The sequence below is a fragment of the Micromonospora sp. NPDC051006 genome (genome assembly GCF_044456245.1).
In the GTDB taxonomy this organism is placed as follows: Bacteria; Actinomycetota; Actinomycetes; order Mycobacteriales; family Micromonosporaceae; genus Micromonospora.
This window is the reverse complement of the sequence record NZ_JBITFP010000003.1, coordinates 1-44,485: the sequence shown is the minus strand read 5'-3', so window position 1 is coordinate 44,485 and position 44,485 is coordinate 1. Positions and strand designations below refer to the sequence as shown.

Here is a 44,485-nt window from a genome sequence, read left to right as displayed (position 1 = left end):
CCCGGGGCACCCGTCCCGCCCGTGGCCGGGCCGGGCGGGGGGGGGGGCCCCCCCCCCCCCCCCCCCCCCCCCCCCGGGGGCGGCGGGCCCCCCCCCCCCCCCCCCCCCCTCGCCCGCGAAGACCACCTGGTAGCCGCTCGCCCGCAGGGCGCTGATCAGCGTGTCCGAGTGCTGCACGCCCCGGGTCTCCACCGACAGCGCCACCTCCACCTCGCCGAGGTGCAGGTGCGGGTTGGCCCGCTGGTGCTCCACGTCCACCACGTTCGCCCGGTGCTCGGCGATCTCGCCGAGCAGCGAGGCGAGCTGGCCCGGGCGGTCCGAGCAGCGCACCGTGAGCCGCAGGTAACGGCCGGCGGCGGCGAGCCCGTGCTCGATCACCCGCAGCAACAGCAGCGGGTCGATGTTCCCGCCGGAGAGCACCGCCACCACCGGGGTCTCCACCTGCACCGACCCGGCCAGCAGCGCGGCGACGCCGACCGCCCCGGCCGGCTCCACCACCTGCTTGCTCCGCTCCAGCAGCATCAGCAGCGCCCGGGAGATGTCCTCCTCCGACACGGTCACCACCTCGTCCACCAGCTTGCGCACGTGGCTGAAGGTGAGATCGCCGGGCCGACCGACCGCGATGCCGTCGGCGATGGTGCTGAACGCCGGCAGCCGGACCGGCTCGCCGGCGAGCAGCGAGGGCGGGTACGCCGCCGCGCCGGCCGCCTGCACCCCGATCACCCGGACGTCCGGGCGCAGCGCCTTGGCGGCCACCGCGATCCCGGAGACCAGCCCACCGCCGCCCACCCCGGTGACGATCGTCCTCACGTCCGGGCACTGTTCGAGGATCTCCAGGGCCACCGTGCCCTGCCCGGCGATCACATCCGGGTGGTCGAACGGGTGGATCAGCACCGCCCCGGTCCGCTCGGCGAAGGTCTGCGCCGCGACCAGCGACTCGTCGACCGTGGCACCGACCAGTTCGATCTGCGCGCCGTACCCCTTGGTGGCGGCCACCTTCGGCAGCGGCGCACCCACCGGCATGAAGACCGTGGCGTGCGTACCGACCAGGCCGGCGGCGAGGGCCACCCCCTGGGCGTGGTTGCCGGCGCTCGCCGCCACCACGCCCCGGGCCCGCTCCTCCGCCGACAGCCGGGAGATCCGCACGTACGCGCCACGCACCTTGTACGAGCCGGCGCGCTGGACGTTCTCGCACTTGAGCCAGGTGGGCCCGCCGAGCACCGCGCTGAGTGGCCGGGAGGGCTCCAGCGGGGTGGTCCGGGTAACGCCGGCGAGCAGTTCCCGCGCGGCCTGTACGTCGGCGAGACCGACCAGTTCGTTCATGCCCCGATCGTGCCATCCGATCCCGGCGGGGCCGGCGGGGACACCGGCGTCGCACCGGCCTGCACCTGCGGCGACGGCGCCGTCACCGGCTGCGGATGGGCGGGCATCCCGGGCGTGCCCGGCGGCAGTTGCATCCCTGGGACGATCGACCAGGCGGGGGTGGCGCGGGCGATGCGGTCCTGCTGGGCGGCCGAGATCCGCTGGACCAGCACGATGAACGCGACCGCGGCGACCAGGCAGGCCAGCGCGGGCACCAGGTGCCGGCCGACCATCTGCTGGTAGTGGTCGACGTACGCCTGGAAGTCGGCGTCGGTGGAGGGCGACTCCGGCAACCGGACGGCCGCCACCTCGTCCTTCATGTCGACCACCCGCTCCCCGACGCTGAAGACCAGCCAGGCGATCCACCAGAGCGCGACCAGTCCACCGGTGCCGCGCCGGAGGCTGTCCCGGGCGATGTTGGCCACCACCCGGGCCGGCACCACGAAGTTGACGAAGGGCACCAGCCACCCGGCGATCGCCCAGCCGGCGCCCATCGAGGGCAGCGCGCCCGGGAAGACGTCGGTGTTCTTGCGCGCCCGCCACGTCCAGATGACGACCAGCACCGCCGCGGTCACGTAGGCCAGCAGGAAGGGCACGGTCAGCGCCAGCTCGACGAGCACCGCGCCGAGCAGCTTGTCGGCATCCCGGTCGTCCGCGGCCTGCTGGACGAGCACCCGCCCGTAGATCGGAAAGAGCTCCGCCAGCAGGAAGAACAGCGTGGTCACGCCGACCGCGATCGAGGCGGCCAAGCCGATGCCACGCACCCCGTAGGTCGGAAGCCCCTGCGTCACGGCCGGCTGGCCGATCGGCGTCCGGCAGGTCTGACACTCGTTGAAGCTCGGGGACGTGGCGTCCCCACAGGTCTGGCACAGCATGGTGACCATCCAGGGTGCGGCGCGTGGGGGTGCGCGCGCACACGCTAGACGATCATGCGACGGCCGGCGACCCCGTGCCGACCCGCGGATAGCCGGGGGCGTGCCGGGACCACGGGGCGGCCATCTCGAACTGACCGGCCACCCCGAGCAGCAGCAGCTCCGAGCCGGGTGGCCCGACGAGCTGCACGGCCACCGGCAGTCCGTCCGGGCGGCGTCCGACCGGTACCACGATCGACGGCAGACCGGCGATGTTCCACGGCGCGGCGAACGGGGCGTACCGGATGTTGGCCGCCATGTTGGCCCGCCAGGACCGGCCGGACCAGACGGCGGCCTCCGGCGGCGGACCGGCCAACGCAGGGGTGAGCAGCAGGTCGATCGAGTGGTCGGTGAAGAAGCCGATGGACCGCTCCCGCCAGGCGGCCCGGTCGGCCTCCCGGACGTACCCGCGCCGTTGCGCCCATTCGCCGAGCGCGACGTGCCGGCGGCTGCGCGGTTGCAGGTCGCGGCGCTGGATCCCGGAGGCCCGGACGTCCGCGGCCGCCGCGGCGAACCAGGTGGCGATGCCCTGAAGGCCGAGCCGGGTCGGGTAGACCGGATTCGCCGGCACGGTGTCGTGACCGGCGGCGGCGAGCAACCGGCCGGCGGTGGCGACCGCGTCCCGGTTGGGCGCGTCCGGCGAGACGCCGCGCACCGGCGAGCGGAGCGAGACGCCGACCCGCAGCCGCTGCGGCGGCACCAGCTTCTCCGTACGCCGCCCCGCCAGCACCGAGAAGCCCACCGCGGCGTCGGCGACCGTGGTGGTCAACATGCCGTGCTCGGTGAGGCCGAACCAGTCGTCCGCGCCGAGCTGGCACGGGATCACGCCCCGACCGGGCTTGAGCCCGACCAGACCGCAGCAGGCCGCCGGGATGCGGATCGAGCCGAGGCCGTCGTTGCCGTGCGCGATCGGCACCAGCCCGGCGGCCACCGCGGCCGCGGCGCCGCCGGACGAGCCGCCCGGCGTACGCCCGGTGTCCCACGGATTCCGGGTCACCCCGGTGTCGTCGTCGGTGAGCGCCCAGAGGCCGAGCTCCGGCATCCGGGTAACCCCGAGGATCACCGCACCGGCGCCGCGCAGCCGGCGGACCACCTCGTGGTCGGCCTCGGCGACTCCGGTACGCACCGCCGCCGAGCCGTTCCAGGTGGGCAGGCCGGCGACGGGGGTGTTCTCCTTGACCGCCACCGGCACCCCGGCCAGCGGAAGGTTGGCGAGGTCCTCCTGCTCGTCGACCTTCTCCGCCTCGGTGATCGCCTCCCCGCCGCGGACCGCCCGGAACGCGGCGAGCTCGGCGTCGGCCCGGGAGATGTGGTCGAGGTGGTCGGCCACCACCTGGGTGGCGGAGACGTCGCCCCGCCGTACGCCGCGAGCGATCTGCTTCGCGGTCGCCCCCACCCAGGTCGGCATGATGTCCTGCACGGCCACCCTCCCCAGCCAGCGGTCAGCCCAGCGCCTGCTCCAGATCAGCGAGCAGGTCCTCGACCGTCTCGATGCCGACAGACAGTCGCACGAGATCGCCGGGAACTTCAAGCGGCGAGCCGGCAGCACTTGCGTGTGTCATCCGGCCCGGGTGCTCGATCAGCGATTCCACCCCACCGAGCGACTCGGCGAGTACGAAGAGCTTGGCCCGGTTGCAGATCTCGACCGCGTGCTCCTCGCCCCCGGCCGCCCGGAAGGAGATCATGCCGCCGAACCGGCGCATCTGCTTCGCGGCCACCTCGTGGCCGGGGTGCGAGGGCAGCCCCGGGTAGATCACCTGGGACACCTTGGCGTGCCCGTCGAGGTAGGCGGCGAGCCGCTCCGCGTTGTCGCAGTGCCGGTCCATCCGTACGCCCAGGGTCTTGATGCCGCGCAGGGTGAGCCAGGCGTCGAACGGCCCGTTGATCGCGCCCATCGCGTTCTGGTGATAGCGCAGCTCCTCGCCGAGCCCGGCGTCGGCGGCGATCAGCGCGCCACCGACCACGTCGGAGTGCCCGCCGATGTACTTGGTGGTGGAGTGCACCACCACGTCGGCGCCGTGCGCGATCGGCTGCTGCAGGTACGGCGAGGCGAAGGTGTTGTCGACCACCAGCAGGGCGCCCGCGTCGTGCGCGATGGTCGCCAGCGCGGCGATGTCGGCGATGCCGAGCAGCGGGTTGGTCGGCGTCTCCACCCAGACGATCTTCGTCCGGCCGGGCTGCACGGCGGCGCGGATCGCGTCGGGGTCAGAGACCTTCGCCGGGGTGAAGTCCAGGCCCCACCGCTCCACGACGCGGGCGAAGAGCCGGTAGGTGCCGCCGTACGCGTCGTCCGGGATGACCACGTGGTCACCCGGCTTGCAGACGGTCCGCAGCAGCGTGTCCTCGGCGGCCAGTCCGCTGGCGAAGGCCAGCCCGACCGGCCCGCCCTCCAGCGCGGCCAGGCACTCCTGGAGCGCGTCCCGGGTCGGGTTGCCGGAGCGGCTGTACTCGTAGCCGAGGCGCGGCGCCCCGACGGCGTCCTGTGCGTACGTGCTGGTCTGGAAGATAGGTGTGATCACCGCGCCGGTGCGGGCCTCAGGGTCCTGACCGGCGTGGATGGCGAGCGTCTCGAAGCCGTGACTCATTCCCGTGACGTTAGTCCGCCACCCGTACGCATCGGGCGCAACCCGGCGCGGGTCACGTCAGCGCCGTGTCGTACCGGTCGGTGATACTGGCTTCGTGACCTCGACCGCCGCCCTGCCCTCCCGCCTGATCGGCGCGGCAGACCGCATCCCGGCCTCGCTCGAACTGCTGGCCGGGCCGGAAACCGGCCGCGTGGAGCTTCCCGTCCGATTGGCCTGGTCCGGGCCGAACGACTTCGACGTCACCGACCCACGGCAGCGATTGACCCTCTACTGCCTCCTGCTCGACTGCGGGCAGCGCGATGACGTCATTCGTTACGTCAACGCCGGGTTGCTGCGACAGGACTGGCCGCGCATCCGGCGGCTGACCGCCCGACGGGTGATCTCCCTCTGGGAACGGCTGCTGCCCGACCTCGCGACTGCCTGATGGACGCCCTGCACCGCCAACTACTTGAGATCGGCTTCGAGGCTGGTGACGATCTCGGTCTGGTGCTGGCTGGCGGGTACGCCATGTGTGCGCACGAGTTGCTCGACCGGCCTTCGCAGGACATCGACTTCGCCACCGCTACCGCGCTACCACTTTCGGCGGTGGTGAACCGGCTCTCCGCCGCCTTCTCGGGCGCCGGTTTCGTCACCCAGATCATCGAGGTCACTCCTCGGATGGCCCGAATGGTGGTGTCTGACGCGACAGGCTCGTGCGAGGTGGATCTGCTCAAGGAAGCACTTGGGCCGCCAGCCCGGTTGAGCATTGGTCCGGTCCTCGCGTTCGAGGACGCGGTCGGGCTGAAGGTACGCGCCCTGCACGACCGGGCCGCTCATCGTGACTTCATTGACATCCACGCCGCGAACGGCCGGCTCGAGTGGGCCGAGCTGGAACGGCTCGGCGCTCGTCACACCGCCGGCTTCTCATTGGAGGAGCTGGCCGATCGGCTTGGCGCCGTCGATGAGCGGGACGGACGCACATTCCGGTCCTACGGCCTCAGCGACTCCGAAGTCACGGAGCTGCGAAGCTGGGCGAGACGGTGGGAGTCCGACATCAGGGTCCGCCTGGCGACCGGCGAAACCGGCCCGGCCGGAATCGCCGAGAGCGAGTGGGAAAGCTACCTGGACGAACGATGATGATCACGCGGGCGGGGCGGGCGGTTCAGCGGCGACGGCACTAGCCTGGGTCGGTGGCCGGGTGCGTGTTCTGCGGGATCGTCGCGGGTGAGGTGCCCGCGTTCCGGGTCGTCGACGTCCCGGACGGGGTGGGTTTCCTGGACACCCGGCCGGTCTTCCGGGGCCATGTGCTGGTGGTGCCGCGTACCCACCTGGTGACGCTGGCCGAGCTGCCGGGGGAGGGCCTGGCCGGCTACTTCGGTCTGGTCCAGCGGGTGGCGGTGGCGGTGGAGTCCGGCCTGGGAGCCGGTGGGACGTTCGTGGCGATGAACAACAAGGTGTCCCAGTCCGTCCCGCACCTGCACACCCACGTCGTACCCCGGACCAAGGGCGACGGGCTGCGCGGCTTCTTCTGGCCACGCACCCGCTACACCGACGACGCCGAGGCGCAGGAGTACGCGGACCGCATTGGCGCCGTGCTCTGACCGGCAGGAGATTTCGGTACGAACCGTCCAAGATCTCTCCCACCCCTCGTGGCTGCCTGACTCGGGGTGCAGCGGGTAAGGGTGAGGGACCCGCCGGTGTTACACGCTGGGAGAGGTACGAGAGGAGTCCCACCGTGTTCCTGCGCCGAATGAAGGCCGAGATGATTTCTCCCGACCAGGCCCTGTCGGGCCGCCCGATCTCGATGCCGGTCGCCGACCGGCACGAGGTGCTGGGCACCCCGCTGAAGGGCCCGTTCCCCGAGGGCAGCCAGATCGCCGTCTTCGGCATGGGGTGCTTCTGGGGTGCCGAGCGACTGTTCTGGACCCTGCCCGGAGTGATCACCACCTCCGCCGGCTACGCGGGCGGCTACACGCCGAATCCGACGTACGAGGAGGTCTGCTCGGGGCGGACCGGGCACACCGAGGCGGTTCAGGTCGTCTACGACCCCTCCAAGATCAGCTACGAGGATCTGCTGAAGGTCTTCTGGGAGAACCACGACCCGACCCAGGGCATGCGCCAGGGCAACGACGTGGGCACCCAGTACCGGTCGGCGATCTACGCCAGCACCGACGAGCAGTTGGCCACCGCGATCGCCTCCCGCGACGCGTTCGCACCGATCGTGGCCCGCGCCGGTAAGGGCGAGATCACCACGGAGATCGACCGGCTCGGCAGCTACTACCTGGCCGAGGACTACCACCAGCAGTATCTGGCGCCGACGAAGAACCCCAACGGGTACTGCAACCACGGCCCGAACGGGCTGAGCTGCCCGGTGGGCGTGGCCCGTACCGCCGGCTGACCCGCCCCCATCTGGGCGATCCCGATGCCCGGCCGCCGACGAGGCGGCCGGGCATTCCCGTTTCCCCCTGTGATCGAAATCCGTTGCCGAGCCGCGCGGGGAGTCGATAGCGTGGCGGTACACGCGAAAGGAGGTGGTCCAGACTTGTATAGCAATCGGACTCGTGAGGTGGCTGTCCGCTAGCCGCTGTCCTCGACAGTGATCACGTCCGTCGCGAGGCGGGCACTGCACCATCGTCGAGACCGTGTGGCAGCGGTGCGGCGAAACCACGACAGCCACCCGACCCCCGGGGCGCCGGCCCAGTCCAGCCGGCCCGCGCGCAAGCGCGGACGCCCCGGGGGTCGCTTTATCTGCCGGCAGAGCCGCGCCGGTCAGCTCAGCCACAGGAGTTCACCGTGTCGATGCGCGAGTTGGTGGTGCTCGGGACGGCCAGTCAGGCGCCGACCCGCCAGCGCAACCACAACGGGTACGTGCTCCGCTGGGACGACGAGGTGATCCTCTTCGACCCGGGCGAGGGCAGCCAGCGGCAGCTGCTGCACACCACGGTCACGGCGACCGACCTGACCCGGATCTGCGTCACCCACTTCCACGGTGACCACTGCCTAGGCCTGCCCGGCACCATCCAGCGCCTCTCCCTGGACCGGGTGCCGCACCCGGTCGCGGTGCACTTCCCGGCCGGCGGCGCCGAGTACTTCGCCCGACTCCGGCACGCCACCTCCTTCTACGAGACCGCCGAGTTGCGCGTCGAGCCGATCGAGGCGGACGGGCAGCGGATCGCGCTAGGCGGCGGCACGCTGGAGGCCCGCCGGCTACGGCACCCCATCGAGACGTACGGCTACCGGCTGGTCGAGCCGGACGGCTGCCGGATGCTGCCGGAGAAGCTGGCCGCGTACGGGATCGCCGGGCCGGCCGTCGGCGAGCTGATCCGGGTCGGCCACCTCGACCTGGACGGGCGTCGGATCACCCGCGACGAGGTGAGCCTCCCCCGGCCGGGTCAGCGGTTCGCCTTCGTGATGGACACCGGCCTCTGCGACGGCGTCTACGCCCTGGCCGAACACGCGGACCTGCTGGTGATCGAGTCGACCTTCCTCGAATCGGAGGCCGCGCTCGCCGCCGAGGTCGGCCACCTCACCGCGGCGCAGGCCGCCCGGGTGGCGGCCGAGTCGGGGGTACGCCGGCTGGTTCTCACCCACTTCTCCCAGCGGTATTCGGACCCGCTCCGGTTCCACGACGAGGCCCGCGCGCACTTCGACGGCGAGCTGGTGGTCGCCGAGGACCTGACCACCGTGCAGGTGCCGCCGCGCCGGGTAACCTCGCCCCGGTGACCGTCATCCTTCGCCGGGCCACGGCCGACGACCTTCTGGCGGTCGGCGCGCTGCATCAGCACTCCCGGGTCGCCACCTACTCGTCCTTCCTGCCGCCCGAGGCGCTCGCCGAGCCGACGCCGGAGGCGATGGGGCGCTACTGGGCCGAACGGTGGGTCTGGGAGCGGGACGACCACCTGATGACCGTCGCCGAACGCGACGGCACGCTGGTCGGCTTCAGCTACGTCGGCCCGGACGACGAGGGCGACCCGGCGACCGGCCTGCTCAACGCCATCCACCTCGACCCCGCCGAGCGGGGACGCGGCGTGGGCCGGGAACTGATGATCGACGCGCTGGACACCATGCGGAGCCGGGGCTGGCGCCGGGCGGTGCTCTGGGTGCTCGCGCAGAACGATTCCGCCCGCCGGTTCTACGAACGCGGCGGGTGGACGCCGACCGGCGCGAAGCGGGAGGACCTGATCGGCCCCGCGGTCACCACCCAGCTGCGCTACGCCCGCCCACTGTGACCCGCCAGAACGCGGTGACCACCGCCCGCGGTGACCGGCCGTTCGCTCTGAGCTGATCCGGGCATGCCCGTCGATCCGGCCGCGTTGCTCGGGTCATGGACACCGAGCACACCGCGCCGGAGCCGACCGAGGCCGCCGCTCTGGACGCGTACTCCCAGGTGGTCACCGGCGTGGCGGCCCGGGTGCTGCCCAGCGTGGCCGCCCTGTCGGTGCGGACCGCGCGCGGGGCCGGCGCCGGTTCCGCGGTCACCGTGGGCACCGACGGCCTGCTGTTGACCAGCGCGCACGTGGTGCAGGGCGCGCAGGACGGGTCGGCCGCCTTCGCCGACGGCACCGAGACCCGGTTCCGGGTGGTCGGCGCCGATCCGTTGTCGGACCTCGCCGTGCTGCGGGTCGAGGAGACCACCGTGCCGCCGGTCGAGCTGGGCGACGCCGACGGGCTGCGGATCGGCCAGCTGGTGGTCGCCGTGGGCAACCCGATGGGGCTGGCCGGCTCGGTGACCGCGGGCGTGGTCTCCGGGCTGGGCCGCTCGCTGCCGGCCCGGGACGGCCGGGTCACCCGGCTCATCGAGGACGTGATCCAGACCGACGCGGCGCTGAACCCGGGCAACTCCGGCGGGGCGCTGGCCGACTCGGCCGGCCGGGTGATCGGGGTGAACACGGCGGTCGCCGGGTACGGGCTCGGGTTGGCGGTGCCGATCAACGCCACCACCCGGCAGATCATCGCCGACCTCACCGCCCACGGCCGGGTCCGCCGGGCGTGGCTGGGGGTGGCCGGCGTGCCGGTGCCGCTCCCGCCCGAGGTGACCGCACGGACCGGCCAGCGGCGCGGCCTGCGGGTGGTGGAGGTCGTTCCGGGCAGCCCGGCCGGGTTGGCCGGGATCTACCTGGGCGACGTGATCCTCTCCGCCGGCGACCGTCCGGTCCGCGACGGTCAGGGCCTGCAACGGCTCATGCTCGGCCCGGCCATCGGCGCCCGGCTCCCGGTGACGGTGCTGCGCAAGGGCGCCTTGGTCGACGTGGTGGCCGTCCCCACCGAACTCGCCCGCTGACGGGTGACCCGCGCGTCGGCGTGTCGCGCGCGGTCCGGCGCCCGTCCGTCACCACGGCACGACGGCGCCCTCCCAGCCGGGAGGGCGCCGTCGTGTCGTCGTCGGGTCAGTGCGCGCCGAGGTGGGCGAGCAGGTCCTGCCGGGTGAGCACGCCCTTGGGCTTGCCGTCGACCAGCACCAGCGCGGCGTCGGACTTCTCCAGCAGGCCGACCGCCTCGCTCACCGGCTGCCCGCCGCCGATCATCGGCAGTGGCGCGCCCATGTGCCGCTCGATCGTGTCGTGCAGGTGCGCCTGGCCGGTGAAGAGCGCGTCCAGCAGGTCCTTCTCGGCGATCGACCCGGCCACCTCGCCGGTGACCACCGGCGGCTCGGCCTTGAGCACCGGCAGCTGGGAGACGCCGTACTCGCGCATGTAGTCGATCGCGTCGCGGACCGTCTCGGTCGGGTGCACGTGCACCAGCTCGGGCAGGGCGCCCGGCTTGCTCGCCAGGGCGTCCGCCACGGTCGGCTCGGCGCCGGAGTTGTCCAGGAAGCCGTACCGGGCCATCCACGCGTCGTTGAAGATCTTGGAGAGGTAGCCCCGGCCGCCGTCCGGCAGCAGCACCACGACCACGTCGTCCGGGCCGGCCTTGCGGGCCACCTCCAGCGCGGCCACCACGGCCATCCCGCAGGAGCCGCCGACCAGCAGCCCCTCCTCGCGGGCCAGCCGCCGGGTCATCTCGAACGAGGCCTTGTCGGAGACCTCGACGATCTCGTCGGCGACCCCCCGGTCGTACGTCTGCGGCCAGAAGTCCTCGCCGACGCCCTCGACCAGGTAGGGCCGGCCGGTGCCGCCGGAGTAGACCGAGCCCTCCGGGTCGGCGCCGATGATCCGCACCCGCCCGTCGGAGGCCTCCTTCAGGTAGCGGCCGATGCCCGAGATGGTGCCGCCGGTGCCCACGCCGGCGACGAAGTGGGTGATCTCGCCCTCGGTCTGCTTCCACAGCTCCGGACCGGTGCTCTCGTAGTGCGAGCGCGGGTTGGCCGGGTGGCTGTACTGGTCCGGCTTCCAGGCGCCGGGGATCTCCCGGGCCAGCCGGTCGGAGACGTTGTAGTAGGAGCGCGGGTCCTCCGGGGCGACCGCCGTGGGGCAGACCACCACCTCGGCGCCGTACGCCCGCAGCACGTCCTGCTTGTCCTGGCTGACCTTGTCGGGGCAGACGAAGACGCACTTGTAGCCCTTGAGCTGGGCCACCAGGGCCAGCCCGACACCGGTGTTGCCGCTGGTCGGCTCGACGATGGTGCCGCCCGGGCGCAGGATGCCGGCCTTCTCGGCGTCCTCCACCATGCGCAACGCGATCCGGTCCTTCACCGAACCGCCCGGGTTCAGGTATTCCACCTTCGCCAGCACGGTGGCCTGGATGCCGGCCGTGACGTTGCGCAGCCGCACCAGGGGGGTGTTGCCGATCAGGTCGACGACGTTGTCGTAGTACTGCACCTCGATGTGTCCTTCTCTCGGCGCCGGCGACGGCGGCCGGGCAGGTGGTTCGGGGGTTCCCAGCGCCCAGGGTACGGCCCGTCAGGGCACCACACGCCCGGGGATGACGGAGTCGCGACGCGCCTCCCACTCCAGGAAGCGCTCGGTCTCGGCCAGCACGCTGCCGGCCAGCCAGGTGATCATGACCGCGTCGTCGGCCAGCCCGAAGATCGCCAACGGGATCTCCGGGAGCAGGTCGATCGGCGAGACGATGTACGCCGTCGCCGCGGTCATCAGGGCCAGCCGGAGGCCGCCGTCGTACTCGCCGCGTGTCGTCGCCCGGATCATCCGGGGCAGTGCCGCCAGCCGGCTGCCCAGCGACGGGCCGCCACGGGCCCCGGCGGCCAGGGCCCGGGCCAGGGCCGTGAAGGCCGCGCTCCGCTTCAGTGTCTTCCCCATCATCGTGCTCCTCTCCGGGGACAGCGTGGCGTCCTGACGCAAGCCCGCCGGACCGGTCGGCCCGCGCCGGAGTCACCCGGGAGAGACGTACCCAGAACGACGGTCCGCCAGCCACCCGTCTGCCGCTACGACGACAGCGCCGTGTCGGGCCGGCGCGATACTGTCGCGGTATGGGGGTGGCTGGTTCCGTCGTACCCGTTGGTCCGCGCTGGCGGCGCGCCCGGCGGATCGCCCGCCTGGCGGCGATCGGCACGGGTGCCACCGCGGCGGCCACGGTGGCGAGCGCCGGGGTGCTGATCGGCCAGGCCCGTCGCGCCCGCCGCACGATCCCGATGGCCGAGGCGCCGCCACCTCGCTGCGACGGGGTCTACGGCGCGAAGTTCCCCGGTGAGCCGCTCACGATGGTGGTGCTCGGCGACTCCTCGGCGGCCGGCTACGGGGTGCACCGCCGCCGGGAGACGCCCGGCGCGCTGCTCGCCACCGGCCTTTCCCGCCGCACCCAGCGTCCGGTGCGGCTGCACCGCTTCGCCGTGGTCGGAGCGATCTCCGCCGTGCTGCGCCACCAGGTCGAGGCGGCCCTGGAGTGCCGGCCGGACGTCGCGGTGATCCTCATCGGCGGCAACGACATCACCAACCGCACCCCGCACGCGCTCGCCGTCCGCTATCTGGTCGAGGTGGTCCGCACGCTGCGCGACGCCGGCTGCGAGGTGGTCGTCGGCACCTGCCCTGACCTGGGAGCGATCCAACCCATCCAGCCGCCGTTGCGCTGGCTGGCCCGGCGCTGGAGCCGACAGCTCGCCGCCGCGCAGACGGTGGCCGTGGTCGAGGCCGGCGGCTGGACGGTCTCCCTCGGCGACCTGCTCGGCCCACGGTTCGCGGCGGAGCCGGCCCGGATGTTCGCCTGGGACCGTTTCCACCCCTCCGCCGAGGGCTACGCGATGGCCGCCGCGGCGCTGCTGCCCACGGTGCTCTCCGCGCTCGACGCCGGGGCGGAGCGGCGAGCGCCGACCCCCGGTCAGGGCGTACGGTCGCTGCCGGAGGCGGCGCAGGAGGCGGCCCGGCACGCCGGCACGGAGGTCAGCGCCACCCAGGTCCGGGGGCGTGACCGCGGCCCGGCCGGCCGATGGGCGCAGCTGCGCCGGCGGGCGTTCTTCGGCGTCGGCACCGTGCCGCAGTCCGGCCCGGCCACCGACTCACCCACAGTGGAGGGACTGGCATGACCGAGCAGGACATCGCCACGAGGCTCGCCGGCCGGCTCGGTCGGGCGGCGATGCTCTCCCTGATCGCCGGCACCGTGGGCGGTGCCGCGGTCCTCGCCGGGGAGGCGTTCATCGCCCGACACCGGCGCTACGCCCAGCCGGAGCTGGGGCTCGCGCTGCGGGCCACGGTCGGCCGGGCCGGCGCGCCGCCGCTGCGGCTGGTCCTGCTCGGCGACTCGTCCGCCCTGGGCGTCGGGGTCGACCGGCTCGACGACACCATCGGCGGTCAGCTGGCCAACCTGCTGAGCGAGGGGCCCACCGGCCGGCTGGTGCACCTCTCCTGCGTCGGGGTCTCCGGCTCCCGCACGACCGACCTCGCCACCCAGGTGGCCCGCGCTCTGCTCGGTGAGCGTCCCGACGTGGCGCTGATCCTGATCGGTGCGAACGACGCCACCGGGCTGCGCCGCCCGTCCGACGTGTCGGCCTACCTGGGCGCGGCCGTGCACCGGCTCCGCGAGGCGCGGGTGGAGGTCGTCGTCGGCACCTGCCCGGATCTCGGCGCGGTCCGCGCGATCGCCCCGCCGCTGCGCCAACTGGTCGGCTGGTCCGGGCGGCGGATCGCCCGCGCCCAGACGGCCGCCGTGCTCGACGCCGGCGGCTCGGTGGTCGACCTGGGCACCGAGACCGGGCCGGTGTTCCGCGCCGACGCCAACACCCTCTGCCACGACGGTTACCACCCCTCCGCCGACGGCTACCGGGTCTGGGCGCACGCGCTGCTGCCCGCGGTCGCGGCCGCCGCGGCGGTCGCGTCCCGGCACTGACCCCGCCGAGGGAGGCGGCGGCGGGGTGACATTTCCCGCCGCCCGCGCGGCTTCCGCGCCAAGTTACCGGCGGGTTAACGTTGGCCCATGTCGACTGAGTCGTCCCGCGACGCCGTCATCGTCGCCACCGCCCGCTCCCCCATCGGCCGGGCCCAGAAGGGGTCCCTGCGCGACGTCCGACCGGACGACCTCGCCGCGACCATCGTCCAGGCCGCCCTCGACAAGCTCCCCCAGCTCGACCCAGGCGAGATCGACGACCTCTACCTCGGCTGCGGCCTGCCCGGCGGCGAGCAGGGCTTCAACATGGCCCGGGTGGTCGCCACGCTGATGGGCCTGGACACCCTGCCGGGCGCCACCCTCACCCGCTACTGCGCCTCCTCGTTGCAGACCACCCGGATGGCGATGCACGCGATCCGGGCCGGCGAGGGTGACGTCTTCATCTCCGCCGGCGTCGAAACCGTCTCCCGCTACGCCCGCGGCAACTCCGACGGCCTGCCCCCGCAGGCCCAGGCGCTGGTCGGCGGCGGCTGGGAGAACCCGCGCTTCGGCGCGGCGCGCGAGCGGTCGAAGGCTCGCGCCCAGGGTGGCGCCGAGGTCTGGTCCGACCCGCGCGAGTCCGGCGAGCTGCCGGACATCTACCTGACCATGGGTCAGACCGCGGAGAACCTGGCCCAGGTCCACGACGTGACCCGCGCCGACATGGACGAGTTCGGCGTACGCAGCCAGAACCTCGCCGAGAAGGCGATCGCGGACGGCTTCTGGGCCCGCGAGATCACCCCGGTGACCACCCCGGACGGCACGGTGGTCAGCACCGACGACGGCCCGCGCCCGGGGGTCACCCTGGCGGGCGTGGCCGGCCTGAAGCCGGTGTTCCGGCCCGACGGGCGGATCACCGCCGGCAACTGTTGCCCGCTCAACGACGGGGCCGCCGCGGTCGTGGTGATGAGCGCCCAGCGCGCCCGGGACCTCGGCATCACCCCGCTGGCCCGGATCGTCTCCACCGGCGTCACCGCGCTCTCCCCGGAGATCATGGGCCTCGGCCCGGTGGAGGCGTCCCGGCAGGCGCTCAAGCGGGCCGGGATGACCATCGACGACGTCGACCTGGTCGAGATCAACGAGGCGTTCGCCGCCCAGGTGATCCCGTCGTACCGGCAGCTGGACATCCCGCTGGAGAAGCTGAACGTGATGGGCGGGGCGATCGCCGTCGGTCACCCGTTCGGCATGACCGGCGCCCGGATCACCGGCACCCTGCTCAACGCCCTGGAGTGGCACGACGGGACCATCGGTCTGGAGACCATGTGCGTCGGCGGCGGCCAGGGCATGGCGATGGTGCTCGAACGGCTCAGCTGAGCCGTCCCGCCCCGATCAGAGCGCGGTTCGGGTCGCCGTCACCTCGGCGGCGGCCCGGGCCAGCGCCGCGGGCTCCGGGTCAGCGGCGATCAGATCCGCGGCGACCACCCGGAGTTGGTCGGGCAGGGCCAGGTCGTTCGCCAACCGGGGCACGGTGCGGCGCGGCTCCCCCTCGGCGTCGGCCGCCAGGTTGGCGATCTCCTGCACCAGCCGGTGCACCAGGTCGGCGCGGGCCGCGTTCCCGCCGGCGGCGGCAGCCGCCCAGCGTGGTTGCTCCCAGTGCCCGACCTGGCCGACCAGGAGCTGCACCGCACGGTCCAGTTCTGCTGCGCTCATCGCGGAAGAGTGTACGGACCGGAGGTCACCGGTTCACCGGGGTGAGCGGTTCACCGGCGCAGGTAGCTGAGCAGCCGCAGCAGCTGCCAGTAGAGGAAGACCAGGCCGGTGAGCAGCCCGAAGGCGCAGAGCCAGGCGTACCGCCGTGGCCGGCCGGCGCGCACCGACCGCTCGATCAGGTCGAAGTCGAGGATGAAGCTGAACGCGCCCGCGATGATGGCCACCACCGCGATCACGTACGCCAGGCCGCCCACCTCGCCGGTGAGGCTGTAGATCTCCAACCCCTGCCGCCCGGTCACCAGGTAGACCACCAGGTTCACCACGCTGATTGCGACGATGCCGAGCAGGGTCCCGATGACCAGCCGGGCCAGCCGGGGAGTGGCCCGGATCAGCCGGGCCCGGTAGAGCAGCGCCATGCCGAGGAAGACGCCGAAGGTGCCGGCCACCGCCTGCGCCACGATGCCCGGGTAGACCAGCTCGAACGCGCGGCTCGCCACGCCCAGCAGCAACCCCTCGATCACCGCGAACGCCACCATCGGGACCGGGTTGGTGATCGCGCGCAGCGAGATGACCAGCGCCAATGCGATCGCGGCCAGGGCGCTGCCGGCGAGCGCGGCCGGCACCCAGACCGCCTGCGGGACGAACAGCCAGGCCAGTAGAGCGGTCGCACCGGTGATCAGCAGCAGCCCGACCGTCCGGACCACCACGTCGTCGACGGTCATCTCCTCGACGGCCCCGACGCCGAGCACCCGGCTCTCCAGCCGGGTGGTCTCGTCGAGCCGGTTCAGCACCGGGTTGGTACTGCGCACCGCCACCCCCTCGCCGCCCTACCCCTCGCAGTCACTCTGCCCCGGTGGATCGGGCCGCGTCGGGAAAACGCCGGCGCCCGCCCCCACGGTGCGGGGACGGGCGCCGGCGGTCAGCGGAGCAGACGGGGTCAGTCGTCGCCCTGGAAGTAGCTCAGCAGGCGCAGGATCTCGATGTAGAGCCAGACCAGGCTGACCAGGATGCCGAACGCGGCGACCCAGGAGTAGCGCTGCGGCAGGCCCATCCGGACGCCGTCCTCGACCTCCTTGAAGCTGAGCACGAAGCTCAGCGCCGCGACCACGATGACCACCAGGCTGAACCCGATGGCCAGCGGGCTGCCGTCGCGCAGGCCGGTGTTGATGCCGAAGAGCGACAGCACCAGGTTGATCAGCATCACGCCGAAGAGGCCGACGATGGCGGCGGTCACGCCCTTGACGAACGCCGGGGTCGCCCGGATGGCCCGCACCTTGTAGAGCATGGCCATCAGGAAGAAGACGCCGAAGGTGGCCGCCACGGCCTGGATCACGATTCCGTCGTAGGCCGACTCGAAGAACTTGCTGACCATGCCGACGAAGACGCCCTCGATGACGGCGTACGTGACGACCAGCGCCGGGTTCGCCATCCGGGAGAACGAGATGATCAGGCCGAGGACCAGGCCGACCACCGCGGCGCCGATCCAGGCGACGCCGACCAGCGCGTCGGGGACGAGCACCCACGCGGCCGCGGCGGAGACGCCGAGGATGCCGAGCAGGGTGACGGTCTTGACCACCACGTCGTCGATGGACATGGGCGCCACCGTCGGCGGCGCGGCCGGGTAGCCGGCCTCGGTCGGGTACTGCTGCGGAATGCCGGGCGCGCCGTAGGGCCCGGCCGGGGCGTACCCGGCGGAGCGCTCCCGCTCGGCCGCCTGGCCGAGCCGGGCGAGCACCGGGTTCGAGGTCTTCACTGTCTGGCCTCCCTCAGGGGGTCGTGTGCACGTGAACGTGCACACACAAGAGTAACTGCCCTGGCCATCCGTGGAGATCGTCGAGCGGGGAGAGAGGTGGAAATGTGTCGGTGCCCGGGGCGGGGGTCGAACCCGCACGCCTTTCGGCAGCCGCTTTTAAGGCGGCCGTGTCTGCCGTTCCACCACCCGGGCGGGCGGCACCGGTGCGTCGACACGCCGCGGTGCAGTGTCACGGTAACCGGTCTGTGGCTACCCGGCGTACCCCGATACGGTCGCCACATTAGGGTCGAAGCCGTGAGCAGCGCAGCCCCCACGGCCCCCGACGCCGCCCCTGAGCAGGCTCTCCGCCTCGCCGACCGGGCCGCCCGCCGGCCCCGGACGGCCCGGCTGCTGGCCGCTCTCGGCCGGCACCGCGCGGATCTCGCGGTCGCGCTCTTCTTCCTCCTGCTGGCCGGCTGGCTCACTCACGGGCTGTGGCCCGACCCGGCCTCCCGGACACTGGCGCTCAACGCGGCGGACCAGACCCTCTACGAGTGGTTCCTCGCGGTCGACGCGCGGGCCCTGCTCGGCGACTTCAGCCTGCTCACCGACCGGCTCAACGCGCCGGACGGGGTGAACTTGATGACCAACACCACGGTCATCGCGCTCGGCATCGCCCTCGCCCCGGTCACCCTGCTGCTCGGCGCGCCGGTCACCTTCGCCCTGCTGGCGGCGGCGAACCTGGCCGGCACGGCGGTCGCCTGGTACCTGCTCTTCACCCGGACGCTGCGTGCCCGCCGGCTCGCCGCCGGGCTCGGCGCCGGCCTCTGCGGCTTCGGCCCGGGAATGATCTCGCAGACCAACAGTCACCTGCACATGACCGCGCAGTGGCTGGTCCCGGTCATCGTCTGGCTGGTGGTGCGGCTGCTGCGCGCCGCCGACCCGGAGCGGATCGGGCCCGCGGATCCGGCGGATCCGGCCGGCAGCACGGTCGTGCTCGGCCCGGACCGGCGCCGCATGGTCAGCTCGGCGGTCGGCCTCGCCGCCGCGATCACCGCCCAGGTCTTCATCGGCGAGGAGGTGCTCTTCCTCACCGCGCTCACCCTGCTGATCATGGCCGTCACCTACGCCACCGTGGACCGGGAACTGGCCCGCCGAGCGCTGCCCGGCTTCGCCGGCGGGATGGCGCTCGCCGCCGGGCTGGCCCTGCTGGTGCTCGGCTACCCGCTCTGGTTCCAGTTCGCCGGCCCGCAGGGAGTCGCCGACGGCATGTTCAGCCCGCACTACTTCTCGGCGGACCTGCGCAGCTGGTGGACCATCTCCCCGCTGTCGGTGGCCGGCGGCGACGACGCGGCCCGGCTGACCACCGGCCCGGCCGAGTACAACACCTTCCTCGGCTGGCCCCTGCTGCTGGTCACCGCGGGCTGCGCGCTCTGGCTGGGCCGCCGCCGGCTGGCGGTCGCCTGCACCGTCGCCGCGCTGGTGATGGGCGGGCTCGCGCTCGGCCCGGCCGTGGTGTTCGGCGGCGCCCGCACCGGGGTGCCCGGCCCGTATGCCCTGCTGGCGGGCCTGCCCGTGGTGGACGGCGCGCTGCCGATGCGGTTCGCCCTCGCCGTACTGCCGCTGGCCGGAACGCTGCTGGTGCTGGCCGTCGACCGGGCGCTGCGCGGCACCGGCCGGGCTCGGCGGCTGATCCCGGCGGCGGTCGGCGCGGCGCTGCTGCCGCTCTTCCCCACCCCGCTGCCGACGGCCGAGCGCCCGGCGTTGCCGGAGTTCATCACCGGCGGCCACTGGCGGCAGTGCGTCCGCCCGGGCGGGGTGCTGGTGCCGGTCCCGCTGCCCACCCCGAAGGAGCCCTGGCCGATGCGCTGGGCCGCCGCCGCTGACGCCGCCTTCGCCACGCCCGAGGGCTTCTTCATCGGCCCGTACGGACGAAATGGCACCGCGGCCATGGGCACGTATCAGCAACCCACCTCCGCCCTGCTGAGCGACGTGGCGCGCCGCGGCGACCAGCCGGTGATCGGCGACGAGCAGCGCCGGCAGGCCGCCCAGGATGCCGACTTCTGGGGCGCCTCCTGCGTGGCGCTCGCCGACAGCGCCCCGCACGCGGAGAGCCTGCGGGCGACCCTGGAGCAGCTCTACGGCCCGTCGACCCGGGTCGCCGACGCTTGGATCTGGCGGGTCTGAGGCCCGGCGCCACCACGTCCAGCGCGGGTCCGAGGCCCCGCGCCACCACATCCAGCGCGGGTCTGCGGCCCGCGCCACTTCACCCACGCGACGCGAAAGGGCCCCTCCACCGGACGGCGGAGGGGCCCTTTTCGGGTACGTCGCGGTCAGCCCCGGCGGGCGCCGACCGGCTGGGACGCCTCGGCGAACTCCTCGCGCGGGTCGTGCAGCTGGCCGAGGGCGACCACCTCACGCTTCAGGAAGAAGGCCAGGGACCAGTCGACGACCACCCGGACCTTCCGGTTGAAGGAGGGGATCCGGCTCATGTGGTACGTCCGGTGCATGAACCAGGCCGGCCATCCGGTCATCTTGACCCCGTACACCTGCGCCACGCCCTTGTGCAGGCCCAGGCTGGCCACGCTGCCTACGTGCTTGTGCCGGTACTCCACCGGCTCCCGGCCCCGGATGACCTCCTTGATGTTGTCCGCCATCCGGGCGGCCTGCCGCACCGCGTGCTGGGCGCTCGGCGAGCAGTACGCCCCGGGCGGGCCGGTCAGGTCCGGCACGGCGGCGCAGTCGCCCGCGCTCCACGCGCCCTCGACCACCCGGTCGCCGTCGACCACCTGCAGGGTCGGCAGGCAGGTCACCCGGCGCCGCTCGTCGCGCGGGAAGTCGGTCATGTCGAGCAGCGGCGACGGCTTGACGCCGGCCGTCCAGACGATGGTGTCGGCGCGGAAGCTGTCGCCGTCGGAGAGCTTGACCACCCCGTCGACGCAGGACTCGAGCCGGGTGTCCAGCCGGATGTCCATGTTCCGCTTGAGCAGCTGCTGCACCGTGTACGCGCCCATGTCCCGGTCGACCTCGGGCAGCACCCGCTGGGTGGCCTCGACCAGCACCCAGCGCATCTCCTCCGGCTTGAGCTCCGGGTAGTAGCGCAGGGCGTCGCGGGCCATGTCCTCCATCTCGGCGAGCGCCTCGATGCCGGCGTAGCCCCCACCGACGAAGACGAAGGTCAGCGCGGTACGGCGGACGTCCGGGTCCGGCGTGACAGCCGCCACGTCGAGCCGATCCAGCACGTGGTTGCGGAGGTAGATCGCCTCGCCGATGGTCTTGAACCCGATGCCCTGCTCGTGCAGCCCGGGAATCGGCAGCGTCCGGGACACCGAGCCCGGGGCGACGATCACGTGGTCGTAGGCGATCTCCCGGGGCGGGCCGGAGATCGGCTGGACCGTGGCGACCTTACGGTCGTGCTCGATCCCCGTCACCGTGCCGGCCACCACCTTGCACCTCTGCAACTCCCGCCGCAGCGGCACCACCGCGTGCCGAGGGGAGATGTTGCCCGCCGAGGCCTCCGGCAGGAAGGGCTGGTAGGTCATGTGCGGCTGCGGGTCGACCACGATGACCTCAGCCTCACGGGAGCTCAGCTTCTTAGACAGGCGCAGGGCCGCATAGAGGCCGACATGTCCCGCACCCACCACAAGGATCCGCTTCGGATTCACGTCATCTATCTTTCCCCGGGTTGCTCAGCTAATCCCGCGCGCGCCCCCGTTCTGTGACGGAGCACAACCGCTGTGACCTGCGCAACCCCCGCGTCACCGTAATTTTCACCGGCGACGCAGCAGCCACCCGAGCAACGCCGCCACCCCTACCGCCACCAGCAGCCCGGCCACCGTGGCCAGCTGGTAGCCGGCGTTCCCACCGAGCTCCCCGAACCCCATCAGCAGCACCCCGAGCACCGACGCGGCCAGTAGCACCAGGGCGGCCCGCAGCAGCCACCGCGTGATCAGCTCCGGGTCGACCACCGCGTCGTACGGCAGCAGCGCGGCCAGTGCGCAGAGTGTGTGCCCCAGGTAGAGCACCCCGGCCAGGGCCAGCAATCGCCAGAGCGTGACCGGCCGGCCGTAACCGTCGGTGGAGATCAGCCACCCACCCACGGTGACCAGCGCCGCGAAGGTCGGCCAGACCCGGCGCGGGCCGACCGCCGGTAGCAGCGCCACCAGCACCAGCGCGCCGAGCTGCTGCCCGGCCAGCACCTCCGCCGGGAAGGCCAGCACGAAGCCGGCCAGCACGGTCAGGTAGATGCCCGCCCGGATCAGCAGCGGCGTCAGACTGATCCGGCTCGCCGCCGACCGCAGCGCACGGACCCGTTCGGTGACGGTGTCGATCATCGCGGCTCGCCTCCGTCACCCGGCCGGCCATCGACCCGTACGGCGCTCACCGGCCACCCACCCGGGGGGCGGTGGCGAGCCGGGCGACGTCCCGCAGCACCTGGTCCAGGCTGCCCGCACCGGCCCAGCGGACCACCGGCACGCCGTGCTCGCGCAACTGCGCGATCATCGTGTCCCGGTCCAGCCGCCACAGCCGGTAGGCCACCTCGGCCCAGCCCCGGTCCTTCGGCGGCGCGAGGTCGGCGGGGAGCGTGTCCACCGCCACCACGAACCGGCCGGACCGTGCCAGCCGGGCCAGCATCTGCGCCGACCGCTCGTCGAGCAGCGGAGTCAGCACCACCACCAGCGCGTCGGCGGAGAGCAGCTGCGGGCCGAAGACCTGGTCGTACGGCTCGTGCGGGCTCGCCTCGACCCGCACGTCGAGCAGCCACTCCAGGACGGTCAGGTACTGCCGGCGGCCGGCCCCCGGGCGCAGCCGGCGCGCCGCCGGCCCGTACTCGAGCAGCGACACCCGGTCTCCCCGGTGCAGGTAGTGCTCGGCGATCGCCGCTGCCGCCCGCACGGTGGTGTCCAGCACCGAGGCGGCGCCGGAGACGCCGCCCGAGCGACCGGCCTCGGCGAGCACGTCGAGCAGCACGACCACCTCGGCGTCCCGGTCGGAGAGGGTGGCGGCCACGTGCAGCTGCCGGGCCCGCAGCGAGACCCGCCAGTCGATCCGGCGCAGCCGGTCACCGGGGGCGAAGACCCGCACGCCGGCCAGCTCGCCGCCCTCGCCGGGACGGCGGGAGTGGTGCGCGCCGACCAGGCCGGCGGCCCGGGGCATCGCCTCCACCGCCTCGAACGGCTCCGTCTTCGGGTAGACCCGGACCCGGACCGGATCGGTGATCACCGCGCGGGAGACCAGCAGCCCGCCGGCGGTGGCGACCCGGGCGCCGGCCGGACCGACCGGGTGCCGCCCCCAGCGCAGCGCGCTACCGGAGAGCTCCAGGTCGATCGCCGAGGCGGTCGGTACCGATGTCACGAACGGCCGGTCGGCCACCGAGCCGCCGCCGGCCGCCCCGCCGCCGGCGAAGCCCACCCGCTCGATCCGCAGCCAGGGTGAGACCCGCGTCCGGAGCACGACCAGCTCGTAGTCGACGACGTCCGGGTTGCCGACCGTCACCGCGCCGGTCAGCTCACCCCCCTCGACCAGGTGGCCGTCGTCGGCCTCGACCCACACCTGCGGCAACGCGGCCGGCCGACGGCGCAGCGCGTACGCGGTGCCGAGCGCGAACGGGGCGGCCAGCACGATCAGATCGATCCGTCCGAGCACCACCGCGGCCACCAGCAGCAGGCCGGTGAGCAGCACGGCGCGGCCGAGCGCCCGGGTGGGCGTCCAGCCGGTTGCCGCAGCTGGCTCCTGCCCCGGCACGCTTCGCTGTTGCGGCACGCTCGGCACGGTCATCAGCGCGCGGGCCGACCGGCCGCGTAGCTGGGCAGCGCGCCGCTGGCCGGGGCCGGGGTGCCTTCGAGCACCTCACCGACCACGAAGGACGGGTCGACCCGGCGCAGCCACATCTCCGGGCGCAGCGTGATCCGGTGGGCCAGCGCCGGCGCGGCGACCTCCTTGACGTCCTCCGGCACCACGTAGTCCCGACCGGCGAACACGGCCCGCACCCGGGACAGCAGCAGCAGCGCCAGCGAGCCGCGCGGCGAGGCGCCGACCAGGACCGACGGGTGCTCCCGGGTGGCCGCGGTCAGCGAGACGATGTACCGGCCGACGGAGTCCTCGACCACCACGTCCTCCAGCGCGGCCTGCATCGCCCGCAGGGTGGCCGCGTCCACCACCGGCTTGATCTCGGCTTCCTCGCGGCGGCGGGCCATCCGTCGGCGCAGCACCTCCCACTCCTCCTCGTGCTCGGGGTAGCCGAAGGAGACCCGGAGCAGGAAGCGGTCGAGCTGCGCCTCGGGCAGCGGGTAGGTGCCCTCGTACTCGATCGGGTTGGCGGTGGCCAGCACGTGGAACGGCTCGTCGAGCCGGTAGGTGACGCCCTCCACCGAGACCTGCTTCTCCTGCATCGCCTCGAGCAGGGCGGACTGGGTCTTCGGTGGGGTCCGGTTGATCTCGTCGGCGAGCAGCAGGTTGGTGAAGACCGGGCCGGCCCGGAACGCGAAGTCGCCGCTGCGCTGGTCGTAGAGGAAGGACCCGGTCACGTCGGCGGGGAGCAGGTCCGGGGTGAACTGGAGCCGGCGGAAGTCCAGCCCGAGCGCCTGGGCGAAGGAACGCGCGGTGAGCGTCTTGCCCAGGCCGGGCAGGTCCTCCAGCAGGACGTGCCCGCCGGCCAGGATCCCGGCGAGGACCAGCTCCAGGGCGTCCCGCTTGCCGACCACGACCGAGCCGACGGCGTCCAGCACCGCCCGAGCCAGCTGGCCGACCTCGGCGGCGGGCATGCTCCGGTCCACGTCGTTCATCAGATCTTCTCCAGTTCGGCGACGATCGCCGCGAGATCGCGCGGCGACGGGGTGCGGCGGGGCGGGGTCTCCAGGAACGTCCAGAGCCGCTCGCCCAGCAGACTGCGGGCGCGGGCCGGATCCGAATCGCGGGTCACCCCGTGCTTGAGACGAAGTCGCTCGTCGGCCAGTTCGCCGAGCCGGGGCAGGACCACGCCGGTGAACCGCTCGGGCCGGGTCGCCGACCAGTCCAGCGGCACCTCCCAGCCGTTGATCGCGGTCTGCAGCGCGTCCCGGGCGCTCCAGTTCCAGGTGCCGTCGTCGCCGGCGGTCACCGGCGCCCGGGTGCCGGCCGGAGGTGGCGGCGTGGGCGCCAGCGCGGCGACGACCCGGCGCACCAGGAACAACGCGACCACCCCGGCGATCAGGATCAGCAGCGAGACCCGCAGGCCGACCGCGCGCAGGCCGACGACGAGCACGACCACCACCGACGCGACGCCGGCGAGGGTGCGCAGCACCTGCCCGACCCGGCCGCCGCGGTCGCGCTCGTCCGGCCGGGAGCGTTCCTCCTCGAAGCTGAGCAGGTCGTCGATGCTGGCGCCGCTGCTCACGACGACACCTCACCCGGTGTGGTCGCGGTCAACTCGCCGCGTAGCCGGCGCAGCGCGGCTCGCGCCTGGTCGCGGGTGCTCTCGTCGACCGGCCGGGTGGCGTAGCGGGCCTCCCGGTAGACATGCGCGAACTCGGCCAGCACGTCAGCGCTGACGATGGCCGGCACCCCGGCCGAGGGGTCACCGCGCAGCAGCCGGGTGACCAGGTCGGTGGGGGTGTCGCCGGCCAGCCGAGGAACGCCGGCCGCCGCGGCGGCCTGCTCCAGGCGTACCCAGCAGGCGATGACCGCGACCCGGGGATCGGTGTCCTGGTCGTCCAGGTCGATGAGGCCGGCGTCCAGGGCCGCCACCACGTCGCGGGTGGCGCCCGCTGCGGAGCGCCGGTGCCGCTGCTTCGGCAACGCCCGGCTGGTACGACGCAGCGCACCGCGGATCAACACCCAGGTGAGGTAGCCGAACGCGCCGAGGACGGCCAGCCCGAGCAGGACGAGCGCGGCCGTGACCATCCACTGTGGGATCTGCGGCGGATCGAGGTCGCGGGGCTCGGCCGGGATCGACTGCTCCGGCTCCACCGACGGGTATTCGGGTACCCACGGAATGTTCTCGGCGGCGGGCGGAATCCGGCTCGCCCCGATCGACGAGTGCGACGCGGCGAACGCGGCCACGGCGAGCAGCAGAGCCACCACGCCCACCGGCCACCAGCGGCGCACCAGGCCCAGGCCGACCCCCGGCTCGCCGTCGCCCGCCGGGGGGTACGGCGTGGGCCGGCGCGTTCCGTCCGTCATCGCCACCACCCCACGCAGGTCAGTCCACTCCGGCCAACTGCTTCGCCCGGGCGAACACGTCGTCCAGCATTCCTGGTGTCAGCCGTCCCGTGAAGGTGTTCTGCTGGCTGACGTGGTAGCAGCCGAGCAGATCCGGTGCGGCCGTGCCGGACCAGTGTGCCCCATGGGTGAAGACCGGTCGCGGGCTGGGCGGACGGAGTCCGTACACCTGGCGCAGCGTCGGCCACCACGCCGCCCAGGCGAAGGCGCCCAGCGCGACCACCACCCGCAGCGTGGGCCGGATCAGCGAGACCTCGCGGTGCACCCAGGGTGCGCAGGTGTCGCGCTCCTGCGGCGTCGGTTTGTTGTCCGGCGGTGCGCAGCGCACCGCGGCGAAGATCCGGGTGTCCCGCAGGGCGAGCCCGTCGTCGGCGGCGACACTGGTCGGCTGGTTGGCCAGCCCGGCGCGGTGCAGCGCGGCGAAGAGCACGTCGCCGGAGCGGTCGCCGGTGAAGATCCGGCCGGTGCGGTTGCCGCCGTGCGCGGCGGGCGCGAGACCGAGGATGCCGATCCGCGCGTCCGCCGCGCCGAAGCCGGGCACCGGTCGGCCCCAGTACCGCTGGTCGCGGAAGGCCGCCCGGCGGGTCCGGGCGACCTCCTCCCGCCAGTCGACCAGCCGCGGGCAGGCGAAGCAGTCGCTCACCGCCGCGTCGAGGTCGGCCAGGTCGGTCGCCCGCGCGGCGCGGGCGACCACCTCCTCGGGGGTACGCGGCTCAGCCAAGCTTCGCCCGGAACAGTTCCAGGGTCCGCGCCCACGCGGTGGCGGCGGCACGCTGGTCGTAGTTCTCCGGCCGGTCCTCGTTGAAGAAGGCGTGCGCGGTGCCCGGGTAGTCGTAGGTCTGGCAGTTGCCGCCGGCGGTCTCGATGGCCCGGCGTACGGTCTGCACGCCCTCGTCGGCCGAGGTGCCGTCCGCTTCGGAGCAGTGGATGATGGCGGCCTTGCCCGCGTAGTCGGCCCACTCGGGACGCATCCCGTCCCACGGCAGCCGGGGGTAGAAGGCCGCGGTCGCGACGATCCGCTCGGACCGGGTCGCCGCCCAGAGGGCCAGGCTCGCCCCGGCGCAGAAGCCGGCGCACCCGGCCTTGCCGGTGACCTCGCTGCGGCCGGCCAGGTAGTCGGCGGCAGCGGCGATCTCCGTCGCCGCCTCGTCCATCTGCGGGCTGTTCAGCATCTGCCGGGGCTCGGTCGGCTTGCTGGCCGGCTCGCCGTGCCGGAAGTCCGGGGCGAGCGCGACGAAACCCGCCTCGGCGAACCGGTCGACGACCGAGCGTACGTGCGGCACCAGGCCCCACCAGTCCTGGATGACGATGACCGCAGGGCTGGCCGCACCGCCGGAGGGTATCGCGAGATAACCCTCGCTCGTACCGCCGTTGCTGCGGTAGCTCACCATTTCGCCCATTGGCCGTCCTCCTAGCGGTCAGTCATCGTTGGCTGGTCGCCCAGTGCCGGTAGCCTGCCACGCCGCGCCCGCGCCGGGAAGATGCCGGAACAGTGGCATTCACCTCCCGTTCGCCCACGGGTGACGCTGGGTACGCCGACGGCGGCGCGGAGGATCTCCGCGCCGCCGTCGGCGGTGGCTGTGGCCGGGCTCCGGCCCGGCCGGTGGGTGTGCCGGCTCAGGCCTTCTTGGTCAGGCAGAGCAGGTACCCGGTCTTGCCCGGCTCGATGCTGTAGAAGAGGTAGCCGTCCTCGTTCTCCTTGATGTACTGCTCGCAAGCCGTGCCGGCCTTCGCCTGCGCCTCGGTCTGCCCGTCGACCCGGCCGACCACGTTGTACGCGGCCTCGGTCGAGGTGCAGTCGACGACCTTGGCGTTGTCGACCTCTTCCTCTTCGGCGCCGGTGACCTCGGGCAGCTCGGCGATGCAGTCGCCGGCCTTCGCCTCGGCGGTGGCGTCCTTGTCGAAGAAGTTGCCGATGGCGCTGGCCAGGCCGAACTTGAGACCGGCGATGACCAGGAAGACGACGATCGCGCCGACGATGCCGAGCGCCTTCTTGGCACCGGACTTCTTCGCCTCCGGCTCGGCCGGCGGCGGCGCCTGCACGGCTGGCTGGGGCTGCTCGGCATCAGCCGAGGGGGGCGGTGCGACCTGCTCTGACACGAGGGTTCCTTCCGAGGGGTTGAGGAGCAGACGACACCGTAACGATGATCAACCGCGCCCGCCGCCCCGCTGGCCTCATCCGTTCAGCCATTTCCCAGCTTCGGGTGTTAGCAGGCACTCCCGGTCACCAGCGAGCGGTGACCGGGAGTGCCGGTGAGAGGTCAGCGGGTGGCGGTGGGGGTGGGCTCCGGCGTGTCGGTGGGAGTGGCCGTGGGCCCCGGACTTGCCGTGGCACCCGGAGTCGCGGTCGAGGCCGGGTCTGCGCTGCCGGTCGGCTCGGGCGTATCGGTGGGCGCCGGAGTGGCCAGCGGCGGCAGGACCGGTGTGGGCGCTGGCCCGGCCGGGGCTCGCGGCGCGAAGGGCGCCTGCTCCGGGCAGTACGGGTAGGGGCGCAGCAGCGGGTTCTTGGCGTTCGGGTCCCGCTCGTCGACGCAGTCCGGGTAACCGAGCCGGATCGGGTCGCCGTTCTGGTCGAAGAGCCGGGCGTTCTCCACCAGCCGACCCTCGCTGTCGTAGACGAACACGTCCCGCACCCGGTCGTACGGGTTGTTCACGGCGATCTGGTCGTAGGGGTAGTAGCCGGCGCGATCTTCGGCATTGGCCAGTGCGGACAGCGCGAAGACGGCGAGCACCAGACTGCTGGCGTGCAGCGCCCAGCGCGGCCAGCCGCGCAACCGCTCGGAGCGCCGGCCGAGCCACACCGACCCGAGCACGAGGCCGACGAGCATCACCAGGCCGGCGAGAAGCTCACCGCCGAAGCGGGGCAGCAGACCGAAGGTGCCGCCCGTGGTCACCACGGTGACCAGCATCGCGGCGAGGTAGCCGCGCAGCACCCACCAGGCCGGGCGGAGCAGCCGCAGGAACTCGCTGGCGGTCGGGTAGCCGAAGGGCGGGCCGAGCCGCGTGTCCACGGCGTGCAGCCGGCCCCGGGCGCGGAGCAGGGCGGCGGCCACCCGTCGCTCCATGTTGCGACCGGCGACGCTCTGCGCGCCGGCCGCGGTCCGCAGCTCGACGGCGTACGCCTCGGGCTGGCCGAGCCGGTCAACCAGCGAGCCGTCGGCTTCGGCGGCCACCTCGGCGAGGTGTTCCGGCAGGTCCTCGGTCAGCTCGTCGCGGACGGCCGGCGGCAGGTCGGCCAGCGCTGCCCGGACCCGTCCGACGTAGTCCGCGATCTCCTGCTCCGTGACGGTCATGCCGCCATCCCCCGATCGTCGAGCAGTGTGTCCATGGTGGTGGCGAACGAGCGCCAGAGCTTGCCGGAACGGGTCAACTGATCCCGGCCGGCCGCGTTCAGCGAGTAGTACTTGCGGTGCGGGCCGGACTCGCTCGGCACGACGTAGGTGGTGAGCAGGCCGGCGGCGAAGAGCCGGCGCAGGGTGCCGTAGACGGACGCGTCGCCGACCTCCTCCAGGCCGGCCTCGCGCAGTCGACGCAGGATGTCGTAGCCGTAGCCGTCCTCGTCGCGGAGGACGGCGAGCACCGCGAGATCCAGCACGCCCTTCAACAGCTGGGTGGTGTCCACGCAAGGCACACTACTGTGCGATGCGTAGTACCGTCAACGAAAGACTACCGAGCGGCGAGTCTCAGCGGAACCAACTTGCCGTCTCGTGGCGGGCGCGGTCGGCTACTGGAGGCTCCAGGCGATGCCGTCGAGGATGTCGTGCTCGGAGGCGACCACGGAGGGCATGCCGGCCCGCTCCATGATCACCCGGAGCACCAGGGCGCCCGCGCCGATCACGTCGGCCCGCCCCGGGTGCATCACCGGCATGGCCAGCCGCTGCTCGCGGGTCTTGCCGAGCAGGTCGGCGGTCACCTCGGCCACCGCCTCGTAGGAGACCCGGGCGTGGTGGATCCGCGCCGGCTCGTACGCCCGCAGTCCCTGGGCGATGGCGACCACGGTGGTGACCGACCCGGCGAGCCCGACCAGGGTGGCGGCCTCGCGCCCGGGCACGACGGCGAGCGCCCGGTCGACCGCGACGGTGATGTCGGCCCGCGCGGCGGCGATCTCGTCCAGCCCCGGCGGATCGCCGTGCAGGTGCCGCTCGGTCATCCGGACGCAGCCGATGTCCACCGACATGGCCGCCTGCACGCCGCCGTCCCGGGTGCCGACCACGAACTCGGTCGAGCCGCCCCCGATGTCCACCACCAGGTACGGCGGCTCGGCGCCGGTGGGCAGCCCGCGCACCGCTCCGGTGAACGAGAGCCGCGCCTCCTCGTCGCCGGTGACCACCTCGGGGGCGACCCCGAGGGTCTGCCGCACCATCGTGCGGAAGTCCTCGGCGTTGGCGGCGTCCCGGGTCGCCGAGGTGGCGACCATCCGGACCCGCTCGGCGCCGAGCTTCTCGATCTCGCCCGCGTAGCTGGCCAGCGCGACCCGGGTGCGCTCGATCGCCTCCGGCGCGAGTCGACCGGTCCGGTCCACCCCCTGGCCCAGCCGGACGATCTCCATCCGGCGGCTCACGTCGGCGAGTGGCGCCTCCGGCCCGGCATCCGGGTCGGGCAGGTCGGCCACCAGCAGCCGGATCGAATTGGTCCCGCAGTCAATGGCGGCCACGCGCGTCGTCACGTCCGCCACCCTACGACAGGTCGGCGGGCCGACTGCCGCACTGCTCCAGACGGCCCCGGCCGACCGGCGATCGCGCCGGCACCCCGGTCGACGTCACTCGCCGCGACCACCGCGCGCCAACAGCGATCGTCGCTCAGAGTCGCAGCAGCATCCGGGAATTGCCCAGGGTGTTCGGCTTGACCCGCTCCAGGTCGAGGAACTCCGCGACACCCTCGTCGTAGGAGCGCAGCAGCTGCTCGTAGACCGGCTGCGGCACCGGCGCGCCGTCGATCTCGGTGAAGCCGAACGAGCCGAAGAAGCGCGTCTCGAAGGTGAGCACGAAGATCCGGGCCACCCCCAGCTCGCGCGCCGCGTCGATCAGCTCGCCGACGATCCGGTGCCCGATCTTCCGGCCCCGGCAGGACGGGTCCACCGCGACCGTGCGGATCTCGGCCAGGTCCTCCCACATCACGTGCAGCGCGCCGCAGCCCACCACCGTGCCGTCGTCGGCGCGTACCGCGACCCGGAACTCCTGCACATCCTCGTAGAGGGTGACCGTGGCCTTGCTGAGCAGCCGCCGGTCGTCGGTGTAGGTGTCCACCAGCCGGCGGATTCCCCGCACGTCACCGGTGCGGGCCCGCCGGACCACGATCTCGTCCTCGGCGGCCCGGCCCGCCGGCCGTTCGACGGGGGCGCTCATTCCGTCGCCGGCACGTCCACGCAGGCCCCCGCCGTCCACCAGGGCTCGATCAGCGCCAGCGTCTCGTCACCGAACGGGTTGACCCCGGGCCCGGCGCCGAGCGCGTGCCCGAGGTGGACGTGCAGGCACTTCACCCGGCCGGGCATGCCACCGGCGGAGATACCGGCGATCTCCGGCACCTCGCCGATCGCCTCCCGCCGGGCCAGGTAGTCCTCGTGCGCGGCACGGTAGTGGGCGGCCAGCTCCGGATCGGCGGCCAGCCGCTCGGCCATCTCCTTCATCAGCCCGGCCGACTCCAGCCGGCTGCACGCCCCGGTCGCCCGCGGGCAGGTGAGGTAGTAGAGCGTCGGAAACGGGGTGCCGTCGGAGAGCCGAGGCGTCGTCTCGACCACGTCGGGGAGGCCGCACGGGCAGCGGTGGGCCACCGCCCGGGTACCGCGGGGCGGGCGTCCGAGCTGCGCGGCCACCGCGGCCAGGTCGGCCTCGGTGGCCGGCTCCCGCTTCGGCGGGGGTACGGAATCCGCCGCCGACTCCTGCGGTGGTACGACAGTCACGGTGCCCATCTCTCGTTCGGTGCTCGACTGGTGCTCAGCTGGCGGGCTGCTCGCCGTTGGCGGCCCGGACGCTCGACCACAGGGTGTCGTACCAGGGGTCGGGCGTGGTCGGCGCGCCGGGGGCGGACCGGCCCGCGTCCCGGGCGGCGCCCTCCGGGTCGTTGAGCAGAATCACCAGCTTCTCGCCCGGCCGGCCCATGTAGAACCGCTCCCGGGCCTTGGTCTCGATGAAGGCCGGATCCTGCCACTTCGCCGCCTCGGCCGAGAGGTCGGCGATCAGCTTCTCCTGCGCCGCCTGGGCGGCCTCCATCCGCTCGATGTCGGCCTGCTGGTTCAGGTAGACCCGAACCGGAAAGGTGTACGCCAGGGCGAGCGCGATGAGCACCGCGAAGAGCACGGTGGCCCGCCCGGTGAAGCGTCGGGGGTGGGGTGCGGAGAGCCGCTTGACCGAGCCGCCGGCCGCCGTACGCCGGGCGGCCGCGGGCCGGCTCGCGGAGCGTACGCCCTCGCTGCCCCGCGCGGCGCTCGGCGCGCGACCGGCCGCGCCACGCGGCTCGGCGCGCACGCCGGCCTCCCGGAGCGGCGCCCGGGCGCTGCGGGCCCCGCCCGGCCGGCCGGACTGGCCGGGCCGGCGGGCGGGACGCTGACCACCCGGTGTGCGGCGCTGCTGCATCGTCACACCCCTCCCCCGAGGCTTCGCGCGTCTCAGGCCGAACGGTAGCGCGGGAAGGCGCCCGCACCGGCGTACCGCGCCGCGTCGGCCAGCTCCTCCTCGATCCGCAGAAGCTGGTTGTACTTCGCGACCCGGTCCGAACGGGCCGGGGCACCGGTCTTGATCTGGCCGCAGCCGGTGGCCACCGCCAGGTCGGCGATGGTGGTGTCCTCGGTCTCGCCCGAGCGGTGGCTCATCATGCACTTGAAGCCGGCCCGGTGGGCCAGGTCCACCGCGTCCAGGGTCTCGGTGAGCGAGCCGATCTGGTTGACCTTCACCAGCACCGCGTTCGCGGCCTTCTCGGCGATGCCGCGGGCGATCCGCTGCGGGTTGGTGACGAAGAGGTCGTCGCCGACGATCTGGACCCGGTCACCGATCGACGCGGTCAGCGTCTGCCAGCCGGTCCAGTCGTCCTCCGCCAGCGGGTCCTCGATCGACACGATCGGGTAGTCACCCGCCAGCTTGGTGTAGTAGTTGCTCATCTCCTCGGCGGACTTCGCGGCGCCCTCGAAGGTGTAGGTGCCGTTGTCGAAGAACTCCGTCGCCGCCACGTCCAGCGCGAAGACGATGTCGGTGCCGAGCCGGTAGCCGGCCTTCTCGACCGCCTCGGCGATCAGGTCCAGCGCCGCGGAGTTGGTGGGCAGGTTGGGCGCGAAGCCGCCCTCGTCACCCAGGCCGGTGGAGAGGTCCTTCTTCTTCAGCACCGACTTCAGCGCGTGGTAGACCTCGGCGCCGGAGCGGAGCGCCTCGCGGAAGCTGGGCGCGCCGATCGGCGCGATCATGAACTCCTGGATGTCGACGTTGGAGTCCGCGTGCGCGCCGCCGTTGAGGATGTTCATCATCGGCACCGGCAGCAGGTGCGCGTTCGGGCCACCCAGGTAGCGGAAGAGGCTCAGCTCGGCGCTGCCGGCCGCCGCCTTCGCCACCGCGAGGGAGACCCCCAGGATGGCGTTCGCGCCCAGCTCGGACTTGGTGTCGGTGCCGTCGATGTCGAGCATCTTCTGGTCGATCAGGCGCTGCTCGCTGGCCTCGTAGCCGATGATCTGGTCGACGATGCGGTCCTCGACGTTCGAGACCGCCTTCTCGACGCCCTTGCCCTGGTAGCGGTCGGCGTCACCGTCGCGCAGCTCGATCGCCTCGAAAGCGCCGGTGGAGGCGCCGGAGGGCACCGCGGCGCGGGCCACCGTGCCGTCGTCCAGGCCGACCTCGACCTCGACGGTGGGGTTGCCCCGCGAGTCGAGAATCTCCCGGGCGACGATTCCCTCGATGGTTGCCACTGAGTCGCTCCTCGTATGTGTGTTTCCGGTGCGAGCCGCGACGGTGCGGCTGAGGCAGGTGTTGAACGCAGCGTATCGGGCGGCGCTCGGGCGCGGGCCGTCCGGGCGCGCACGGGGCCCGTCCGACCGGCCACGGCCCGGCCCGAAACCTGCCCTCGACGGCGGCTTACCCGGACATTCCCGGATTCTCGGGCGCCAACCGGCAACGGGTTTGCGTAGCACGGACCCGATCTATCAGGCTGGGCGGCATGCCCGCCGCCTCGACCACCCTCCGCATGCTCGCCGTGTCGGTCATCGCGTCGCTCACAGTTACCGGCTGTCAGGCCCTCGACGACGCCGGACGGTCGATCGGGCGGGCCGATCTGGTCAACGACTTCGCCGCCCGGCTGGACCGGGCGCTGGAGCTGACCTACTCGGCCGACTACCAGCTCCCGGGCGGGCAGACCGCCTCGATCGCGCAGGCGCAGGACCCCGCCCGCTCCGCCTACCGCTACCCGGGTGGCCGGCTCACCGTCACCGCCGACGCCACCGCCCAGTGCGAGGCGACCGGTGGCCGGACCATCTGCACGCTGGTGCCGCCCCCGGCGCCCGGCAGCAAGCCCGCCGTGACGGTCTTCGCCGAGGCCAAGCGGCGTGGCCTGGTCACCCCACCGGTGGTCGTGGGGATGCTGACCACCGCCGCGCTCGACCCGGAGGCGGTCATCGAGCAGAGCGACACCACCCTGGCCGGACACCACGCCACCTGCATGGATGTCGAACAGGCTGCCGGAAACTTCTCCGCCTGCATGACCACCGAGGGCGTGCTCGGCAGCTTCACCGGCGACGTCGACGGCAAGCCGATGGAGCTGACGCTGAGCCGCTACTCCGACACGGTCGACGGCGCTGCCTTCGACCTGCCGTCCGGGGCCGGCGTGGTCGACCGGCGCACGACCACCTCGTGACCGACGGCCCCCGCTTCGTGCCCGGCGCGGGACATCCCGGGCCGCCCGGACCGGACGATCCCGCGCTGCTGGTGGCCGGCCGCAAGCTGCTGCTCGGCCCGGACGGGCGGTTGAACCGGATCGCCGACCTGCCCGGCGATCACGACTGGGTGCCGATCGGCACCCTCGACGACGCGCCGGTCTGGGCCGCCGGCCTGAGCAGGGCCGGTGCCGGCCGCTGGGTCAGCTGGCGGAGGCTCGCCGCCGAGCTGCCCGAGCCGCTGGCCGCGTTGGCCGGGCGGGCGTTGCAGGTGGTGACCTGGCGGCAGAGCCACCGCTGGTGCGGGGCCTGCCGGGCCGAGCTGGCCGACGTGCCCGGGGAGTCCGCCCGCCGCTGTCCCGACTGCGACCTCTACGTGCCGATGCGGCTCTCCCCCGCGGTGCTGGTCGCGATCACCCGACCCGGAGCCGCCGGCCGCCCCGACGAGCTGCTGCTGGTCCGGCACTCGTACGGGCCGACGGAACTCTGGGCGCTGGTCGCCGGGTTCGTCGAGGCGGGCGAGACGCTGGAGGCGGCCGTGCACCGGGAGGTCGGCGAGGAGGTCGGGCTGACCGTCGACGGGCTGACCTACTACGGCAGTCAGCCGTGGGCGATGTCCGGCCCCGGGGTGCTGCTCACCGGCTTCACCGCCACCGCCGCCGACCCGGCCGCCGAACCGGTCGTGGACGGGCGGGAGCTGGTGCAGGCCCGCTGGTTCCCGGTGGACGCGCTGCCGGCCGAGCTGCCGCCCGCGTACTCCATCTCCCGCTGGCTGATCGACGCGACCGCGACGGGCGCGCGGCGCTGATCCCCCTGCTCCGCGGCCGGCCCGACCGGCGACCCGGCCGACGGGTGGCGGTCAGAGACCGAGCAGGGTGCGCAGGTGGCGCGGGGGCGGGCAGTCGTGCGCGAGCATCGCGTCGTGCCACTCGCGCACCGACACCCCGTCCGGCCGGGCCGCGGCGACCTCGGCGACCTCGCTGTAGCCGACGAAGTACGTGGAGAGCTGGGTCGAGGTGAGCAGCGCGCGGCGCCACTTGCCCGCCGCCTCGCCCTCCTCCTGGAACCCGCGCTCGGTCATCAGCGCCATCGCCTCGGCCTCGGGCAGCTCCTCGCAGTGCACCAGCTGGTCAAGCAGCGCGTTGATGGTCATCCGCAGCTGCATCTTGAGCTGCTGCAACCGCACGGGCAGGCCACCGAAGCCGAGCCCGACCATCAGCTCCTCGGCGTAGACCGCCCAACCCTCGATGAACGGGCCGGACTCGGCCAGCGCCCGCACCCGGGTGCTGCCCGCGTAGCGGCGGGCGTGCGCGAGCTGGAGGAAGTGCCCGGGCATCGCCTCGTGCACGGTCAGGTTGCGGATCATGTGGTCGTTGTACTCGCGGTAGAACGACTCGACCCGGTGCGCCGGCCACTCGGCCGGGGTGGGCGCGATGCAGTAGAAGGTCGGCACGTCCGCGGTCTCCAGCGGGCCGGGTGAGTCGCAGTAGGCGACGGCGACGCCCCGGGCGAACTGGGGCATCTCCTGGATGACGCACGGGTCGTCGAGCAGGGTCACCAGGTCGTGGGTGCGGACGAAGTCGGTCGCCTCGTCCAGGGTCACCCCGGCCAGGTCGACGATGGTGTGGTCGTCCGGGTGCTCGGCGGCGAGCAGGTTGAGCGCGCGTCGTACCGTCTCGTCGTCGGCCGGGCCGCCGACCAGCTCGACCGCCGCCTCCCGGATCTCCGCGGTCACCCGGTCGAGGTTGGCCCAGGCACGCCGGCGAATCTCCGGTGCGCCCAGCTCGGTGTCGAGGGTGTGCCAGAGCCGAGCCTCCCAACGACGCCGGCCCAGCCGCGGATCACGACCCGGCCCGGCGTCGCCGGCCAGCCCGATCCGCAGCCAGGCGACGAACTCCTCCAGCGCGGCGATCGCGGCGGTGGCGGCCGGCTCGACCAGACCGTGCAGCGCGGGGACCTGGGCGAGCAGCGCCGGCACCTCGTCGCGGATCAGCGCGGCGGTGCCGGTGAACTGCCCGACCGCCGTCTCGGCGTGGATCCGGGGCATGTCGCGCAGCGTCCCGCGGGCGATCGCCAGCGCGTCCGGCACGGCCGCGAGCCGCCCGGCCAGCTGGGTCAGCCGCACCTCGGCCGGGGCGTACGGGCGGGCGATCAGCGCGTGCAACAGGGGGCCGGGGTTGTGCCGCAGCGGATCCCACTCGTAGCCACGGATCTCGGTCAACTCGAACAGCTCCCGGTCGACCAGGGCGCTGAGCAGCGCGTGGTCGACCTGCTCCTCGACCTCCAATGCCTCCGGGTCCAGCTCGGAGAGCGCGTTGGCCGCGTCGGTGAGCATGGCTCGGTCGGCGGTGCGCCCGTCCGGGGAGAAGTCGGGCAGCCGGTCGTCGTAGCGGTGGTCGCCGGCCGACGTGGCCAGCCCGGGCCGGCTCTCCAGCAGCGCCTCAACGATCCGCTCAGCGAGCGGCACGAACGATTCCACCCACCGACCCTACCGGCCCCACCACCTGCTCGCCCGACACACGTTGATCATGAAGTTGTTGCCAGGAACACCGGCGTGTCCGGGCAACAAGTTCATGATCGATCTACTCGTTGGGGTTACGGGGTGGGGGGCGGGGGTTCGGCGGCGCGGACGGCGTCGGCGTAGGCGAGGGCGGCGCGGCGGAGAGCCGCCTCGGGGTCGAGATCGGCCGCGCGGGCGGCGGCGACCGTGGCCAGCAGACCGGCGCCGAGCCGGGCCTCCGGGTCCACCTGGGACTCCGCCAGCGGTGGTGGCACGGCCAGGCCGACCCGGCCGGCGCGCTCCAGGATCTTCGCGGCCAGGGCCAACGCGGGCTGGCTCAAGGCGATGCCGTCGAGCACCGAACCCCGCGCCTTCTCGGCCCGCTTGATCCGCTCCCAGTTGGCGGTGATCTCGTCGAGCGTGCCCACCTCCGCCCCGGCGAAGACGTGCGGATTACGGCGGATCATCTTGTCGACCAGCCCGCCGGCCACGTCGTCGACGTTCCACCGCTCGCCCTCGGGCAACTCCTCGGCAAGCCGGGCGTGCAGCACCACCTGGAGCAGCACGTCGCCCAACTCCTCGCGCAGCGCGTCGGTGTCCCCGGCGCTGATCGCGTCGTACGCCTCGTAGCACTCCTCCAGCAGGAAGCCGGCGAGGCTCTGGTGCGTTTGCGCCCGCTTCCACGGGTCACCGCCCGGCGAGGCCAGCCGGTCGAGCACCGCCACCGCGTCGAGCAGCCGGGCGCCGGGCGGATCCCACGAGCCGTACATCAGCTCCAGCTCGGCCAGGCCCGGCTCCCGGGCCAACCGCAGCCCCAACTCCCGGGCGAGCGACTCGTCGCCGGCCGGCCCGGCCAGCCACACCGCGGTACCGTGCGCCGCCACCGCGTCCAGCAGCGCCTGCGTCGCCGGGCCCTCCACCACGGTGACCTCGGCGCCCGCCGCGCGCACGGCGACGGTCAGCTCGCTCTCCGCGCCGGTCAACACCGGCGCGGACCGTACGACGTCCCAGGCCGCCGCCGTCAGCAACCCGGCCGGCAACCGAGGCGAGGTGACCAGCAGGACGATCCGTGCCGACATGCTCAGCTTTCCGTGCCCTCGGCCTCCGGGGCCTCGCTCGACGGAACCGGCTCCGGGGTGGACACCTCGGTCACCGCGGAACCCTCCTCACCCAGCGGCACGCTGACAGCGGGCACCCCGGCCTCGAAGCTCAGCAGCGGGTAGGCCAACGGACGGTAGCGGGGGTTGACCGAGACGTCGTAGCCGTCGACCGCGTCGACGAGGGTCTTGCGGCTGGCCAGCGCCGCCCGCAGCTGGTCGCCGTCCAACTGGCTGGCGGCCTGCTCGTCGGTGACGTCCGCGGGGATGGACCCCGCGGCACGCCCGATCTCGATGACCTTGTCCAGCTCCGCCTTGGTGGGCGCGACGGGCTGCGACCCCGGCACACCGGACATGCAGGTGTGCAACTCGGCGAAGCGCTCCACGTAGGTGGCCTCCGGCGGGAGCGCCATCTGCTGGGCCACCTGCTCCGGGCTCACCTGCCCGCGCGGCTCGTAGCCCTTGTCGGCGGAGAGCTGCCGGCACACGTCCAGCAGCACCAGGGTGGTCACCACGTCGCCCCGGCTCACCACCGGCGCCGCGGCCTGCGCTGGATTCGCCGTCTGCTCCTCGTTCGCCGACGGGCTCGCGGAGGCCTCGCCCCGCAACTCCTCGACGATCGAGGTCACCTGGTCCTCGGTGATCCGGTGGTCACCGATATAGGCGGCGACGCCCGGTTCGGTACGGCAACCGGCAAGGGCGACGAGACCGACCGCCACGCTGGCGACGGCGACAAGACGGCGAGCACGCATGACGGTCACTCTCTCACGCCAGCACCCGTCGCTGTGACGCCCCCCACCGCCCCACCCCAGGGCCCCGGGGCACGACGACCAGGAAGGTGCCGCCGCCACCCGGGGCGCCGACACCTTCCTCAATCGACAGGAGCCTGACGGCTCAGGCGCTCGCCCCCGCCGGGACGGCCGGGGCCGGCGCGCCCAGGACGTCGGTGAGCAGCTGGGCGCACCACTCCAGCAGGGCCTGGTCGCGCAGCGGCTCGCCGCCGATCCGCCGGGTGCTCGGCCGCGGCACGCTCACCTGGTCGGTGGCCTGCTTGTAGACCGAATCCGGGTGGTAGCGCTTGAGCCGCAGCTGCTTCGAGTCGGGCAGCGGCAGCGGACCGAAGCGCAGGTGCTTGCCCTGCATCGAGACGTCGGTGAGGCCGTAGCGGCGGGCGAGCAGCCGGAACCGGGCCACCGCGACCAGGTTCTGCACCGGGGCCGGCGGCTCGCCGTACCGGTCGGTCATCTCGGCGACGACCTCGCGCAGCCGGTCGTCGTCGCGCGCCTCGGCGAGCTTGCGGTACATCTCCAGCCGCAGCCGCTCCACCGCGACGTAGTCGTGCGGCAGGTGCGCGTCGACCGGCAGGTCGATCTTGACGTCGACCTCCTCCTCCGGACGCTCACCCTTGAACGCCTGCACCGCCTCGCCGACCATCCGCACGTAGAGGTCGAAGCCGACGCCCTCGATGTGCCCGGACTGCTCGCCGCCGAGCAGGTTGCCGGCGCCCCGGATCTCCAGGTCCTTCATCGCCACGTACATGCCCGCGCCCAGCTCGGTGTGCTGAGCGATGGTGGCCAGCCGCTCGTGCGCGTTCTCGGTGAGCGGCTTGTCCGCCGGGTAGAGGAAGTACGCGTACGCCCGCTCCCGGCCCCGGCCCACCCGGCCGCGGATCTGGTGCAGCTGGGACAGGCCGAGCAGGTCGGCGCGCTCCACGATGAGCGTGTTGGCGTTCGGGATGTCGATGCCGGACTCCACGATCGTGGTGCAGACCAGGACGTCGAACTCCTTCTCCCAGAAGCCGACCATGACCTTCTCGAGCGCCTCCTCACCCATCTGGCCGTGCGCCACCGCGACCCGTGCCTCGGGCACCAGCTCGCGGATCCGCCGGGCCGCCCGGTCGATCGACTCCACCCGGTTGTGCAGGTAGAAGACCTGCCCGTCGCGGAGCAGCTCCCGGTGGATGGCAGCCGCTACCTGCCGGTCGTCGTACGCGCCGACGGCGGTGAGCACCGGGTGCCGCTCCTCAGGCGGGGTGGCGATGGTGGACATCTCCCGGATGCCGGTGATCGCCATCTCCAGCGTCCGCGGGATCGGGGTGGCCGACATGCTCAGCACGTCGACCGAGGCACGCATGGACTTCAGGTGCTCCTTGTGCTCGACGCCGAACCGTTGCTCCTCGTCGACGATGACCAGCCCGAGCGACTTGAACCGGGTGGCGGCCTGGAGCAGCCGGTGGGTGCCGATGACGATGTCGGCGGTGCCCTCGGCCGCCATCGTCAGGGCCTGCTCGGCCTCCTTCGGCGTCTGGAACCGCGACAGCTGCCGGATCGTCACCGGGAACTGACCCATCCGCTCGGCGAACGTGTTGTAGTGCTGCTGCACCAGCAGCGTGGTCGGCACCAGCACGGCCACCTGCTTGCCGTCCTGGACGGCCTTGAACGCCGCCCGCACCGCGATCTCGGTCTTGCCGTAGCCGACGTCGCCGCAGATCAGCCGGTCCATCGGGACGGTCTGCTCCATGTCCCGCTTGACCTCTTCGATGGCCGCGAGCTGGTCGGGCGTCTCCTGCCAGGGGAACGCGTCCTCCAGCTCACGCTGCCACGGGGTGTCCGGGCCGAACGAGTGCCCCTTGGACGCCTTGCGGGCGGCGTAGAGCTGGATCAGCTGGGCGGCGATCTCGCGGACCGCCTTGCGGGCCCGGGCCTTCGACTTCTGCCAGTCCGAGCCGCCCATCTTGTGCAGGGTCGGCTGCTCGCCGCCGACGTACCGGCTGAGCTGGTCGAGCTGGTCGGTGGGGACGAAGAGCCGGTCGCCGGGCTGGCCGCGCTTGCTGGCGGCGTACTCGATGACCAGGTACTCCCGGGAGGCGCCGTTGACCGTGCGCTGCACCAGCTCGACGTACCGGCCGATGCCGTGCTGCTCGTGCACCACGTGGTCGCCGGCCTTCAGCTCCAGCGGGTCGATGGTGTTGCGCCGCCGGCTCGGCATCTTGCGCATGTCGCGGGTCGAGGTGCCCCGCCCGCCGGTGATGTCGTTGCCGGTGAGCAGCACGAACCGGGACGACTCGTCGACGAAGCCGGCGCCCAGCGAGCCGCAGGTGACCAGCACCTCGCCCGCGTCGGGCGCGACCGGCACGGTCTCGGTCAGCCGGGCGCCCAGCCCCGCGTCGCGCAGCACCTCGACGGCCCGTTGGGCCGGCCCGTGCCCCTCGAAGACCAGCGCGATCGACCAACCCTCGCCGGCCCAGCGCTTCAGGTCGTCGACCACCCGCGCCGTCTCGCCGTGATAGAGCGGCGCCGGCTGGGCGGCGAGCGTGACCGCGATCGCGTCGTCCGGGGTGACGCTGACCGCCTCCGGCTCGTCCTCCCACGGCTGGCGCGCCTCGGCTGCCGCCGGCTCGGCCAGGCCGAACGGGGAGAGCGTCCACCACGGCTGGCCCAGCTTGCCGGCCGCCGCGCGTACCTCGGCGAGGCTGCGGAAGGCGGCAGCGCCCAGGTCGACCGGGGCCTGGCCGCCGACCGCGGCCGCGGCCCAGCTGGCCTGGAGGAACTCCTCCGAGGTACGGACCAGGTCGTGGGCCCGGGTGCGGATCCGCTCCGGGTCGCAGAGGAGTACGTGGGTGCCGGCCGGCATCGCGTCCAGCAGCAGCTCCATCGAGTCGGCGCCGATCAGCGCCGGAGCCAGCGACTCCATCCCCTCGACCGGGATGCCCTCGGCGAGCTTGTCCAGAATCTCGATCAGCTCCGGGTGCTGCTCCGCCAGCGCCGCGGCCTGCTTGCGCACCGCGGGGGTGAGCAGCAGCTCGCGGCAGGGCGGCGCCCAGAGCTGGGCGACCTGCTCGATGGTCCGCTGGTCGGCGACGGCGAAGGTGCGGATCTCCTCCACCTCGTCGCCCCAGAACTCGACCCGCGACGGGTGCTCGTCGGTCGGCGGGAAGACGTCGAGGATGCCGCCCCGCACCGCGAACTCGCCGCGCTTGGTGACCAGGTCGACCCGGGCGTACGCCATGTCGGTCAACCGGCGGGCGACCTCCTCCAGGTCGGCCTCCTCACCGGCCGCGAGCTGCACCGGCTCCAGGTCGCCGAGGCCCTTGAGCTGCGGTTGCAGCAGCGAGCGCACCGGGGCCACGACCACCCGCAGCGGCCCGGTACGGCCGTGCGCGTCGACCGACTCCGGGTGCGCCAGGCGGCGCAGCACGGCGAGCCGCCGGCCGACGGTGTCCGAGCGGGGCGAGAGCCGCTCGTGCGGCAGCGTCTCCCAGGACGGGTAGACCGCCACCTGCTCGGACGGCAGCAGGCTGCCCAGCGCGGCGGCCAGGTCGTCGGCCTCCCGGGTCGTCGCGGTGACCGCGAGCACCGACCGCCCCGCGCCACCCTGTCCCGCGCCACCCTGCCGCGCGCCGCCTGGTTGCCCGGCGCCGCCCTGTCCCGCGCTGCCTGGTTGCCCGGCGCCGCCTGGTCCGCCGGCCTCGGCGGCGTCCGCGGCGACGGCGGCGACCGCGAACGGGCGCAGTGCCGGCGGGGCGGTGATGTCGAGCCCGTCGACCTGCGCGGCACCGGTGCGCGCCAGGTCACGCGCCCGGGCCAGCCCGGGATCGGCCAGCGCGGCGGAGAAGAGTCCGGTGAGCATGCGAATCACTTCCAGGGGAGTCGGTGCACACGACAGATCCCCCGCGTCCGGCCGGACGGGGGGTGCACGACTGCCAGCCTATCTCCGCCGACCGACACCCACCCCCTTCCCGCCCAGGCCACGCCCGCGCCTCCGGACCCCGGCCCGCGCCTCCGGACCCCGCGCCCCGCGCCCCGCGCCCCGCGCCCCGCGCCCCGCGCCCCGCGCCCCGCGCCCCGCGCCCCGCGCCCAAGATCCACACAACTTCCGTGAAGTTGGGGCCTCCGACCGGCCGCGACACCACAGTTTCCGGGAAAATGTGTGGATCTTGGCGCGGACCTGACCCGGCCCGGCCCTGGCCCGGCCTGACCCCGGCCCGGCCTGACCCGGCCGGATTCCGGTTCGGCTGGGCTGGGCTGGGCTGGGCTGGGTGGATCTTGACCGTTCGGGGCGGGCGTGATCGGGTTCGGGGATGAGTGAGGAGTGGCGGGCGCAGTTCGATGCGGAGGTCAGCTTCGCCAACGGTGGCGGGCTGCGGACCGAGGGGTTCCGACTGGACATACCCGGCCAGGAGATCAGCGACGAGGACCTGGCCGGGCTGCTGGTCCGGCACCTCGGCCTGCTGATGGTCGCCGAGGTACGGATCAGCAACAAGACGCTGATCCAGGAGCCGCACAAGGGCGGGCGCGGCGTCACCGGCGGCCGGCCCGGCAGTGACGCCGGTCGACGGCTGGTCGAGTTGAGCCACGTGATCCGGGACGGGATGACCACTCTTCCCGGCTGGCCGGGGCCGCGGATCACCGAGTGGCTGAGCCGCGAGGCGTCCCGCGCGAACTACGCCCCGGGCACCGAGTTCCAGGTGACCCGGGTCGACATGATCGCCAATACCGGCACCTACCTGGACTCACCGGCGCACCGCTGGGCCGACGGGGCAGACCTGTCCGGGCTGCCGCTGGACCGGCTCGCCGACCTGCCCGGCATCGTGGTCCGGGTACCAACCGGCACCCGGGCGGTGGACCGTCTGATGCTCGCCCCGTACGACGTGGCCGGTCGCGCGGTGCTGCTGCAGACCGGGTGGGACGCGCACTTCGGCACCGACCGGTACGGCGCGCCGGAGGCGCCGTACCTGACCGGGGACGCGGCCCGGGCGCTGGCCGACGCGGGCGCGGCACTGGTCGGCATCGACTCGATCAACATCGACGACATGAGCCCGGCGGCGGCTGGCGAGCGTCCCGCGCACAGCGTTCTGCTGGCCGCCGGGATCCCGATCGTGGAGCACCTGACCGGCCTGGGCGCTCTGCCCCCGGACGGCTTCCGGTTCACCGCCGCGCCGCCGCTGGTCGCGGGCATGGGCACCTTCCCGGTCCGCGCCTTCGCCGTCCTGGACACCTGACCACGCCTCGGTTGACGCAGGAGGCCGGGGCGACCGCCCGATCGCCGACCGCCGATCGCCAACCGTCAACCGCCATCCGGCCGATCGTCGGCCGAGATCATCACCAGGTCGCCGATGTTGGGGTCTCCGACCGCCTTGGGTTCAAGGGGTTGTTGCAACGGGGTGGATCTTCGTGAGGATGAGGGTTCATGTCGGGGAGACGGTTGTCGTCCGGGGAGCGGGCGCAGATTGAGGTGTTGTTCGGGCAGGGGTTGTCGTTTCCGCAGATCGCGGCGGTGATCGGGCGGGACCGTACGACGGTGTGGCGGGAGGTGTCGCGTAACCACTGCTACACCGGTGCTCGGGTGCCGACGGGCCAGCGGCATCCGC

43 protein-coding genes, 1 tRNA gene and 1 pseudogene are annotated in these 44,485 nt (G+C 73.4%); 15 read left to right on the top strand and 30 right to left on the bottom strand.

The window, feature by feature from the left end; all coding sequences use genetic code 11:
• From ilvA to ACIBBA_RS06535, 4 genes are all read right to left on the bottom strand, one after another.
• Positions 1-1,323: threonine ammonia-lyase (gene ilvA / locus ACIBBA_RS06550; protein WP_396694408.1), on the bottom strand; the 1,323-nt coding region annotated here is incomplete at its 3' end.
• The gene (locus ACIBBA_RS06545) at positions 1,320-2,153 is read right to left on the bottom strand and encodes a DUF4328 domain-containing protein (RefSeq protein ID WP_396694406.1); all 834 of its coding nucleotides are present in this window, start codon (positions 2,151-2,153) and stop codon (positions 1,320-1,322) included. The genes ACIBBA_RS06545 and ilvA, both read right to left, overlap by 4 nt.
• Positions 2,154-2,289: 136 nt before the next feature.
• On the bottom strand, positions 2,290-3,699 hold the full coding sequence (locus tag ACIBBA_RS06540; protein WP_396694404.1) for an amidase: 1,410 nt from the start codon (positions 3,697-3,699) through the stop codon (positions 2,290-2,292).
• 16 nt (positions 3,700-3,715) lie between these two features.
• On the bottom strand, positions 3,716-4,858 hold the full coding sequence (locus tag ACIBBA_RS06535) for a cystathionine gamma-synthase (RefSeq protein ID WP_350867219.1): 1,143 nt from the start codon (positions 4,856-4,858) through the stop codon (positions 3,716-3,718).
• Positions 4,859-4,952: 94 nt separating this feature from the next.
• On the opposite strand from ACIBBA_RS06535, the gene ACIBBA_RS06530 reads away from it, so the two are divergent.
• From ACIBBA_RS06530 to ACIBBA_RS06500, 7 genes are all read left to right on the top strand, one after another.
• Complete coding sequence (locus ACIBBA_RS06530; protein WP_396694402.1) at positions 4,953-5,282, top strand: hypothetical protein; 330 nt, start codon at positions 4,953-4,955, stop codon at positions 5,280-5,282.
• On the top strand, positions 5,282-5,974 hold the full coding sequence (locus tag ACIBBA_RS06525; RefSeq protein ID WP_396694400.1) for a nucleotidyl transferase AbiEii/AbiGii toxin family protein: 693 nt from the start codon (positions 5,282-5,284) through the stop codon (positions 5,972-5,974). Before ACIBBA_RS06530 ends, ACIBBA_RS06525 begins: the two co-directional genes overlap by 1 nt.
• Positions 5,975-6,027: 53 nt before the next feature.
• The gene (locus tag ACIBBA_RS06520; RefSeq protein ID WP_396694398.1) at positions 6,028-6,438 is read left to right on the top strand and encodes an HIT family protein; all 411 of its coding nucleotides are present in this window, start codon (positions 6,028-6,030) and stop codon (positions 6,436-6,438) included.
• A 134-nt stretch (positions 6,439-6,572) separates the two neighbouring features.
• Positions 6,573-7,235, top strand: coding sequence for a peptide-methionine (S)-S-oxide reductase MsrA (gene msrA / locus ACIBBA_RS06515; protein ID WP_396694396.1), 663 nt, complete (start codon positions 6,573-6,575; stop codon positions 7,233-7,235).
• Between the two features lie 395 nt (positions 7,236-7,630).
• Entirely contained in the window at positions 7,631-8,560 is a 930-nt protein-coding gene (locus ACIBBA_RS06510) for a ribonuclease Z (RefSeq protein ID WP_396694394.1), read from the top strand.
• Positions 8,557-9,066, top strand: a complete 510-nt coding sequence (locus ACIBBA_RS06505; protein ID WP_396694392.1) for a GNAT family N-acetyltransferase — start codon at positions 8,557-8,559, stop codon at positions 9,064-9,066. The genes ACIBBA_RS06510 and ACIBBA_RS06505 overlap by 4 nt, the downstream gene beginning before the upstream one ends.
• Before the next feature lie 95 nt (positions 9,067-9,161).
• Positions 9,162-10,118, top strand: a complete 957-nt coding sequence (locus ACIBBA_RS06500) for a trypsin-like peptidase domain-containing protein (protein ID WP_350867233.1) — start codon at positions 9,162-9,164, stop codon at positions 10,116-10,118.
• A gap of 106 nt (positions 10,119-10,224) precedes the next feature.
• Here the strand turns inward: ACIBBA_RS06500 and ACIBBA_RS06495 are convergent, their stop codons facing one another.
• Both ACIBBA_RS06495 and ACIBBA_RS06490 read right to left on the bottom strand, forming a co-directional pair.
• A complete protein-coding gene (locus ACIBBA_RS06495) occupies positions 10,225-11,595 on the bottom strand; it encodes a cystathionine beta-synthase (protein WP_357048680.1) in 1,371 nt (456 codons plus the stop codon).
• An 81-nt stretch (positions 11,596-11,676) separates the two neighbouring features.
• On the bottom strand, positions 11,677-12,033 hold the full coding sequence (locus ACIBBA_RS06490) for a YkvA family protein (protein ID WP_396694389.1): 357 nt from the start codon (positions 12,031-12,033) through the stop codon (positions 11,677-11,679).
• A 170-nt stretch (positions 12,034-12,203) separates the two neighbouring features.
• On the opposite strand from ACIBBA_RS06490, the pseudogene ACIBBA_RS06485 reads away from it, so the two are divergent.
• The 3 genes and pseudogenes from ACIBBA_RS06485 to ACIBBA_RS06475 form a co-directional block, all read left to right on the top strand.
• A pseudogene (locus ACIBBA_RS06485) lies at positions 12,204-13,261 on the top strand (SGNH/GDSL hydrolase family protein); the annotation flags it as partial.
• Positions 13,250-14,053: an SGNH/GDSL hydrolase family protein gene (locus tag ACIBBA_RS06480; protein ID WP_350867240.1), complete on the top strand. Its 804-nt coding sequence runs from the start codon at positions 13,250-13,252 to the stop codon at positions 14,051-14,053. The pseudogene ACIBBA_RS06485 and the gene ACIBBA_RS06480, both read left to right, overlap by 12 nt.
• A gap of 87 nt (positions 14,054-14,140) precedes the next feature.
• On the top strand, positions 14,141-15,403 hold the full coding sequence (locus ACIBBA_RS06475; protein WP_396694387.1) for an acetyl-CoA C-acetyltransferase: 1,263 nt from the start codon (positions 14,141-14,143) through the stop codon (positions 15,401-15,403).
• Positions 15,404-15,418: 15 nt separating this feature from the next.
• On the opposite strand, the gene ACIBBA_RS06470 is transcribed toward ACIBBA_RS06475, so the two are convergent.
• The 4 genes from ACIBBA_RS06470 to ACIBBA_RS06455 form a co-directional block, all read right to left on the bottom strand.
• The gene (locus ACIBBA_RS06470; RefSeq protein WP_396694385.1) at positions 15,419-15,739 is read right to left on the bottom strand and encodes a hypothetical protein; all 321 of its coding nucleotides are present in this window, start codon (positions 15,737-15,739) and stop codon (positions 15,419-15,421) included.
• A gap of 50 nt (positions 15,740-15,789) precedes the next feature.
• The gene (locus ACIBBA_RS06465) at positions 15,790-16,548 is read right to left on the bottom strand and encodes a Bax inhibitor-1/YccA family protein (protein ID WP_396694383.1); all 759 of its coding nucleotides are present in this window, start codon (positions 16,546-16,548) and stop codon (positions 15,790-15,792) included.
• A 128-nt stretch (positions 16,549-16,676) separates the two neighbouring features.
• Positions 16,677-17,492: a Bax inhibitor-1/YccA family protein gene (locus ACIBBA_RS06460; protein ID WP_396694381.1), complete on the bottom strand. Its 816-nt coding sequence runs from the start codon at positions 17,490-17,492 to the stop codon at positions 16,677-16,679.
• A 111-nt stretch (positions 17,493-17,603) separates the two neighbouring features.
• Positions 17,604-17,684: transfer RNA gene (locus ACIBBA_RS06455), tRNA-Leu, on the bottom strand.
• A 102-nt stretch (positions 17,685-17,786) separates the two neighbouring features.
• Between ACIBBA_RS06455 and ACIBBA_RS06450 the strand changes: the two genes are divergently transcribed.
• The gene (locus ACIBBA_RS06450) at positions 17,787-19,658 is read left to right on the top strand and encodes a hypothetical protein (protein WP_396694379.1); all 1,872 of its coding nucleotides are present in this window, start codon (positions 17,787-17,789) and stop codon (positions 19,656-19,658) included.
• Positions 19,659-19,804: 146 nt separating this feature from the next.
• Here the strand turns inward: ACIBBA_RS06450 and ACIBBA_RS06445 are convergent, their stop codons facing one another.
• From ACIBBA_RS06445 to eno, 16 genes are all read right to left on the bottom strand, one after another.
• Positions 19,805-21,136 (bottom strand): NAD(P)/FAD-dependent oxidoreductase, encoded by a 1,332-nt coding sequence (locus tag ACIBBA_RS06445; protein ID WP_396694377.1) that lies wholly within the window; start codon positions 21,134-21,136, stop codon positions 19,805-19,807.
• 105 nt (positions 21,137-21,241) lie between these two features.
• Complete coding sequence (locus ACIBBA_RS06440) at positions 21,242-21,802, bottom strand: hypothetical protein (RefSeq protein WP_396695170.1); 561 nt, start codon at positions 21,800-21,802, stop codon at positions 21,242-21,244.
• Between the two features lie 49 nt (positions 21,803-21,851).
• Entirely contained in the window at positions 21,852-23,249 is a 1,398-nt protein-coding gene (locus ACIBBA_RS06435) for a DUF58 domain-containing protein (protein WP_396694375.1), read from the bottom strand.
• Positions 23,249-24,256, bottom strand: coding sequence for a MoxR family ATPase (locus tag ACIBBA_RS06430; RefSeq protein WP_350867256.1), 1,008 nt, complete (start codon positions 24,254-24,256; stop codon positions 23,249-23,251). The genes ACIBBA_RS06435 and ACIBBA_RS06430 overlap by 1 nt, the downstream gene beginning before the upstream one ends.
• Positions 24,256-24,846 (bottom strand): hypothetical protein, encoded by a 591-nt coding sequence (locus ACIBBA_RS06425; protein WP_396694373.1) that lies wholly within the window; start codon positions 24,844-24,846, stop codon positions 24,256-24,258. Before ACIBBA_RS06425 ends, ACIBBA_RS06430 begins: the two co-directional genes overlap by 1 nt.
• Positions 24,843-25,631 (bottom strand): DUF4129 domain-containing protein, encoded by a 789-nt coding sequence (locus tag ACIBBA_RS06420; protein WP_396694371.1) that lies wholly within the window; start codon positions 25,629-25,631, stop codon positions 24,843-24,845. Before ACIBBA_RS06420 ends, ACIBBA_RS06425 begins: the two co-directional genes overlap by 4 nt.
• 19 nt (positions 25,632-25,650) lie before the next feature.
• Positions 25,651-26,364 carry a uracil-DNA glycosylase gene (locus ACIBBA_RS06415; protein WP_357049148.1) on the bottom strand — a complete coding sequence of 238 codons (714 nt, stop codon included), beginning with the start codon at positions 26,362-26,364 and terminating at the stop codon, positions 25,651-25,653.
• Positions 26,365-26,383: 19 nt separating this feature from the next.
• Complete coding sequence (locus ACIBBA_RS06410) at positions 26,384-27,070, bottom strand: dienelactone hydrolase family protein (RefSeq protein ID WP_396694369.1); 687 nt, start codon at positions 27,068-27,070, stop codon at positions 26,384-26,386.
• 217 nt (positions 27,071-27,287) lie between these two features.
• Positions 27,288-27,770, bottom strand: a complete 483-nt coding sequence (locus ACIBBA_RS06405; protein WP_396694367.1) for a hypothetical protein — start codon at positions 27,768-27,770, stop codon at positions 27,288-27,290.
• 161 nt (positions 27,771-27,931) lie between these two features.
• Positions 27,932-28,963, bottom strand: coding sequence for an HAAS signaling domain-containing protein (locus ACIBBA_RS06400; RefSeq protein WP_396694365.1), 1,032 nt, complete (start codon positions 28,961-28,963; stop codon positions 27,932-27,934).
• Entirely contained in the window at positions 28,960-29,292 is a 333-nt protein-coding gene (locus tag ACIBBA_RS06395; protein WP_350867264.1) for a PadR family transcriptional regulator, read from the bottom strand. The genes ACIBBA_RS06400 and ACIBBA_RS06395 overlap by 4 nt, the downstream gene beginning before the upstream one ends.
• A gap of 102 nt (positions 29,293-29,394) precedes the next feature.
• Positions 29,395-30,324, bottom strand: coding sequence for an exopolyphosphatase (locus ACIBBA_RS06390; protein ID WP_396695168.1), 930 nt, complete (start codon positions 30,322-30,324; stop codon positions 29,395-29,397).
• A 145-nt stretch (positions 30,325-30,469) separates the two neighbouring features.
• On the bottom strand, positions 30,470-31,015 hold the full coding sequence (locus ACIBBA_RS06385) for an amino-acid N-acetyltransferase (RefSeq protein WP_357048630.1): 546 nt from the start codon (positions 31,013-31,015) through the stop codon (positions 30,470-30,472).
• Entirely contained in the window at positions 31,012-31,569 is a 558-nt protein-coding gene (locus tag ACIBBA_RS06380) for a DUF501 domain-containing protein (RefSeq protein WP_396694363.1), read from the bottom strand. The genes ACIBBA_RS06385 and ACIBBA_RS06380 overlap by 4 nt, the downstream gene beginning before the upstream one ends.
• Before the next feature lie 34 nt (positions 31,570-31,603).
• Positions 31,604-32,242: a septum formation initiator family protein gene (locus ACIBBA_RS06375; protein WP_396695166.1), complete on the bottom strand. Its 639-nt coding sequence runs from the start codon at positions 32,240-32,242 to the stop codon at positions 31,604-31,606.
• A 32-nt stretch (positions 32,243-32,274) separates the two neighbouring features.
• On the bottom strand, positions 32,275-33,558 hold the full coding sequence (gene eno / locus ACIBBA_RS06370) for a phosphopyruvate hydratase (RefSeq protein ID WP_357048622.1): 1,284 nt from the start codon (positions 33,556-33,558) through the stop codon (positions 32,275-32,277).
• A gap of 248 nt (positions 33,559-33,806) precedes the next feature.
• Here eno and ACIBBA_RS06365 point away from each other — a divergent pair, with 248 nt between their 5' ends.
• Together ACIBBA_RS06365 and nudC are read left to right on the top strand one after the other, a co-directional pair.
• Complete coding sequence (locus ACIBBA_RS06365; RefSeq protein ID WP_396694360.1) at positions 33,807-34,499, top strand: hypothetical protein; 693 nt, start codon at positions 33,807-33,809, stop codon at positions 34,497-34,499.
• Entirely contained in the window at positions 34,496-35,326 is an 831-nt protein-coding gene (nudC, locus tag ACIBBA_RS06360) for an NAD(+) diphosphatase (RefSeq protein ID WP_396694358.1), read from the top strand. Before ACIBBA_RS06365 ends, nudC begins: the two co-directional genes overlap by 4 nt.
• Positions 35,327-35,377: 51 nt before the next feature.
• Here nudC and ACIBBA_RS06355 read toward each other — a convergent pair whose 3' ends face one another.
• From ACIBBA_RS06355 to mfd, 4 genes are all read right to left on the bottom strand, one after another.
• Positions 35,378-36,997 carry a DUF885 domain-containing protein gene (locus tag ACIBBA_RS06355; protein ID WP_396694356.1) on the bottom strand — a complete coding sequence of 540 codons (1,620 nt, stop codon included), beginning with the start codon at positions 36,995-36,997 and terminating at the stop codon, positions 35,378-35,380.
• Positions 36,998-37,113: 116 nt separating this feature from the next.
• Positions 37,114-38,097, bottom strand: coding sequence for a nucleoside triphosphate pyrophosphohydrolase (locus ACIBBA_RS06350; protein WP_396694354.1), 984 nt, complete (start codon positions 38,095-38,097; stop codon positions 37,114-37,116).
• A gap of 2 nt (positions 38,098-38,099) precedes the next feature.
• The gene (locus tag ACIBBA_RS06345; protein ID WP_396694352.1) at positions 38,100-38,867 is read right to left on the bottom strand and encodes a hypothetical protein; all 768 of its coding nucleotides are present in this window, start codon (positions 38,865-38,867) and stop codon (positions 38,100-38,102) included.
• A 142-nt stretch (positions 38,868-39,009) separates the two neighbouring features.
• Positions 39,010-42,744 (bottom strand): transcription-repair coupling factor, encoded by a 3,735-nt coding sequence (gene mfd / locus ACIBBA_RS06340; RefSeq protein ID WP_396694350.1) that lies wholly within the window; start codon positions 42,742-42,744, stop codon positions 39,010-39,012.
• A 451-nt stretch (positions 42,745-43,195) separates the two neighbouring features.
• Between mfd and ACIBBA_RS06335 the strand changes: the two genes are divergently transcribed.
• Both ACIBBA_RS06335 and ACIBBA_RS06330 read left to right on the top strand, forming a co-directional pair.
• The gene (locus tag ACIBBA_RS06335) at positions 43,196-44,116 is read left to right on the top strand and encodes a cyclase family protein (RefSeq protein ID WP_396694346.1); all 921 of its coding nucleotides are present in this window, start codon (positions 43,196-43,198) and stop codon (positions 44,114-44,116) included.
• A gap of 188 nt (positions 44,117-44,304) precedes the next feature.
• A partial coding sequence (locus ACIBBA_RS06330) for a helix-turn-helix domain-containing protein (protein ID WP_396694344.1) occupies positions 44,305-44,485 on the top strand: 181 nt, incomplete at its 3' end.

Excerpts from the sequence above, each read along its gene's own strand:
- ACIBBA_RS06375 (WP_396695166.1), bottom strand. The coding sequence starts at position 32,242 with ATGCAGCAGCGCCGCACACCGGGTGGTCAGCGTCCCGCCCGCCGGCCC.
- ACIBBA_RS06410 (WP_396694369.1), bottom strand. The coding sequence starts at position 27,070 with ATGGGCGAAATGGTGAGCTACCGCAGCAACGGCGGTACGAGCGAGGGT.
- ACIBBA_RS06500 (WP_350867233.1), top strand. The coding sequence starts at position 9,162 with ATGGACACCGAGCACACCGCGCCGGAGCCGACCGAGGCCGCCGCTCTG.
- ACIBBA_RS06335 (WP_396694346.1), top strand. The coding sequence starts at position 43,196 with ATGAGTGAGGAGTGGCGGGCGCAGTTCGATGCGGAGGTCAGCTTCGCC.
- ACIBBA_RS06470 (WP_396694385.1), bottom strand. The coding sequence starts at position 15,739 with ATGAGCGCAGCAGAACTGGACCGTGCGGTGCAGCTCCTGGTCGGCCAG.
- ACIBBA_RS06480 (WP_350867240.1), top strand. The coding sequence starts at position 13,250 with ATGACCGAGCAGGACATCGCCACGAGGCTCGCCGGCCGGCTCGGTCGG.
- ACIBBA_RS06420 (WP_396694371.1), bottom strand. The coding sequence starts at position 25,631 with ATGACGGACGGAACGCGCCGGCCCACGCCGTACCCCCCGGCGGGCGAC.
- ACIBBA_RS06350 (WP_396694354.1), bottom strand. The coding sequence starts at position 38,097 with ATGTCGGCACGGATCGTCCTGCTGGTCACCTCGCCTCGGTTGCCGGCC.
- ACIBBA_RS06345 (WP_396694352.1), bottom strand. The coding sequence starts at position 38,867 with ATGCGTGCTCGCCGTCTTGTCGCCGTCGCCAGCGTGGCGGTCGGTCTC.
- mfd (WP_396694350.1), bottom strand. The coding sequence starts at position 42,744 with ATGCTCACCGGACTCTTCTCCGCCGCGCTGGCCGATCCCGGGCTGGCC.
- ACIBBA_RS06430 (WP_350867256.1), bottom strand. The coding sequence starts at position 24,256 with ATGAACGACGTGGACCGGAGCATGCCCGCCGCCGAGGTCGGCCAGCTG.
- ACIBBA_RS06435 (WP_396694375.1), bottom strand. The coding sequence starts at position 23,249 with ATGACCGTGCCGAGCGTGCCGCAACAGCGAAGCGTGCCGGGGCAGGAG.
- ACIBBA_RS06385 (WP_357048630.1), bottom strand. The coding sequence starts at position 31,015 with ATGAGCGCCCCCGTCGAACGGCCGGCGGGCCGGGCCGCCGAGGACGAG.
- ACIBBA_RS06475 (WP_396694387.1), top strand. The coding sequence starts at position 14,141 with ATGTCGACTGAGTCGTCCCGCGACGCCGTCATCGTCGCCACCGCCCGC.
- ACIBBA_RS06490 (WP_396694389.1), bottom strand. The coding sequence starts at position 12,033 with ATGGGGAAGACACTGAAGCGGAGCGCGGCCTTCACGGCCCTGGCCCGG.
- ACIBBA_RS06535 (WP_350867219.1), bottom strand. The coding sequence starts at position 4,858 with ATGAGTCACGGCTTCGAGACGCTCGCCATCCACGCCGGTCAGGACCCT.
- ACIBBA_RS06525 (WP_396694400.1), top strand. The coding sequence starts at position 5,282 with ATGGACGCCCTGCACCGCCAACTACTTGAGATCGGCTTCGAGGCTGGT.
- ACIBBA_RS06400 (WP_396694365.1), bottom strand. The coding sequence starts at position 28,963 with ATGACCGTCACGGAGCAGGAGATCGCGGACTACGTCGGACGGGTCCGG.
- ACIBBA_RS06365 (WP_396694360.1), top strand. The coding sequence starts at position 33,807 with ATGCCCGCCGCCTCGACCACCCTCCGCATGCTCGCCGTGTCGGTCATC.